The organism is Microbacterium luticellae (assembly GCF_050408645.1).
GTDB lineage: Bacteria > Actinomycetota > Actinomycetes > Actinomycetales > Microbacteriaceae > Microbacterium.
The window spans coordinates 1-57,671 of the sequence record NZ_JBNTKE010000007.1 but is presented as its reverse complement, the minus strand read 5'-3'; the positions used below and the strand labels follow the sequence as shown (position 1 = coordinate 57,671).

The 57,671-nt window shown below is 61.7% G+C and carries 41 protein-coding genes and 1 pseudogene (1 of these 42 running past the window's edge); 30 read left to right on the top strand and 12 right to left on the bottom strand.

Annotated elements, in window-relative coordinates; translation table 11 throughout:
* A protein-coding gene (gene purD / locus ACQUSW_RS13345) for a phosphoribosylamine--glycine ligase (protein WP_428932806.1) crosses the window boundary here: on the bottom strand, positions 1 to 844 show its 5' portion. The gene continues 434 nt to the left of window position 1, outside the view; 844 of the gene's 1,278 nt are visible here — the first part of the coding sequence; the start codon lies at positions 842 to 844; its stop codon lies beyond the left edge, outside the window.
* A gap of 49 nt (positions 845 to 893) precedes the next feature.
* Positions 894 to 1,589 carry an NUDIX hydrolase gene (locus tag ACQUSW_RS13340; protein WP_428932805.1) on the bottom strand — a complete coding sequence of 232 codons (696 nt, stop codon included), beginning with the start codon at positions 1,587 to 1,589 and terminating at the stop codon, positions 894 to 896.
* A gap of 61 nt (positions 1,590 to 1,650) precedes the next feature.
* On the opposite strand from ACQUSW_RS13340, the gene ACQUSW_RS13335 reads away from it, so the two are divergent.
* Positions 1,651 to 2,019: a sterol carrier family protein gene (locus tag ACQUSW_RS13335; RefSeq protein WP_428932804.1), complete on the top strand. Its 369-nt coding sequence runs from the start codon at positions 1,651 to 1,653 to the stop codon at positions 2,017 to 2,019.
* Positions 2,020 to 2,057: 38 nt separating this feature from the next.
* Positions 2,058 to 2,390, top strand: a complete 333-nt coding sequence (locus ACQUSW_RS13330; RefSeq protein ID WP_428932803.1) for a potassium transporter Trk — start codon at positions 2,058 to 2,060, stop codon at positions 2,388 to 2,390.
* A 5-nt stretch (positions 2,391 to 2,395) separates the two neighbouring features.
* On the opposite strand, the gene ACQUSW_RS13325 is transcribed toward ACQUSW_RS13330, so the two are convergent.
* On the bottom strand, positions 2,396 to 2,992 hold the full coding sequence (locus ACQUSW_RS13325; RefSeq protein WP_428932802.1) for a zinc-binding alcohol dehydrogenase: 597 nt from the start codon (positions 2,990 to 2,992) through the stop codon (positions 2,396 to 2,398).
* A gap of 108 nt (positions 2,993 to 3,100) precedes the next feature.
* Here ACQUSW_RS13325 and purM point away from each other — a divergent pair, with 108 nt between their 5' ends.
* The 3 genes from purM to ACQUSW_RS13310 are packed head-to-tail and all read left to right on the top strand — an operon-like array spanning position 3,101 to position 7,096.
* On the top strand, positions 3,101 to 4,234 hold the full coding sequence (gene purM / locus ACQUSW_RS13320) for a phosphoribosylformylglycinamidine cyclo-ligase (protein WP_428932801.1): 1,134 nt from the start codon (positions 3,101 to 3,103) through the stop codon (positions 4,232 to 4,234).
* A gap of 7 nt (positions 4,235 to 4,241) precedes the next feature.
* Positions 4,242 to 5,723: an amidophosphoribosyltransferase gene (purF, locus tag ACQUSW_RS13315; protein ID WP_428932800.1), complete on the top strand. Its 1,482-nt coding sequence runs from the start codon at positions 4,242 to 4,244 to the stop codon at positions 5,721 to 5,723.
* On the top strand, positions 5,720 to 7,096 hold the full coding sequence (locus ACQUSW_RS13310) for an MFS transporter (RefSeq protein ID WP_428932799.1): 1,377 nt from the start codon (positions 5,720 to 5,722) through the stop codon (positions 7,094 to 7,096). Before purF ends, ACQUSW_RS13310 begins: the two co-directional genes overlap by 4 nt.
* Before the next feature lie 416 nt (positions 7,097 to 7,512).
* Here the strand turns inward: ACQUSW_RS13310 and ACQUSW_RS13305 are convergent, their stop codons facing one another.
* On the bottom strand, positions 7,513 to 7,707 hold the full coding sequence (locus ACQUSW_RS13305; RefSeq protein ID WP_428932798.1) for a DUF3073 family protein: 195 nt from the start codon (positions 7,705 to 7,707) through the stop codon (positions 7,513 to 7,515).
* Positions 7,708 to 7,850: 143 nt separating this feature from the next.
* Here ACQUSW_RS13305 and ACQUSW_RS13300 point away from each other — a divergent pair, with 143 nt between their 5' ends.
* The gene (locus ACQUSW_RS13300; protein WP_428932797.1) at positions 7,851 to 8,402 is read left to right on the top strand and encodes a universal stress protein; all 552 of its coding nucleotides are present in this window, start codon (positions 7,851 to 7,853) and stop codon (positions 8,400 to 8,402) included.
* A 58-nt stretch (positions 8,403 to 8,460) separates the two neighbouring features.
* On the opposite strand, the gene ACQUSW_RS13295 is transcribed toward ACQUSW_RS13300, so the two are convergent.
* Positions 8,461 to 9,141 (bottom strand): PadR family transcriptional regulator, encoded by a 681-nt coding sequence (locus ACQUSW_RS13295; RefSeq protein ID WP_428932796.1) that lies wholly within the window; start codon positions 9,139 to 9,141, stop codon positions 8,461 to 8,463.
* Between the two features lies 1 nt (position 9,142).
* Positions 9,143 to 9,988, bottom strand: coding sequence for a DUF4097 family beta strand repeat-containing protein (locus tag ACQUSW_RS13290; RefSeq protein ID WP_428932795.1), 846 nt, complete (start codon positions 9,986 to 9,988; stop codon positions 9,143 to 9,145).
* Positions 9,989 to 10,097: 109 nt separating this feature from the next.
* Between ACQUSW_RS13290 and ACQUSW_RS13285 the strand changes: the two genes are divergently transcribed.
* The 5 genes and pseudogenes from ACQUSW_RS13285 to ACQUSW_RS13265 form a co-directional block, all read left to right on the top strand.
* Positions 10,098 to 10,484, top strand: a complete 387-nt coding sequence (locus tag ACQUSW_RS13285) for a fluoride efflux transporter FluC (protein WP_428932794.1) — start codon at positions 10,098 to 10,100, stop codon at positions 10,482 to 10,484.
* Positions 10,481 to 10,837, top strand: a complete 357-nt coding sequence (locus ACQUSW_RS13280) for a fluoride efflux transporter FluC (protein WP_428932793.1) — start codon at positions 10,481 to 10,483, stop codon at positions 10,835 to 10,837. The genes ACQUSW_RS13285 and ACQUSW_RS13280 overlap by 4 nt, the downstream gene beginning before the upstream one ends.
* 93 nt (positions 10,838 to 10,930) lie before the next feature.
* A complete protein-coding gene (locus ACQUSW_RS13275) occupies positions 10,931 to 11,509 on the top strand; it encodes a TetR/AcrR family transcriptional regulator (RefSeq protein ID WP_428932792.1) in 579 nt (192 codons plus the stop codon).
* Between the two features lie 15 nt (positions 11,510 to 11,524).
* Complete coding sequence (locus tag ACQUSW_RS13270) at positions 11,525 to 14,770, top strand: efflux RND transporter permease subunit (RefSeq protein WP_428932791.1); 3,246 nt, start codon at positions 11,525 to 11,527, stop codon at positions 14,768 to 14,770.
* Between the two features lie 539 nt (positions 14,771 to 15,309).
* Positions 15,310 to 16,551, top strand: a pseudogene (locus ACQUSW_RS13265) (DEAD/DEAH box helicase); the annotation flags it as partial.
* A 24-nt stretch (positions 16,552 to 16,575) separates the two neighbouring features.
* On the opposite strand, the gene ACQUSW_RS13260 reads toward ACQUSW_RS13265, so the two are convergent.
* Positions 16,576 to 17,643, bottom strand: a complete 1,068-nt coding sequence (locus ACQUSW_RS13260) for an Rv2578c family radical SAM protein (protein WP_428932790.1) — start codon at positions 17,641 to 17,643, stop codon at positions 16,576 to 16,578.
* A 123-nt stretch (positions 17,644 to 17,766) separates the two neighbouring features.
* Between ACQUSW_RS13260 and ACQUSW_RS13255 the strand changes: the two genes are divergently transcribed.
* Both ACQUSW_RS13255 and ACQUSW_RS13250 read left to right on the top strand, forming a co-directional pair.
* Entirely contained in the window at positions 17,767 to 18,726 is a 960-nt protein-coding gene (locus ACQUSW_RS13255) for a M15 family metallopeptidase (RefSeq protein WP_428932789.1), read from the top strand.
* Positions 18,727 to 18,863: 137 nt separating this feature from the next.
* Positions 18,864 to 20,027, top strand: a complete 1,164-nt coding sequence (locus tag ACQUSW_RS13250; RefSeq protein ID WP_428932788.1) for an acyl-CoA dehydrogenase family protein — start codon at positions 18,864 to 18,866, stop codon at positions 20,025 to 20,027.
* A 9-nt stretch (positions 20,028 to 20,036) separates the two neighbouring features.
* Here ACQUSW_RS13250 and ACQUSW_RS13245 read toward each other — a convergent pair whose 3' ends face one another.
* The 4 genes from ACQUSW_RS13245 to ACQUSW_RS13230 all read right to left on the bottom strand — a co-directional run bounded on the left by ACQUSW_RS13245 (position 20,037) and on the right by ACQUSW_RS13230 (position 23,535).
* A complete protein-coding gene (locus ACQUSW_RS13245) occupies positions 20,037 to 20,888 on the bottom strand; it encodes an energy-coupling factor transporter transmembrane component T (RefSeq protein WP_428932787.1) in 852 nt (283 codons plus the stop codon).
* Positions 20,885 to 22,558 carry an ABC transporter ATP-binding protein gene (locus tag ACQUSW_RS13240; RefSeq protein WP_428932786.1) on the bottom strand — a complete coding sequence of 558 codons (1,674 nt, stop codon included), beginning with the start codon at positions 22,556 to 22,558 and terminating at the stop codon, positions 20,885 to 20,887. The genes ACQUSW_RS13245 and ACQUSW_RS13240 overlap by 4 nt, the downstream gene beginning before the upstream one ends.
* A gap of 97 nt (positions 22,559 to 22,655) precedes the next feature.
* Positions 22,656 to 23,201, bottom strand: a complete 546-nt coding sequence (locus tag ACQUSW_RS13235) for an ECF transporter S component (protein WP_428932785.1) — start codon at positions 23,199 to 23,201, stop codon at positions 22,656 to 22,658.
* 31 nt (positions 23,202 to 23,232) lie between these two features.
* Complete coding sequence (locus ACQUSW_RS13230; RefSeq protein WP_428932784.1) at positions 23,233 to 23,535, bottom strand: GNAT family N-acetyltransferase; 303 nt, start codon at positions 23,533 to 23,535, stop codon at positions 23,233 to 23,235.
* Positions 23,536 to 23,600: 65 nt separating this feature from the next.
* Here ACQUSW_RS13230 and recQ point away from each other — a divergent pair, with 65 nt between their 5' ends.
* Positions 23,601 to 25,490 (top strand): DNA helicase RecQ, encoded by a 1,890-nt coding sequence (recQ, locus tag ACQUSW_RS13225; RefSeq protein ID WP_428932783.1) that lies wholly within the window; start codon positions 23,601 to 23,603, stop codon positions 25,488 to 25,490.
* Positions 25,491 to 25,891: 401 nt separating this feature from the next.
* Positions 25,892 to 27,091 carry a PucR family transcriptional regulator gene (locus ACQUSW_RS13220; RefSeq protein ID WP_428932782.1) on the top strand — a complete coding sequence of 400 codons (1,200 nt, stop codon included), beginning with the start codon at positions 25,892 to 25,894 and terminating at the stop codon, positions 27,089 to 27,091.
* Here ACQUSW_RS13220 and ACQUSW_RS13215 read toward each other — a convergent pair.
* Positions 27,081 to 27,260: a hypothetical protein gene (locus tag ACQUSW_RS13215; protein WP_428932781.1), complete on the bottom strand. Its 180-nt coding sequence runs from the start codon at positions 27,258 to 27,260 to the stop codon at positions 27,081 to 27,083. The genes ACQUSW_RS13220 and ACQUSW_RS13215 overlap by 11 nt on opposite strands.
* Between ACQUSW_RS13215 and ACQUSW_RS13210 the strand changes: the two genes are divergently transcribed.
* The 15 genes from ACQUSW_RS13210 (at position 27,259) to ACQUSW_RS13140 (ending at position 57,040) form a co-directional block, all read left to right on the top strand.
* The gene (locus ACQUSW_RS13210) at positions 27,259 to 28,335 is read left to right on the top strand and encodes a hypothetical protein (RefSeq protein ID WP_428932780.1); all 1,077 of its coding nucleotides are present in this window, start codon (positions 27,259 to 27,261) and stop codon (positions 28,333 to 28,335) included. The two genes, ACQUSW_RS13215 and ACQUSW_RS13210, sit on opposite strands and share 2 nt — an antisense overlap.
* A 70-nt stretch (positions 28,336 to 28,405) precedes the next feature.
* The gene (locus ACQUSW_RS13205) at positions 28,406 to 30,745 is read left to right on the top strand and encodes a Xaa-Pro dipeptidyl-peptidase (protein WP_428932779.1); all 2,340 of its coding nucleotides are present in this window, start codon (positions 28,406 to 28,408) and stop codon (positions 30,743 to 30,745) included.
* Positions 30,746 to 31,161: 416 nt separating this feature from the next.
* On the top strand, positions 31,162 to 33,234 hold the full coding sequence (locus ACQUSW_RS13200; protein ID WP_428932778.1) for an acyl-CoA dehydrogenase family protein: 2,073 nt from the start codon (positions 31,162 to 31,164) through the stop codon (positions 33,232 to 33,234).
* Between the two features lie 81 nt (positions 33,235 to 33,315).
* Positions 33,316 to 34,371 (top strand): NAD(P)-dependent alcohol dehydrogenase, encoded by a 1,056-nt coding sequence (locus ACQUSW_RS13195; protein ID WP_428932777.1) that lies wholly within the window; start codon positions 33,316 to 33,318, stop codon positions 34,369 to 34,371.
* A 145-nt stretch (positions 34,372 to 34,516) separates the two neighbouring features.
* Positions 34,517 to 40,570: an Ig-like domain-containing protein gene (locus tag ACQUSW_RS13190; RefSeq protein ID WP_428932776.1), complete on the top strand. Its 6,054-nt coding sequence runs from the start codon at positions 34,517 to 34,519 to the stop codon at positions 40,568 to 40,570.
* Between the two features lie 37 nt (positions 40,571 to 40,607).
* Positions 40,608 to 41,582: an AAA family ATPase gene (locus ACQUSW_RS13185; RefSeq protein ID WP_428932775.1), complete on the top strand. Its 975-nt coding sequence runs from the start codon at positions 40,608 to 40,610 to the stop codon at positions 41,580 to 41,582.
* Entirely contained in the window at positions 41,582 to 42,874 is a 1,293-nt protein-coding gene (locus ACQUSW_RS13180; RefSeq protein ID WP_428932774.1) for a DUF58 domain-containing protein, read from the top strand. The genes ACQUSW_RS13185 and ACQUSW_RS13180 overlap by 1 nt, the downstream gene beginning before the upstream one ends.
* On the top strand, positions 42,871 to 45,273 hold the full coding sequence (locus ACQUSW_RS13175; protein WP_428932773.1) for a transglutaminase-like domain-containing protein: 2,403 nt from the start codon (positions 42,871 to 42,873) through the stop codon (positions 45,271 to 45,273). The genes ACQUSW_RS13180 and ACQUSW_RS13175 overlap by 4 nt, the downstream gene beginning before the upstream one ends.
* A complete protein-coding gene (locus ACQUSW_RS13170; protein WP_428932772.1) occupies positions 45,270 to 46,625 on the top strand; it encodes an RDD family protein in 1,356 nt (451 codons plus the stop codon). The genes ACQUSW_RS13175 and ACQUSW_RS13170 overlap by 4 nt, the downstream gene beginning before the upstream one ends.
* Positions 46,622 to 47,440, top strand: coding sequence for a PP2C family protein-serine/threonine phosphatase (locus tag ACQUSW_RS13165; RefSeq protein WP_428932771.1), 819 nt, complete (start codon positions 46,622 to 46,624; stop codon positions 47,438 to 47,440). Before ACQUSW_RS13170 ends, ACQUSW_RS13165 begins: the two co-directional genes overlap by 4 nt.
* A complete protein-coding gene (locus ACQUSW_RS13160) occupies positions 47,437 to 48,573 on the top strand; it encodes an FHA domain-containing protein (RefSeq protein ID WP_428932770.1) in 1,137 nt (378 codons plus the stop codon). The genes ACQUSW_RS13165 and ACQUSW_RS13160 overlap by 4 nt, the downstream gene beginning before the upstream one ends.
* Positions 48,570 to 50,318, top strand: coding sequence for a serine/threonine-protein kinase (locus tag ACQUSW_RS13155; protein ID WP_428932769.1), 1,749 nt, complete (start codon positions 48,570 to 48,572; stop codon positions 50,316 to 50,318). Before ACQUSW_RS13160 ends, ACQUSW_RS13155 begins: the two co-directional genes overlap by 4 nt.
* Positions 50,315 to 51,082, top strand: a complete 768-nt coding sequence (locus ACQUSW_RS13150; protein WP_428932768.1) for a hypothetical protein — start codon at positions 50,315 to 50,317, stop codon at positions 51,080 to 51,082. Before ACQUSW_RS13155 ends, ACQUSW_RS13150 begins: the two co-directional genes overlap by 4 nt.
* Entirely contained in the window at positions 51,079 to 52,473 is a 1,395-nt protein-coding gene (locus ACQUSW_RS13145) for an RDD family protein (RefSeq protein WP_428932767.1), read from the top strand. The genes ACQUSW_RS13150 and ACQUSW_RS13145 overlap by 4 nt, the downstream gene beginning before the upstream one ends.
* 40 nt (positions 52,474 to 52,513) lie before the next feature.
* On the top strand, positions 52,514 to 57,040 hold the full coding sequence (locus ACQUSW_RS13140) for a type VII secretion EssC family protein (protein WP_428932766.1): 4,527 nt from the start codon (positions 52,514 to 52,516) through the stop codon (positions 57,038 to 57,040).
* The last annotated feature ends 631 nt before the right edge of the window (positions 57,041 to 57,671 follow it).

Genomic DNA, 57,671 nt, shown 5'->3' with positions numbered 1-57,671 from the left:
CGATAACGCGGATGCCTTTTTCGGTGATGATGAGGCCCGCGTAGAGGAGGCCGATAAACGGTGTTCCTTCGCTGTCGAGCTGGCGAATAACAGGTACGGCGACGGTTTCGGTGACTTCGTCGACGAACGCTTGCACGCTGCCAAACTGGTCGGCGAGCCAGGGCAGTGGCGAGTAGGCTCCCATTCCACCGGTGTTGGGGCCTTCGTCGTTGTTGTGGGCGCGTTTGAAGTCTTGCGCGGGGCTGAGTGCGCGCACGGTATCGCCGTCAGACAAGAAGAAGAGTGAGACTTCTTCGCCCGAAAGAAATTCTTCGATCAGCACGGGCCCGGCGGGCAGATAGCTGCGTGCATGGTCGACGGCAGCATCGCGGTCGTTCGTGACGATGACGCCTTTTCCTGCCGCGAGGCCATCGGCTTTGACCACGTAGGGCGCACCGAGCTTGTCAAGCGCTGTTTCTACTTCGGCCAGTGTTGACGCGTGGATCGCCTGCCCGGTGGGAACCCCAGCTTCGTCCATGATGCGTTTGGCGAACGCTTTGGAGCCCTCGAGCTGCGCTGCCGCACGACCAGGACCAAACACGGGAATACCGCGTTCGCGCAACACATCGGCAACACCGGCAACGAGGGGCGCTTCGGGCCCAATAATGACCAGGTCGATGCCTGTGTCGTTCGCGAAACGTTCGACAGCTGCCGCGTCGAGCGCGTCGATGTCGACGAGCGTTGCATCGTTGGCTATGCCTGCGTTACCGGGGGCGGCATAGATCTCGTGGTCGGTCTGTTCAGACCGCAGGCGGAGAATGATCGCGTGCTCACGGGCACCGGAACCGAGAACGAGAATCTTCACACTCTCAGCCTATCGATCGATAGTGGCGCATGCGTAGTGGGGTTAGGTTTTATGCCCGGATGCTGCGCTCTCTGCCGGCATCCCAGGGTGTGGTCCATCCCGCAGCAGTGAAAATACCGTCGAGCACCATCGCGGTAAAACCCCACACGATCGTGCCGTCGACGTCGAAGGCGGGGCCACGAAAAACGAAATCGTCGCGGTGGAGTACAGACGTGAATCGGTTTGTAGGGTCCAGCAGTTGTGCAACCGGTGTGCGAAACACCTCGACTGTTTCGGCATGGTCGACGGCGACAACCCGCGAGGGAGCAGCCCACCAACCGAGCACGGGCGTGACTAAATGGTTGCTTGCCGCAAGGGGCAGAGCTGGCAGCGTTGAGAGTATTTCAACTCCGTCGGGGTCGAGCCCGGTCTCTTCTTCTGCCTCACGCAGCGCCGTCGCGATGAGATCCGTGTCGCCCGGGTCGCGGCGCCCTCCCGGAAACGACACCTGCCCGGGATGCGAAGACAGACTGGGCGCACGCCGCTGCAACAGAACATCGAGGTCGCGTGCGACGGCCGGTTTCTCACCCGGGGCAGGAATGTTGTCGAGAGCGCCGAACAGAATAAGAACAGCGGCGTCGTGAGCAGCATCCGGGTTAGCCAATGGCGGAAACGGACCCGCCCACGCCCGCGACTGCGCCGCGACAATAAGGTCGTGGCGTGCGCCGAGCGTCGTGTCGCGGCCCGCGCCGCCAGATGCAGTCATGGTTCTTCGAGCTTATTCGGTTTGCTGTGATGCGGCGGCGAGCGCCCTCTACTGTGGTGGCATGGCACGAAAAATCGCGGTAGACGAAGGCCGGGCGGCAGTGGCGGCTGTGCGACGAGGGCGCGAGGGTGGGCAGCATCCGGGGCGGTCGGAGCAGGCGATGGCTGTGCGGTACCTTTTGCAGCTGCTGCACGAGAAAGCTCCGGGCAACAGTGTTGAGGTGCGCGTACCACCGTTCGGTGCGGTGCAGGTGGTGCAGGGACCTCGGCACACGCGCGGTACCCCACCCAATGTTGTTGAGATGAGTGCCGAGGTGTGGGTGGCGTTGGCCGTCGGCGATTTATTGTGGCCGGCTGCTGTGGGCCAGGGTGCGGTGTCGGCTTCTGGTAGCCGTGCCGATCTTGCGCCGCTGCTGCCGCTGCGCCCGTAGCCAGCGCGTTCAAAGATGAATCGTGGGAGAATGAGTGCATGAGCACCCCTCGTATCGATCGCCGTGATGAGACCGCCACTGCGCGTGTGCGCCGCGTGCCGCGATACGGGGTGCTCATGGGTATTGGTGCGGTGGTTGGTCTGATCGCGGCGGGTGTCATTACCCTGCTGGGCGATTATGCGCCGTCTCCTGTTCTTGACGTGGTGTATCCGCCGTCGCAGGTGTTTGGCTTCGCTCTGCTGTGGACGGTCCCTGTCGGCATCGCACTGGGTGGCCTGGTGGGGCTGCTGATGGAACGGGCAACGCGTCATTCGGCACGCGTTGTTCGTGTCGACCGTGAACGAGTGCGTCCCGTCGAAGAAGACACCTGAATTAATTACGCCAGTTCGGCGATGATCGGGCGAATAGCGTCATCAAAAGCAGCAACGTCGCGCCGCAGACTGTCGGTGACGGCAACGGTGAGCGCCCCCACCCACCAGATTCCGCGTTGGGTGAGGGGCAGCACCTGCACGTTCAACTCAAACGACAGGGCCCGGCGGGCAGTGTTGCGCTCAAAACCTGCGATGGCGCTGGCATAGGCCCGATACGACGAAGCGCCCGCACCTACGGCACTCGCATAAACCGAATGATGGTGCTGCGCAAACGCCACAACTTCTTCTGCATGCGGTTCAATCGCGGCGCGCAACTCTTCCGCCCCCTCCACCGGCAGCGCCACCAGTGTGTCAAAACCGTCAACGAGTTCGAGCGGACCATGCGAGACATGTGCTCGCGGCTCAATCGTCATGTTCCAATAGGTCAACCACTGGGCGGCAAGCGCAGCATCCGGTTCTTCATCTATTTCGGTTACCGGGCAGCCGCGCAGAGGCGGCAGATCAGCCAGCTCGCCAATACCAAGTTTTTGACGCAGCGCAAGCGAAATCAGCACGGAGACACCCGCGTCTTCGCGCACAATCCACTGTGGTGCGGCAGCCATGCCTCCATGCTAGGCGGCGAACGGCGGCCTGTGCTGCTACCAAGCTCCCGGATGCTGCGCGTCTGCTGAGTACACACGGTGCCACCCGGCCCGTCACCCAGGTAGGCTATGGGGGTGTCATCTCGCACCTATGCCGAAGCCGGTGTCGATACTGCCGCTGGTGATCGCGCTGTCGAACTTATGAAGTCCGCTGTTCGTGCTACCCACGGGCCGGAGGTGATCGGCGGGGTCGGCGGTTTTGCCGGCATGTTTGATGCCAGCGCCCTGCGCGACTATCGGCGGCCGCTGCTAGCAGGCAGCACCGACGGTGTGGGCACCAAAGTGGCTATCGCCCAGGCACTCGACAAACACGACACGATCGGCCACGACCTCGTAGGCATGGTCGTCGACGACATTGTTGTCGTGGGCGCGAAGCCACTGTTCATGACCGACTACATTGCGTGCGGCAAAGTTTTTCCCGAACGCATTGCGCAGATCGTTCACGGTATCGCCGAAGCCTGTTCACTGACCGGCACGTCGCTCGTGGGCGGCGAAACTGCCGAGCATCCGGGGCTTTTAGGTGTCAACGACTATGACGTTGCCGGTGCGGCCACCGGCGTTGTCGAAGCCGACCTTATGCTCGGTGCTGAGCGCGTGCAGCACGGTGACGTTGTTTTGGCACTGGCTTCGAGTGGCCTGCACTCCAACGGTTTTTCGCTCGTGCGGCACATTATTGCTGGCGCCGGACTCGAATACACCGACCACTCGGCCGATCTCGGGCAAACCTGGGGCGAGGCGCTACTGACCCCCACACGTTTGTACACCACGCCGCTGCTGGCGCTGCTCGAAAGTTTTGGGCCCTCTGCCGCTGTCGCCGATGGTGCCGTGAGGGCATTGAGTCACGTTACCGGCGGTGGTATTGCCGCCAACCTTGCGCGCGTGCTGCCGCAGGGCGCGTGGGCCGATGTTGATCGTTCGACCTGGTCTCCGGATGCGGTGTTCCGTGTGCTCAGCGACATCTCTGGCCACTCACTCGAATCCAGTGAAGGCACCTGGAACCTTGGCATCGGCTTCTTGGCCGTCGTCGCCGCAGACGAAGCCGCAGCCATCACCGAGTTCCTCCGCAACACCGGCATTGAGACATGGCAGGTAGCCACCGTGCACACCGACGCGCGCCCCGACGGTGACTTCGAGCAGGGCGCGAAAGGGGTCGACGGCGGTGCCGTACGACTCGTAGGCACATACAAAAACGGAGCGAACTAACACCCTTATGTGCGGAATCGTCGGAATGGTCGGCAACGGCCCAGTCAACCAAGACATCTACGACGCGCTTCTGCTGCTGCAGCATCGTGGTCAAGACGCCACCGGTATCGCTACAGCAGAGCCCAACGGTGTTATGCACCAGTCGAAAGCAAACGGCATGGTTCGTGAAGCGTTTCGCACGCGCGACATGCGGTCGCTGCTCGGCAACACGGGGCTTGGCCACGTGCGCTACGCCACAAAAGGCACCGCCTCGAGCGAAGAAGAAGCGCAGCCGTTCTACGTCAACGCCCCCTACGGCATCATTCTCGTACACAACGGTAACCTCACCAACACGCGAGAACTCACCGTCGAGATGGCACGGCGCGACCGCCGCCACCTCAACTCTTCGAGCGACACCGAACTACTGCTCAACGTGCTCGCCCACGAACTGCAGACCACCACGTCGCCGGTCGACCTCGAACCGGAACGCATCTTTGAAGCCGTCACGCGCACACAAAAGCGCCTCGAAGGTGCCTATGCGGTCGTCGCCATTATTGCCGGATACGGGCTGCTGGCCTTCCGAGACCCGCACGGTATTCGGCCACTCATCCTGGGGCGACGCGCTGCCACTGCAGCGGCCGAAGACGGCACACCCGCCCACGACGAGTGGATGGTGGCCAGCGAATCACTCGTGCTCGAAAACGGCGACTACGAGTTTGTGCGCGACGTCGCCCCCGGCGAAGCCATTTTTGTTACCACCGACGGTCGCATGTACTCGCAGCAGTGTGCACAAGAACCCCAATTCTTTCCCTGCGCATTTGAGTATGTTTATCTGGCTCGACCCGACTCGATTATGAACGGCATTTCTGTCTACGAATCGCGTCTGCGCATGGGTGACCGCCTGGCTGACACCATCGCTAAGCATGTGCCGCGCGACAAAATCGACGTCGTTATGCCGATTCCCGACTCATCACGGCCTGCCGCGATGGAAGTAGCCCGCAAGCTCGGCATTGAATACCGCGAAGGTTTCTACAAAAACCGCTACGTGGGGCGCACATTCATCATGCCCGGCCAAGCGGTGCGCAAAAAGAGCGTGCGCCAAAAACTGAACGCGCTCTCGAGCGAATTTCGCGGCAAAAACGTGCTGCTCATCGACGATTCGATTGTGCGCGGCACCACCAGCAAGCAGATCATCCAGATGGCCCGCGATGCCGGAGCACTGTCGGTCACCTTCGCCTCGGCCGCACCGCCCGTCCGCTACCCGCACGTGTATGGCATCAATATGCCCACGCGGCAAGAACTCGTGGCCTTTGATCGCACGATTCCCGAAATCGCCGAAGAACTCGGCTGCGACCATATCGTGTTCCAAGAGATCGACGACCTTAAAGCGGCGATCATGGAAGGCAGTGACCTCGACGACCTCGATGTCAGCTGCTTCGATGGCCGCTACGTGACCGGAACCGTCACACCCGAATATTTGGCGTGGGTAGAGGGCACACAAACGTCGTGACGCCATCTTCCGCCTCGACCGCTACACCCGCCTGGGCGGGCCGCGCGATGGCGGTGCTGGGCATCGTACTGCTCGCCTTCTCGCTGCGATCAGCCGTGGCCTCGCTTTCCCCCGTCGTCGACCACATCGGGCGCGAGTTTACCCTCTCGCCACTGGTCGTCGGACTCATCGGCACAGCACCACCCGTATGCTTCTCCATCTTCGGAATCCTCACCCCGTGGCTGGAACGCCGCATCGGGTTGGAACGTCTCACCGTCATCGCGACCGCAGCCGTCGCCCTCGGACTCCTCAGCCGTGGCCTTGCCACCAACTCCATCACCCTGCTCGCCGCTACCGCCCTCATCTTCGCGGGCGTCGGCTGCGGCAACATCCTCCTGCCACCGCTGGTCAAAAAATATTTCCCCGACCGACTCGGCCTCATGATGACCGTCTACTCGGTCATGATGGCACTGTCGACATTCATCCCACCCCTCGTCGCCGTACCCATCGCCGACACTGCCGGATGGCGCGTCTCGCTCGCTCTGTGGGCCGTGTTTGCGATTGCCGGGCTCATGCCCTGGATCATTCTGTTGCGACGTCAGCAGCAGCATCCGGATGCTCGTGAGCCAGCACCGCACGGCGATGCAGCTGCCGCTGATGTGGCTGCTGATGACGCGGCTGCCGATGACGCGGCTGCCGATGACGTGGCTACCGATGACCGAGTCGATGCGATGGCCGCGGCGACAGGCCCTATTGCCGTGGTGGCACCGGACTCGCGCGCGATGAGCAAGCTCGTGCGGCTGCCTCTCGCGTGGGCGCTGGCACTAGTTTTTGGTACGTCGTCGTCGATGGCCTATGTGGCATTCGCGTGGATCCCGACAGTGCTCACCGACACGGCCGGCGCGACCCCCGTTGAGGCCGGGTTTTTGTTGTCGCTGTTCGCGGCCGTAGCACTGCCGTGCTCGTTTCTTGTTCCCGGCATGGTCGTACGGTACACGTGGGCGCCCCGCGTGCTTTTTCTCACCGCTGTTGTGGTCGGATCGCTCGGCCTCGTCGGAATCATGCTCGCACCGGCATCTATCGCCTGGCTCGCCGTAGTGATGTATGGTCTCACCGCCATACTCTTTCCCCTCAGCCTCGTACTGCTCAGCATTCGCGCACGCACACACGAGAGCGCCGTAGCCCTCAGCGGATTTGTGCAGAGCATCGGCTACGCCTTCGCCGCAATCTTTCCGATCCTTTTTGGCGTGCTCCACCAAATAACAGGACACTGGTCGGTACCGCTGCTTGTGATGGCGGCGCTCCTGATCATCGTGATCCCCGCCGGACTCTACGTGAGCCGGAACGAAACAATCGAATCAGCCTGGGCCCGCCGCTACGGGCGGCAGTGGTGAGCGGCAGCCCCGCCCTTTCCTCCGAGGCATCCGACCATCCCGCCTTCCGGCTTCCGGCAGCGGACCAACCCGCCTTCCGGCACGGATCAACCCGCCCTTTCGCCGTGCACTGCGGAATGCGCCTCCACTTGTCCGACAGAATCGCAATTGTCTGACAGATTCGGCTGTTTTGGGGTGCCTGGCGAGAATTTGTCAGACAAGTGAGGTGCCGCAGCACCATAAGGACACGAGGTGACGGGCGCGACTCAAGGAACGGCAGGGCCATGCCGGATGCTGCACGCCGCCGCCGTACTCGCCGCATACCTAGCTACGCTGGCTGCCTGAGGCAGCCAGCGCTCTCGACTCGCATCCGGGTACACAAAACACGTGGTCCCACCGGCAGTGCGGTGGGACCACGTGGTCGGTTGCGGAATCGCTTACGCGTTCTCTAGCGTGTCTTCGTCCTCGTCTTCGTCGGCATACTGGTCAGCCCACTTGTCGACGTACATGTCGTCGTCTTTGTTAGCTTGCGCCAGCTCCCGCTCCAACGCCGCATAGTTCACGGCGGGACTATACGCCTTGAGTTCACGAGCGATCTTGGTGTGCTTCGCCTTTTGACGGCCACGCCCCATGCGCGAGACCCCCTAACGAGTCGGCGGGCTGTCCTGGCCCGCGTATTAAGGACACCGGTTCACGACCGGTAAGAGTAGCATTCAGGATAGCATGCGTGCTAGAGCACACGGTCGTGCTAGCGGCTGGGAAGGGAATGATCCATATGTCTGAGACTGCCCCAGAACATGATGACGCCAACATCCAAGATGCAGAATTGACCGGCGCGGTGATCGCGGCGATACAGCCGGATCAGCCTCCGCATGTGCTGGCCGAGGCTGTGAAATATGCGCAAATGCTGCAGAAGGCATTGGTTGTTGTGCATGTTGATGTCACGCGGTTTGTGACCTACGAAGACCCCGACGGTTATGTGCATACGGCGCCGATTGATCTCAATCTTGACGTTGGCGCGGCCGATTTTGCGCAGGTGCAGGCGGCGGCCGAAAAGACTCTCGACGGTTCGGGTTTGGTGTGGACTGCGCGTCAGCTGGTTGGCGATCCTGCTTTGGCGATCAAACAGCTGGCCAACAGTATTGATGCCACGCTCATCGTGGTCGGAACGCGTCGGCGGGGCCTGGGCGAATCGATTCGTGAGTTCTTTACAGGGTCGGTGGCGGCTCGGTTGAGCCACCGTCAGCACCGCCCCGTTCTTGTTATTCCGCAGCAAGACTCGGTGGCTGACGACGACAGCGAAATCTGGCCCGAGAACGAGGCGTAGTAGCAGCGTGTCGGCGAGGCCGTAAGGAACGACCGAACCCGGCAACCATGTGCACCGCTCAAGCGCCGCCCAGCTGCCGTGTGATGCGGTCGGCAATGTCGTCGAGGGCGGTGGTGAGTTCGGTCACGGTGTCGGCGGTGAGCGTCCCGCCGCGCGCAACGTGGGTGCGCAGTTCGGTGCGGAGTCGAGTGCGGAACGTGGTGATGGCTGCGTCGGCGCGTTGCAGTTCGGCGCGGCTTCGTACGCGGGCATCCGGATGCTGCGCCGCCGTCGGCATGCCGTCTGCTGCCCCCTGGCTCGCAGACCCAGCTCCAGCCCCAGCCCCAGCAGTCGAACCGGCATCAGACCTCGAACCGCCCGAACCACTGCCTGCCAAATCGGCGCGCAGGCTGCGCATGGCCTCTTGCACACTTTTTCGGACTTCGTCGGCGATGCGGCGCACGGAGTCGTCGAGTTCGGCTTCGATGCCTTCGAGGTCGTCTTCGCGGGCGGCCAGTTCGGCGCGACCGGTGTCGGTGATGGAGTAGACGGTCGTGCGCCCTTCTGTGGTGCGGGTGACGAGGCCTTCTTCTTCGAGTTTCGCGAGGCGCGGGTATACGGTTCCGGCGCTGGGCGTGTAGGTGCCGCCGGTGCGTTCAGCGAGGGCTTGGATGATTCCGTAGCCGTGGCGGGGTTGTTCGTTGAGCAGCGATAGCAGGTATAGGCGCAGGTCGCCGTGAGAGAAAACGGGGGTGCTCATGCTAGTTCTCCTCGGTGACGGTCGTGGTCGGTTCGGCGGTGTCGGCAGCCCGGCGCAGTACGGTGATCGCGCCGGTGACCGAGTTGGCCCGCAGGTCAACGAAGGATCCCGCTAGTTCGCCCTTCTGTGCCGTATAGGAGGTGGGACCCGAGGCGTTCTGCTCTGAACCATCGACGGTGATGCGCCCGTTCATGGTGCGCAGAACATAGTTGGCGGCGTAGTCGTTGTCGAGTTGCACGGTGCTTGCGCCCGAAATGGTGTTGATCGAGACAGAATCGACGGTGCCTACGGCGTCGATGAGTACGGCACCCGAGACGGTGTCGGCGGTGATGCGGCGCAGCTGGCCGGTGGCGGTGACATCGCCCGAGACGGCGTTGACAAGCAGTGTTCCGGTGGCAGCACGCACGTGAACGTCTCCCGAGACGGTGTTGACGGCGATGTCGCCCGTGTGGTGGTCGATGATCAGTTCGCCCGAGACAGCGTTGAGGCGTGCGTCGCAGTGCAGGCCGCTGATGAGCGCTTGGGCGCTGACGACTCCGAGGGTGAGTGCGGTTGTGCGGGGCACGGCAAGGCTGATGTGTGCGCGGGGGCTGTCGGAGGTGAAGCTGCGAAAGACGCGCAGAATGTTGTCCCACGAGGTTTGCGGGTGGTCGATGGTGAGCTGTTTGCCATCGCATTCGATGCGCAGGTCGTGCCCGGTCACACTGTGTACCTCGAGGTAGATGTGTGGTTCGTCGTGGGCGATGACGTCGATTTGGCCGCCGGCGAGACTTGCTTTGACTTTGCGCGCCTGTTCGATGCTGATCGTGCGGGTTTCTCCCGGTGTGATGAGCCATTTCTCGTTCATGTTGTCTCCTGGTGTCGGGGGTTATGAAGAACTTCAGGGATCGCGATATATCGCGAGTGCAACAATAACACGATATATCGCGATTGGCGAGGTTCGGTAATGTTAACCCGTGATTCTTTTGCGTGCGCTTCTCGTTGCCGCCGGTGGCACAATCGGCGCGGGCGCGCGCATCACCATCGATCAGCTGCTTCCGGATGCCGCTCGCGGGCCGCTCAGCGTACTCATCGTCAACGTTCTCGGGTCTTTCGTGCTCGGCGTGCTCATCATGCACCTGCAGCGTTTGCCGTGGCGCCTGTTTGTCGGCACGGGTGTGCTGGGTGGATTCACGACATATAGTGCGTTCGCTGTGGATGTAGTGCAGCTGTGGCAGCAGCATCCGGCGTGGTCGACTGTTTTTGCTCTTGGAAGCGTGGTGGCGGGGCTGCTGGCTGCGTATACGGGCGTGCGGGTAGGGGAATCGTTTGCGCGCCGGAGACCTCGGGCGGGCACGCCGTGAGCCTTCTGGTGCTGTGCGCTGCTGCTGCCGCCGGGGGCATGGGAGCGGCGCTGCGCTATCTGGTCGATACGGCTGTGTCGCGCTGGGTGGTGAGCCGGTGGCCATGGGGTGTGCTGGTGATCAACGTGACCGGGTCGTTTTTGCTGGGCCTTATTGCGGGGGCCGTGCCCGAAGCGCTCTTTATTGTGGGCGTCGGGTTCTTGGGCGGATATACGACGTTTAGCACCGCGATGGTCGACACGGTCGTGCTGTGGCGCGAGGGTGAACGCCGGGCAGCGGTCGGCAATGCGGTGGGAATGCTGGTGCTCGCGGTGGCTGCCGCGGCGCTCGGGCTGGGTCTTGCGCGGTTATAAAACCGGATGCCGCTGATAAAACGTTCAGGCTGAGCCGCGACAGGTAGTGTACAAATGTACACGCTGCATGCCAGGGGCAATTTTCGGGGGAAAATGACAGTCTCAGAACGCCGCCGCCGTGATCCGGGGGCTCGTCGCGATGCCATCGTTCACGCGGCTGCCGAACTGATCGTCGAGGTCGGCGTCGACGCCATTACGCACCGCATGGTAGCTGCCCGCGCGCAGGTGCCACTCGGGTCGACCACGCAGTATTTCGCGACCCTCGATGACCTGCGCGCTGCCGCGCTCGCACTGCTGGTTGCTCACGTTGATGAGCAGATGAATGTTGTTCGCGACGACCTTTCACGACACGGCACTGCACCACAGCCCCTGGCCACGCTCTTGCACGGCGTGCTCAGCGCTGCGCCCGAAATGCAAGCCGATCGTGCTGTGGTTACCGCGGCTATTAGAGACCCAAAACTGCGTGAGATCGCCCGCGAATGGTCACGCCAAATGGCACAGTTTTTTGAATCCGACTACGGGCCCGAAAGGGCCCGCGCTGTGGCCATCTTTATTGATGGCCTGCTCTGGTACTCACATATTCATGAGGGGCCGCCAGCGCTTTCAACCATCGAAATGGCACTGCGAGGAATCCTCACCCCGCACGAGTGCTCCACCGACGCCACCGCCTAGCCCGAAAGAGATACCGTGTCGAAACTTGCCGTACTCAGTTTGCGCAACCGCGCACTGATCGCGCTCATCACGATCGTGGCCGCCATCTTTGGTGGGCTCGCACTCAACTCGCTCAAACAAGAACTCATTCCCTCGATTGAGTTTCCGCAGTTAGCGATCGTCTCGACCTATCCGGGGGCATCGCCCGCCGTCGTCGAAAACGATGTGTCGACGCCGATCGAGGCCGCTATTCAGGGTGTCGCGGGGCTCGAAGCAACCTCGGCGACCAGCACAACGAGTGCGTCGATGGTACAGGCATCGTTTACCTATGGCACGAATCTGGCCACGGCGGAACAAAAAATTACCCAGGCTATCGGACGCATCTCGTCGCAGCTGCCCGACGGTGTTGAACCGCAGGTGGTCACGGCGAGCATTGACGACTTTCCGGTCATTCAGCTGGCGGTGACCGGTTTTAGTGGCGACGACGCTGAGGGTATGCAGCAGCGCATCGCAACCAATGTCATTCCCAAGCTCGACGACCTTCCGGGCGTTAATGCCGCAGCCCTCGTGGGTGGGCAGGGGCAGCGCATCACGATCACCCCGAATAACGAAAAGCTTGCCGAGCGTGGGCTTTCTGCTCAGGCTCTGCGTGATGCGCTGCAGCAAAACGGCGTGCTCATGCCGGGTGGTGACATCACCGAAGAAGACCGCACGCTCACGGTGCAAACCGGCGTCAAACTGACCTCGGTTGACGACATTGCTGCGCTACCGCTCGTGGGCAGTGACGCAAAGGTGGCCGATGTTGCCGATGTTGCCCAGCAGAGCGACCCGGTCACATCGATTTCGCGCGTGAATGGCGAGCCGGCGCTGAGCGTTTCGGTCACGAAACTCCCCGCAGCTAACACCGTTGATGTGTCGAACGCGGTGCTCGACATACTGCCCGAACTGCAAGACACCCTGGAGGGCGGCACGTTTACAATCGTCTTCGACCAGGCACCCTATGTGCAGCAGTCGATCGAAGCTCTCGCGCAGGAGGGCCTGCTGGGGCTGGTTTTTGCCGTCCTTGTGATTCTGGTGTTCTTGCTGTCGGTGCGCTCGACCCTTGTGACGGCGATCTCGATTCCCACCAGCGTGCTCATCACGTTTGTGGGGCTGCAGGCCTTCGGCTATTCGCTCAACATCTTGACCCTCGGTGCTCTCACAATCGCGATTGGCCGCGTGGTAGACGACTCGATCGTGGTGATTGAAAACATTAAACGGCATTACGTGGGCGATGCCGATAAGCGCGAGTCGATCATTCTTGCCGTGCGCGAGGTTGCCGCGGCCATCACAGCATCAACCATCACGACGGTCGCCGTGTTCTTGCCGATCGCGTTCGTGGGCGACATGACCGGCGAACTGTTCCGACCCTTCGCCCTGACTGTCACGATCGCGATGGGTGCCTCGCTGCTTGTTGCACTCACGATTGTGCCGGTGCTTGCCTACTGGTTCTTAAAGCCCGGCCGTGAGTTGGTGACCGACGATGGGCGGGTGGTTGATGCGGAGCATCCGGATGCCCCTCCTTCACGTCTGCAGAAGAGTTACATTCCCGTGCTCAACTGGACCCTGCGCCACTCGTGGTTGACGCTCGGTATTGCCGCGCTGGTGATGGTGGGTACGGTCGCAGCCGCACCTCTGATGAAGCAAAACTTTTTGGGCGACTCGGGTCAAAACACGGTGACGGTCACGCAAGACCTCGGCCCTGTTGCCAGCTTGAGCGCGCAAGACGAAGCCGCACAGAAGGTCGAAGATGCCCTGCGCAAGGTCGACGGCGTTGACACCGTGCAGGTTTCGATTGGTTCGAGCGGTTCGGCGATGCTTGATGCCTTCGGTGGTGGGGGCGGAGGCATTACGTACTCGATTACGACGGATGCAAATGCCGACCAAGACGCCCTGCGCCAGAACATCCACAAGGCTGTGGCAGGGCTCGATGATGTCGGTGAGGTGGCATTGCGTGCTGGAGAAGGCTTTGCCAGCTCCGACATCGAAATCGACGTGACGGCCCCGGATGCCGCGGTGCTGAACGAAGCAACCGACGGCGTTGTCGCCGCACTCAAAAACGCCGATGGCGTGCGTCAAGTCACCAGCAACCTGGCGGCATCACTGCCCTATATTGCGGTGGAGGTTGACCGAGCTGCCGCAGCGCAGCGCGGGCTCTCCGAGGTCGCGGTCGGGTCGGTTGTTTCGCAGTCGATGCGCCCGCAGCAGGTGGGTACGGTCGAGATCGACAATGCCTCCCTCACCGTATATTTGCAGTCGAAAGACACCCCGCAGACGGTGTCAGAGCTCAAAGACCTTGTGCTTCCCAGCCCCTTTGGTCTTGTGCGGCTCGATGATGTTGCCTCGGTAGTAGAAAGTGAAAGCCCCGCATCGATCACAACACAGCGGGGGCTTCGCACCGCCACGGTAACGGTCACGCCCGATAGTGACGACCTCACCGCTGCCGCCGCAGCAGTCACCACAGTGCTCGACGATGCCGATCTGCCCGCCGGTGCCACCGCCGAACTGGGTGGCGTGGTCACCCAGCAGCAAGACGCCTTCTCGCAGCTGGGCCTCGCCATGCTCGCGGCCATTCTCATCGTCTACATCGTGATGGTGGCCACATTCCGTTCGCTGCGCCAGCCGCTGTTGCTGCTCATCTCGGTGCCCTTCGCCGCAACCGGTGCCATTCTGTTGCAGATCATCACCGGCGTGCCCCTTGGTGTTGCCTCGCTGATCGGTGTGCTCATGCTCATCGGCATCGTCGTGACCAACGCTATTGTGCTGGTCGACCTCGTCAACCAGTACCGAGAAAAGGGGCTCACCGCCCACGACGCCACCGTGGCCGGTGGTGCACGACGACTACGCCCTATCTTGATGACCGCGCTGGCAACAATCTTTGCGCTCACACCCATGGCACTCGGAATTACCGGCCACAGCGGCTTTATCTCGCAGCCCCTCGCGATCGTGGTGATCGGCGGACTCATCTCGTCGACCTTCCTGACCTTGCTCGTGCTCCCCACCCTCTACAACCTGGTCGAAGGCGCACGCGAGCGACGCGAACAGCGGCGCACCCCGCACGATGGGGGCGAGGCGGACGACGACGCTGTTGACGATGGTGCGGACGACGCTGGGAGCGAGGCCGTGCCTGCAGAGGTTGCTGGCACTGCTGCATCCGGGGCAGAAGAGAGCCACAGCGGCCGACCCCTCACACGTCGAGAACTGCGCGCGCAGCAGCTTCCCGACGCCAACGAGGTCGAATAGCAGCGAATAAGAGCCGGATGCTACGAGCCCGCCCCGCCCCGAACGCTGTGGGCGGGCTCTCAGCGGCGCCTTCTACACTGGGGTGTCGGCTTCAGGCGAACCGCGCTCGCGGAATCTACTGTGCAGCCTAGGGGCCGATGGTGAACGAAGTGTTCGTTCATGAACCATCATTCGAAGAGCCCCTGAGGTTATTTGCCATGTCACAAAAACGACACCCTAAGGGCGGTCGCCCCGCCCGCAATTTCGATCCGCGCTATGCGAAGTCCACCGGCCGTAAGCGGCCTGGCGGTCCGAGCCGCAACCATCGTGGCTATCGCGAAGAAGATACCGAAACGCCCCGTAAAAATCGGTTGACACCTGAACAGCGGGAGGGGCGGGCGCAGGCGAAAGCTATTCGCGACCATTCGCGTTCCGGCCGCCGTTCGGAGCCGTTCGAACCAGCCAATAAGCGTCCGCGCACGCAGACAGCGCAGCGAGACGGCCGTGGTGAGCGCGAACGCGAACGTTACGTGAAGCCGCGCAGCGCCTCGAACGGTGATGATGTGGTGCACGAGCGCCTGCGGGCCAAGGCCGTACAGGCGACGGATGTTGCCGAGGTCAGCTTTGCCGATATGGGTCTCGGATCGAACATCACCGAGACGCTCGCGAACATGGGCGCACATGCGCCGTTTCCTATCCAGGCGGCGACGATTCCTGCGATTCTTGAGGGCCGCGATGTTTTGGGTCGTGGTCGTACCGGGTCGGGTAAAACTATTGCTTTTGGGGCGCCGCTGGTCGAAGCCGTGTTGCGCTCACAGGCAGGCCAGAAACGTCAGCAGGGGCGCGCACCGAGCGCCATCATCCTGGCCCCCACGCGTGAACTCGCGTTACAGATTGACCGCACCGTGCAGCCCATTGCACGCAGTGTGGGCCTGTTTACGACACAAATTTATGGTGGCGTGCCGCAGGCCCGCCAGGTGGGTGCACTCAAAAAGGGCGTCGACATTGTTATTGGCACGCCCGGGCGGATAGAAGACCTCGTCGAGCAGCGCAAACTCAACCTCTCGCACGTTCAGATCGCTGTTCTTGATGAGGGTGATCATATGTGTGAGCTGGGCTTTATCGAACCCGTGCAGCGTATTCTGCGAAAGACTCGTGACGACAGCCAGAAACTGCTGTTCTCGGCCACGCTCGACCGCGAGGTTGCGAGCCTGGTGAATGAGTTTCTTGTCGACCCGGCCGTGTTTGAGGTTGCCGGCGAAGACCAAGACTCGGGCACGATCGATCACCGCGTGCTGCTTGTTGAGCATCGCGACAAGGCCGATATTCTGGCGTCGCTCGTTGACCGCGAGGGCCGCACCCTCGTGTTCTCGCGTACACGCGCCTATACCGAGATGTTGACCGAGCAGTTCATTGCTGCCGGGGTGCCCGCGGTGGCTTTGCACGGTGACTTGACGCAGGCTAAACGCACACGCAACCTGGCGAAGTTCACCTCGGGCAAGGTTGATGTTCTGGTCGCGACCGATGTTGCTGCCCGTGGTATTCACGTTGACGATATTGATCTGGTGGTGCAGGCCGATGCTCCCGATGAATACAAAACATATTTGCACCGGGCAGGCCGCACCGGCCGGGCAGGGCGTGAGGGCACGGTCGTTACACTCGTGGGCCGTGCTCGTCGGCGCAAGCTCGGCGAGCTACTTTCGCGCGCAGAAATCGCCGCTCCCTTTGTCGAGGCCCGGCCGGGCGACGACGTGATCGACGAAATCGCGGGCCGGATGACACTCGCGATGCTGACCGCCTAGCGCACGCCGCGCAGACGGCGCGCGCTAAAACAAACGCGGCTGCGCGGTGCCGGCGCGGGGAGCATCACCAAAGAGCGGTTGCTGCCCGGCCATTGCCGGTGTGCGGTCGATGCCGCGACGATACCCTGTGCCGCTGGAACGAGGCGCAAGCCCATGCATCCGGATGAGGGGCCGGATGCGGCGCGACAATAGTTCGCGGTAGGACCGAGGGGCTTCTGCTGCCGCCCCCGGATACAGCCCGCGGTACGCCGCAACCAGATCGGGCCGGGCAGCCGCTAGCCACTGCATAAACCAGGGCTTGACCCCCGGGCGCAGGTGGAGGGCGCCGTGAATAACGTGGTGGGCTCCGGCCTGACGGATGCGGGCGAGTGCGGAGTCGAGCTCTTCTTCGTTATCGGTGAGGTGGGGCAGCACGGGCATCAGAAAAACGCCCACGCGAAACCCGGCGTCTGCCAGCGCGCGCACGGTGTCGAGTCGCGCCTGCGTTTGCGGCGTGCCTGGTTCTAACGACTGTTGCAGTTCATCGTTAAAGACCGCGATCGACATTTGTACATCGATGGGGGCAGACGCAGCCGCGTGACGAAGAAGACGAATGTCTCGGCGGATGAGTGTGCCTTTTGTGAGGATAGAAATTGGGGTTCCCGAATCGGCAAGAGCACGAATAATGCCCGGCATGAGCGAATACCGGCCTTCGGCTCTCTGATACGGATCGGTATTGGTGCCCAAAGCCACCACCGGATGCTGCCAGGTGCTGCGTCGCAACTCTTTTTCTAAGACATCAACAATGTTGACCTTCACGATCACCTGCGAGTTGAAATCATTGCCCGCATCGAGGTCGAGGTAGGTGTGCGTGCCGCGTGCGAAACAGTACACGCAGGCGTGACTGCATCCGCGATAGGGATTAATCGTCCAGCTATACGGCATGCGTGAACTACCCGGCACATGATTGAGTGCCGACTTGGCGAGTACCTCATGAAAAGTCATTCCGGCAAACTCTGGCGTCGTCACCGAGCGCACCATGCCCTCCCGGCTCTCGAGCCCGGGAAGCGCATTGATGTCGCGGTCACCTACGTTTTGCCCCTGCCATCGCATGTCAGCTATTCGAACAAAAATACGTATAGCTGTCAACCGCCTTAGCGTTAAGGTTAGTAATTCTGTTCGTTGTTGACGATTTTTCAGTTCGCTGTCTTGGACCGAATTGGTAACAATAGATAAGTGGCACACCCCGATCCGCACGCAGCTCTGCATGCCCGTCAACCCGGCGCGCAGACTGCACGACTGTGGCGTATCTGGATGCCTGTGGGGCTCATCGTTACAGTTGCCGGGGTGTTATGGGCGCTGCTGACAGCACCGATGCCACCCGAGCCCATTGCTGCGGCACTCCCGCCTGCGCCCGCGGCAGCGGCCGCGCTGCCGCCCGTCACAATTGTGCAAACCGAGAATGTGGCACCGTGCGACAGTCCAGAGATTGCCGAGCTACTGGCATCCGGAGATGACGACGCTGTTGTTGCCGCGTGGGGTGGCGGCCGTGCTTTTCGTGATGCGATTGTCGCGGGCGACGCTGACTGCATCTCATTGAACGAACCGCAGCGGTTGTGGCTCGTCGTTAACAAGCGGCGCTCCCTTGAGCCGCAAAATTATGCGCCCAAGCCGCTGGCGATCCCGGCCGCCATTCGCGAGGGCGATGGTGATTACCTGCGCGCCGACGTGACGGAGGCGCTCAATCAGCTGTCGAAAGCTGCGCAGGATGCGGGCCACGGCGAAGTGGTGCTCGGCAGTGGATATCGTTCGCATGCCGTGCAAGTGCAAAACTTTCAGTCGCATATTGACCAGTTCGGAATCGCCGAGGCCGAAGCGCAATCGGCTCGCCCCGGGCACAGTGAGCACCAAACGGGACTGGCCGCCGATGTTCTCGCATGTGAATCCCACTGCAGTGGCATTCTCGACTTTGGTGATACCGCCACAGGGCGATGGGTTGCCGACAACGGCTGGCGCTATGGATTTATTGTGCGCTACGACCACGGGCAACAGGGCATCACTGGCTATGAACCCGAACCATGGCACCTGCGTTTTGTGGGCAAAGAGCTGGCGCGCGCTTACCACGAGGGCGGCTTCACGTCGCTAGAAAAGTTCTTTGGCCTGCCCGATGCGCCCGACTACATCGATGAATGGTGAGGCTAGAGGCATCCGACAATCGCGGTACTGAGTCTCAGCATTTGTGGAACGCATTCTCACAAAGGTCTTCCTGAACACTCCACCGCGGCCTAGACTCGCGGGTGCGACGACGCACAACATCGACTGGGAGGTTCGCGATGGAACGCGATATCTACGACGAAGACCACGAAGCATTCCGCGGCCTGGTAAAAGAGTTCCTCGCCCGCTATGCCACCAACGAAGCCCGTGAAGGCTGGGATGCCGCGGGCGAGATCGACCGCGACACTATGCGGGCCGCCGGCGAAGCAGGCCTGATCGGTCTGTCGGTACCCGAAGAGTACGGCGGCGCCGGAATGCTGCAAGACTACCGATTCCGTGCCGTGGTAAACGAAGAAACCATCGCGGTCGGAGCCGGATCACTCGCCGGAGCCTTTGGCATTCAAGACGACCTCGCTGTGCCATACATCGTGCACATGGGCACCGACGAGCAGAAGCAAAAATGGCTTCCCGGAATGGCCACCGGTGAAATCCTCGGTGCACTGGCCATGACCGAACCCGGCGCAGGAAGCGACCTGCGTGGCATTAAAACCACAGCCAAAAAGACTGATGGCGGCTACATCGTCAACGGTGCGAAAACCTTTATCTCTTCGGGCAAAACCGCTGACATGGTGGTTACCTTCGTCAAAACCGGCGACGGTAACCGGCCCGAAGCATTTAGCCTCCTCATCCTCGAGAGCGGCATGGAAGGCTTTGACCACGGCAAAACCCTCAGCAAGATGGGGTTCCACGGCCACGACACAGCAGAACTGTCGTTCACAGACGTGTTCGTGCCCGAAGAGAACCTCATCGGCGGTAAAGAAGGCCTCGGTTTTGTGCAGCTCATGATGAACCTGCCGCTCGAACGCCTCTCGATCGGAGTTGCCGCCGCCGCAGCAGCACAGGCTGGGTTTGACTGGACAGTCGAATACACAAAAGAACGCGAAGCTTTTGGCGAACGCGTGATCGACTTCCAAAACACACGATTCCAGTTGGCCGACATCGCCGCCACGCTCGACGCCCTGTGGGCATACATTGACCGCGCGCTGCTCATCTACAAAGACGGTGCACTGAGCGCCGAAGAGGCAGCAAAGGTCAAATTCTGGACGACAGAACGCGAGTGGGAAATTCTCGACACGTGCGTGCAACTGCACGGAGGCTACGGCTACATCATGGAATACCCCATCGCGCGGGCCTTCCTTGACGCCCGCGTGCACCGCATTTACGGTGGCAGCAACGAGATCATGCGCGATATTGTGAGCCGCAAAATTGCGGGCAAACGCTAAATCGCGACACTAAGCCGCGAAAGTAAACAGCACCGCCCACGCGGCGGTGATCGCAAGAAAAATCACAATAAACACGACGTCACGCGCACGGAACGGCATCACATAGCGTTCCGTGCGCGTTGCGTATGCGCCAAAAGCACGCGAATCCATCGCGAGTGCCACCCGCTCGGCATGTCGAATAGCGCTCGCCAGCAACGGCACAGCATAGCTGCCGGCGCGTGCCATTCGTGCAATCGGGCCGCGGCCACCATGGGCCCCGCGCACACGGTGCGCTGCACGAATAGCGGCCAGTTCACGCCCAAACCGCGGTACAAAACGGTACGACGCCAGCGCTGCATAGCCCACCCGATAGGGCACGCGTAGCTGTTGCACGCTGGAGCGCACCAGATCGGGCCCGGTCGTTGTGAGCCCACCAATGAGAGCGAGCGCCGCAATCGCGGCAAGGCGCAGCGCGGTAGCAAAACCTATCGGTAGGGCCCCCACATGTAGCGTCCACTGCCCCACCGCCAGCAGCGCCGGTGTTTGTGCTACCTGCGCCGGGTCAACCCACAGCGAAAAACCCAGGCCGATAACCACCACGGCTAGCGGAAAAGCAACCAGCAACACGGTCACGGTAATAGCCGACCACCGGGCACCCACCAGCAGAAGCACATACGACAGCGCGAGAAAAGCCAGTGGCGTTGCAAGATCGCGACTGAAGGTCAAAAGCAGCATCGCCGGAATCACGGCACCAAACTTCGCCAGTGGGTTCAGTCGATAAAGAAACCGGATGCCCGACGTTTTTTGACCACCCGAGAAAGGGTCAATCGCCGCCGCATCGCGAACGGCCGTGATCGTGGGAATCCCCGCTGTATCGGTCACGCCGATGCACCACCCGAAGCCTGGCTGTGTGGCATCCGGCCGGGATTATAGAGCCCCAGAGTGTGCAGCGCTGAGTTCTGCAATGCCCTATCGTGCAGCACCGTACTGGCAACCCCCGCCGCCGCAATACGGCCCTTGTCGACCACCGCAATATGCGTGGCATGGTTGGCGACCACCTGCATGTCATGCGTGACCACAATGATCGTCGTGCCGTCGCTGCGTACCTCGTCAAGAAGCTGCAAAAGCGCGCGAGCGCGAGCACGGTCCTGCCCAAAAGTAGGTTCGTCGAGCGCTAAAATCCGTGGCCGTGTAATGAGCGCGGTGCCCACAGAAAGTCGCCGCTTCTCGCCACCAGAAAGCAAAAACGGGTGCTCCTGTGCTTTATGGCTCAGCCCAAAACGCTCAAGCATCGCCGTCACCCGAGCATCAATCTCGGGCGCGGGGTAACGCAGCCGCCGCAAACCATGCGCCAGTTCATCAAACACCGTCGCGGTAATGAACTGATGTTCCGGGTTTTGAAACACAAAACCCACACGCTCCGCGATATCGCGCGCCCGTGCACGACCCGGATCAATGCCGTCGAGCATAATATGGCCCCGCGGTGGCGGCTGCACGGCGGCAATAGCCTGCATGAGCGTTGTTTTTCCGGCCCCGTTCGCGCCCACCAGGGCCGTAAACGACCCCTCGGCGATGTCAAGATCAACCCCGTGCAACACCTCGGTGCGGGCACGGCCCCGACCATGGCTCACGGTAAGGCCGCGCACCGTGATGATCGGCGGGGCAGTAGCATCCGGAGTCATCGACTGTGACCGCGGCGTGTGCGGGACGGATGACTCCGGATGCTGCGCTGCAGGCACCATCGCAAGCTCAGCCGACGTCAGCGGCAAACGATCGATAACCGCGCCCTCTTCACGTAACCGCAGGGCCTCCAGCGTTGCTTCTGGCAGCCACACCCCCAGGTTGGCGAGAGTCTGCGCATGGCCACGCAAAATCTCGTCGCGCGGGCCATCCAACACCAGCTCGCCACTGTGATCGAGCACCATCACGCGCGTAGCGATCTCAACAGCCGCATCGAGCTTGTGTTCAATCAGCACAATGGCTTTGTCGCCACCGGAAGTGAGATCGGCCAGCGCACGATAAACCTCGTCGACCCCCTGCGGGTCAAGATTCGCGGTCGGCTCATCGAGCACAAGCACGCGCGGCTGCAACGCCAACGCGCACGCCAACGCAAGGCGCTGACGCCCCCCGCCCGACAGGTTGTCGGGGTTACTGTGGCGGCGATCCCACAAACCTAAACGGCGCAGTACCTGCTCGGAACGCGCCACAACCTCGTGAGCAGGCAGCAGCAGATTCTCGGGCCCGAACGCCACCTCATCAAACACCGAACCCGTCACAATCTGCGCATCCGGATCCTGAAAAACCATGCCCACATGCGTCGCCAACTGAGCCACCGCCGTGTGTGCCGTATCGGCCCCACACACCTCGACACTGCCCTGCATGCTGGCATTCACCGCGTGCGGAATAAGACCATTGAGCGCGAGAGTTAGCGTCGACTTACCCGAACCACTCGGCCCCAAAAGCAAAACACACTCACCGGCGTGAACATCGAAACTAATGTTTCGGGGGAGGGGTTGCGTTGCGCCGTCGTGAGTCAGAGACAGATCACGCACGCGAAGAAGTGGCGCAGCTGGGCGCACAGAAACCCCTTGAGTAATGGATGGTGCACCATATTTTAGCTAACTTCGCGAGTTTTAGCTAAGGCTAGCCTTAGCGACCTGCGGCGACTCCAGCGCGACGCAGCGCCTGCCCGGTGGCGAGCCCTGCGGCCGTCCACGCCACGGGGCCGAGAACCGAAATAATGAGGTAGCTAACCTGCACCCATGGGGCAAAACGCGCCAGGTCTACGGCAAAAAATACGACGACCGCAACGAGAATGCCGATGATGGCAGCAGAAATAAAAAAGCGCCACGCGCCCCAGGCCCGGTATCTCGTGAGGGCCGCAACGCCTTCTTGAATAGCGCCGAACAGCAGTGCAGTGCCGATGAAACGCATCGCCCAGGCCGGGTTGAAGGCGCTGGAGACAAGCGCCGCCATGACATGGGTGAGCAGGGCCACCAGCGGCAGCCGCAACACCTCCTGCGCGATAATGCCCGGCAGCACGTGCGAACCTAAAACGAGCCCATAAACAAAAGGCACCGCCACGATCACCACGGGCGTTAACAGCCCCGCCACACCGCCAATAATTCCGGTGGCGACACCGATAGCGGCACAGATCAGCAGTGTGCGCGTGGTGAGCGCGGGACGGGTGGTCATTCGATTAGCGTACCCGGATCGCGCGGCTGCGCTACTGCTGCGGGCGCTGTGGCCAGCGCACCTGCGCACCAGGAATGTCGTTGCTGCGCAAATACTTTTCAATGAAAGGGCACAGTGGCACAATTTCGTCGCCGGATGCCGCGGCGTCGGTCAATGCCTCCTGAGCCAGCGTCTGCGCTAACCCGCGCCCCTGAAACGCAGGGTCGACCTCGGTGTGAGTAAACCGGATGCTGCCGGCGCGACGACTGTACTCGGCGAATCCTGCCAGTGTGCCGTCGGAGTGGACTTCGTAGCGGGTCAACTCTTCGTTGTTCGTAACCGTGACGTCGGGCATGGCTTCTCCTTTGTCTCTCTCCCCAACCTACGCGGGATGCCCGCTGCGGTCACTACTGTTGACATATGTCTTCCCCCGCAACTATTGATGCCGACCGTTCTCGTGCCGCGCACGATGTGCTGCGGCGAGTGTACGGATATCACGAGTTTCGTGGCGACCAGCAGCCGATCATTGAACACGTGTGTGCAGGAGGCGATGCGATCGTACTCATGCCCACCGGCGGCGGTAAAAGCCTGTGCTACCAGATCCCGGCGATCGTGCGGCCCGGCACCGGACTCGTCGTGAGCCCCCTCATCGCGCTCATGCACGATCAGGTCGAAGCGCTCGAAGCGTGGGGTGTGCGCGCCGCCTACCTCAACTCGACCCAGAGCCCAGACGAACGGGCGCGGGTAGAAGACCAGTACCGGCAGGGCGAACTCGACCTGCTCTATGTTGCCCCCGAGCGACTCTCGCAGCCGGGAATGCGCGAGTTCTTGCGGCAGGGATCACTCAGCGTGATCGCTATTGACGAGGCCCACTGTGTATCGCAGTGGGGTCACGACTTTCGGCCCGACTATCTGGCGCTCGGAGACCTGGCAGAGCATTTCCCCGGTGTGCCCCGCATGGCGTTGACCGCGACCGCGACAGAGCACACGCACCGTGAAATGACCGAGAGGCTGAATCTGGCCAGCGCGCGCCATTTTGTGGCGAGCTTTGACCGAGCCAATATTCACTACCGCATCGAACCCAAGGTCGAGGTGCGGCGCCAACTGGTGTCTTTTATCCGCTCACAGTCGGTGGACGGCCCCGTATCGGGCATTGTGTATGCCCTCAGCCGCAACACGGTGATGCAAACAGCCGAATATTTGCAGCAGCAGGGCATTGCCGCGCTGCCCTACCACGCAGGTCTTGATGCCGCGGTGCGCGCCGAGCACCAATCACGATTCTTACGCGAAGAGGGCCTGGTCATCGTGGCAACAATCGCTTTCGGCATGGGGATCGACAAACCCGATGTGCGTTTTGTCGCACACATCGACCTCCCCAAATCAGTCGAAGGCTACTATCAAGAAACAGGCCGCGCCGGCCGTGACGGTGAACCCTCGGTTGCCTGGATGGTCTATGGGCTCGGCGATGTCGTACAGCAACGACGTTTTATCCAGCAGGGTGGCGGAGACCGCGCCATCCAACTGCGCCAAAACAGCCACCTTGATGCCATGCTGGCGCTGTGCGAAACGGTGTCGTGTCGTCGACAAAACCTGCTCGCCTATTTTGGCGAATCAACCTCCGCCTGCGGCAACTGCGACACGTGCGCGACACCGCCCGAAGTGTGGGACGGCCTCATTCCTGCACAAAAACTGCTGTCAACAATTGTGCGACTACGGCGCGAACGTAACCAGGGGTTCGGGGCGAGTCACCTCATCGACATTCTGCGCGGAGCCGACACCGAACGCATCCGCAAATTTCAGCACACAGAACTCGCCACCTACGGCATCGGCAACGACCTCAACGATGCGCAATGGCGCAGCGTTGTACGACAAATGCTGGCGCAGGGCCTCATGCTCACAGAAGGCGACTACGGCACCCTCACCCTCAGCCACAAGAGTGCCGAGGTGCTAGCAGGATCGACGGCCGTGCACCTGCGTCACGATGTGGTGCAGCGGGCCAGCCAATCACGAAAACAGGCGGTCGCCAAACGATCGGCATCGGCCGGTGCACCACTCAACGACGCCGACCGCGACCTTTTCGAGGCGCTGCGCACCTGGCGTGCGGCAACGGCCCGCGAACAATCCGTACCCGCCTATATTGTCTTCGCCGACGTCACACTGCGGGCCCTCGCCGAACGGCGCCCACGCTCCCTCGACGAACTCAAGGGAATCACCGGCATCGGCGCGAAAAAACTCGAAGCATACGGCGAAGACGTACTTTCCGAGATCGCCACGTTCGAAGAGTCAGTGCCCGCACCGGCGGACGACTGACCGAGCGCCCCCTTGCCCCTTGCCCCTTGCCCCTTGCCCGGGCGGTGCCCTCATTTGCGGTGGCTCCACTTGTCCGACGGATTCGCATTTGTCTGACAGATTCGGGCGTTTTTGTCTGACAAATGCGAATCTGTCAGACAAATGGGGTGGGGTGGGCCCGTAAGAGTGAGTGCGGACACGGGGCGGGGTGGACACAAGCCGGGTGGGGACGGTCACGTAAGAGTGGGCGCGGCGACAAATGGCGTGGGGCGGACACATAGGGCCGGGTAGAACACGAACCGGCCGATTTTCGGTGACCGGTCACAAGCCGGCGCGAACCCGACCGGCTCCCAGCCGCACCCCCAGGTAGAGTGTCACACATTACCCATGGGGACCTCGCGTCAGGCGGAAGGGGGTAAAGCATGACCGTGTATGAGCTGGTGAATCAGGTGGCGCGCCTGCTGGGTCGTCCGGCGATTCTCGAGGATCGGCTGCGGCGCATGGTGGCGTTTAGCCCGCAGGCGGATCCGATCGATGAGGTGCGTCAAGAAACCATTCTGCGCCAACAGTCTTCGACAGAGGTTATGTCGTGGCTCGACCGCATCGGTGTTTATCGTGCTGCGGAGGCCACGCATGTGCCGGCCAATACTGGTCTGGGCATGCTTCCGCGTGTTTGTATTCCTGTTCAGGCCGAGGGGTTCACGCTGGGGCATCTGTGGTTTATTGATGCGCCGCATCCGATGCAGACAACCGATATTGAACGGGCTCGCCGGTTTGCCTCGCGGATTGCTGACGCGTGGCCGAACACGCGCGACGCAGAAGACGACAGCCGCTATTCCGAGCTTCTCACCCATTTGCTGACAGGGCCTGCGCGGATGCGTTCTTCGGCGGCACAGGCGCTTGCGCAACGCAGCCCGCTGTTGGCTGCGACGGGCGTGCGCGCCATTGTTGTGCGGCCGCTGCTGTGCGATGCGAGTCAACCGGCGGGGCCGGGCATACTGCGCAGGCTTGTTCGCCGTCGCCCCTCGCCTATTGCGCTGGCCGGCGTGATCGATGACGCCGCGGTTTTTGTTGATCATGCGCGGCCCGCCTCAGACAACGAGGCTCTTGCAACACTACTGACCACCCTGGTGAGCAGTGCGATACAACCGGATGCTGGCGTGCAGCGCACACTCATAGGTTTGGGCGAACCGGTCGCCGAGCTGATCGATACTCGGCGTTCATACCGCCAGGCGCTCGACGCCGCCCGCATTCACGAGGTTTTTGGGGAGGGTTGGCCGGTGGCGGACTGGAGCGGCCTGCACACGTATCGGGGCGTGCACGCAGCGTGGGAGCACGGGATTGTGGCGGCCGATTTTCATGACGGTATTGATCGTCTTGCTGCGGAGCGCGACGGCGATGTGCTGATCCAAACGCTGCGCTGCTATCTCGATATGGGGGCCCGGGCACAAGATGCCGCCACTCATCTGCATGTGCATCGCAGTTCGCTGTATCACCGACTGGTACGCATTGAAGCTCTGCTTGGTGTTGATCTGCAGAATGGCGTACATCGGCTCGGTTTACACATGGCTCTTCTGCTTGACGACATTTCGCCGAGTCACCACCGGGCCATCAGCGCATAGTGCTCCACCTGTGGATAGTGCGCCACCTGTGGATAGTGCGACAGATGTCGCAAATGCTGAACGTCTGCTGCGACAGCGGAACGATGACGCCGTAGCTGCCCGATGAGAGGCTCTGAAGTTCAGCATCGATATCGGGAATGAGCCCGATACCAGCGACGGGAGCAGGCATGGGTTCACCGCGACTTCGGCGACTGAGTACGGCGACCGCTGTCATGGCAGCGGCGGCGCTGCTGCTGCATCCGGTGGCTGCCTTTGCGTCCCCTGTGGCGCAGGCCGAAGACGACCCTATGGGCGATATTTCGTGGTCGATACAGCCCTCTTCGGCCGAGGGGCCCGATGGGCGTGACGCCCTGATCTACACGCTGGGGCTCGGCGAATCTGTCACCGATTACATTGGCGTTTCGAACCTCGGTGACGAGTCGCTCACGGTGCAGGTGTACGCCATGGACGCCATAATGACCGCCGATGGTGCTTTCTCGCTGCCGCCGGCAGCCAGCGCACCCACCGACCTCGGTTCATGGGTGGGGTTCTCGGGTGACGGTATGTACACGATCGAACCCGGCACGCGCATTGATATCCCGTTTTTGCTCACTGTTCCCGAAAATGCATCGCCCGGTGACCACGCTGCGGGCATTGTCGCCTCGGTGACCACGGCCGCCGGTAGCGATAATGCAGCGCCCAATATGAGCGTGGACCGCCGCGTAGGTGTGCGGATGTATCTGAGCATCCCCGGCGATGTGCTGCCCGCTGTCGACGTCACCGATGTTGCGGTGAGCCACCAGGCCGGATGGAGTCTGCATGTCCCGGCGACAATCGAATACACGGTGCGCAACACCGGCAATGTGCGTGTGCGCGGCACCGCCACGATCACGACCGCTGCTCCATGGGGCAGCGCACTGAGCGACCCCATCACGGTCGACCTGCCCGATCTTCTTCCCGGCGCAGAAGTAACCCTCAGCGCGGAAGTACCGCAGGTCGGCACAGCCGGCATTATTACGGGCGCAGTCGACCTGGCGCCACAAACGGATCAGGGCACGGTCGAAGGAGAACACCACGCCACGGGCAGTGTCGTCTCTATTCCTTGGCTCATCGTGCTGGCCACGCTCGCACTTATTGCCCTCATCGTGCTCGTCACAGTACGCAGCATCCGGATGCGACGACGCCTAGCCGCCGCCGAAGCCGCCCTGGCGCAGCAGCCCGAACAGCCCGAACAGGCCGAGCCCGTGCTCGAACCGGCCCCCTAACGTTTCTTCCCCCTCGACCGCGCGCCACCCGGTGTGCGGCCGATCAATCCACCCCTCAGAAAGGCAAAAAATGACCATGCATCACCGGCGGTCCCCAGGCCGCCGAACCCGGCGCGCGGCAGTAGCCACTGTCGCAACGTCGGCGATCGTGTGCGGCCTGATAGGTTCAGCGCCCGCATTTGCGACACCGCAACCGGCCCCTGCCGAACCCTCATTTCAAGACGGACTCTCGCAGTCGGTGTTCACCACCGACCGCAATGAGTGGATTCGTCAAGAACTGTGGGTCGAAAGCGAAATTGACTCCGACGGCGACGGCCAACCCGACCTCATTCACATTGACGTGAGTCGCGTGCCCGAAACCGACACCGACGGACTCAAAGTGCCCGTCATCATGGAAATGAGCCCGTACTACGCGGGCGGAGGCAATGTTCCCAACTGGAACGTCGATCACGAGATTGGTGAACCACCCACAAGCAAGCCGGGCTTCCCTGCGCCTGCAGCTCCCCGCACCTCGCCGAAGATTTCTTCGTCGTGGGAGAGCACGTGGGTTCCTCGCGGATTCGCCGTGATCCACGCTGAATCGATGGGCTCGGGCTTTTCAGAAGGCTGCCCGACCACGGGCGGTATCAACGAGTCACTCGGCGGTAAAGCTGTTGTCGACTGGCTGAACGGCCGCACCAAGGCCTACACCAGCGCCGACCGCACCGACGAGGTACGCGCCGACTGGGCCACCGGCTCGGTGGGCATGATCGGTACGTCATACAACGGCACACTGCCGATCGGTGTTGCCAGCACCGGAGTACAGGGGCTTGACGCCATTGTTCCCGTTGCCGCTATCTCGGACTGGTACAACTACTACCGCGCCAACGGTGCCGTCCGTGCGCCCGGTGGTTACCAGGGAGAAGACGCCGACGTGCTCGCCGACTACGTGCACACGCGCCCCGACCAAGACACCTGCCAGGGCGTTATTGACGACATCCGCGAGCAGCAAGACCGCGTGACCGGTGACCGTAATGAGTTCTGGGAAGAACGCAATTACATGAACAACATCGGCAACATTAAGGCAGCAACCCTGGTTGCGCACGGTCTGAATGACTGGAACGTCATGACCAAAAACGCTGTCGACCTGTACGAGGGGCTGAAAGAAACGGGCACTCCGCACCAGATCTACCTGCACCAGGGCGGCCACGGCGGTAACCCCACCGATGTTATGCTCAACCGCTGGTTTACTCGCTACCTGTACAAGCAGCAGAACGGCGTAGAAAACCTGCCCAAGGCATACATTCAGCGCGAAGACCGTGTGCTCACCGAGTATGCAGACTTCCCGGATGTCGCAGCAGCCGACGCCACACTCCACTTCACACCGGCAGAAGAAGCCGGCGGTATTGGTGCGCTCACCTTCGCTGCCGACACCAGCGGAACAACCGAAAGCATTGTCGATGACGCCAGCAAACGCGTCGCGGCCCTCGCCGGTGCAGAAACCTCGTCGAACCGGGTGCTCTACAAGACACCCGAACTGACAGAGTCAGTGCGCCTTTCGGGCACACCCTCGGTATCGCTGAAGCTCGCGGTTGACCGCGACAAGGCCAACCTGACAGCAGTGCTGGTGGAATACCCGGCATCCGGAGCCCCGAAGGTTATTACGCGCGGCTGGATGGATGTGCAAAACCGTAACTCCGACGCCGTCACCGATCCGATCGAGCCCGGCACCGCCTACGACTTCCGGTTTGATTTTGAACCGAAAGACTACGTGTTCAACGAAGGCTCACGCATTGGCGTCATGGTGCTCTCTTCGGACTACGAGTACACGGTGCGCCCGGCCCCCGGCACAACCCTGACGGTATCGCCGGGATCATCAACGGTGAGCCTACCGATCGTCGGTGGCGTTGCGGCACTGGTGAACGCGCTCGGTGCGGAAGCACCCGGAACCGACCACCAGGTAATCACGGCAGAAATCGAGGGTGGCGCGCTGTCGATGACAGTGTCAAGCAGCGACCCGGTTGTGCTCGACCCCGTCACTCTGAGCGGTGTCGACCAGACCACAACCGGTGCCCTGCACCCGGTTGAGGTTCGCGACTCACGCGGCACCGCCGCCGGATGGGATCTCACCGCCCAGGTGTCAGACTTCACCGGCAACGCGGGCCGTATTCTGGCGCAAAACCTCGGCTGGCTACCGCACGCCGATGTTGTCACGGGCGACCTTGAGGCCGACCCGAACAGCGAAAGTACGGTCACCCCCGGCGACACGGCAGAACCCGGCGTGGGTCTGGGTGACACCGCCACCATGTGTTTGTCACCGCGCTCACACAGCGCGGGAGCATTCACCTGTGGCGCAGATCTCGAACTCGGTATTCCCGGAAGCGCTCGCAAGGGCGTCTACTCGGCGGTACTGACGCTCACGCTGATCTAACACTGAACACCGTGTGATCACACGGGCGGGGCCTGCTGCATTCTGCGGTAGGTCCCGCACTGTGTGTGGTGGCTGGGTGGTGGCATCCGGATGCCTGTTGCATTTGTCTGACAGATTCGCATTTGTCTGACAGATATGGCTGTTTTTGTCTGACGGATGAGAATCTGTCGGACAAATGGGGTGTCGGAGGGTAGGAACGGGGCTAGCCGGGCAGCGAACGGTAGGGGCAGGCCGTGGGGCGATCACGAATTGCGTGGGCGGCTGGGGGGTGGCATCCGGATGCTGCTGTACATAGCTCACGATCCGACGAGGCGCCGTGCCCCAAAAAATTGGTGGAAACATACAGCGAGCTACGAGGTCTGTTGTTGTAGACCTACTATGAGAGAACACTTCTTACCTTCCACGAGAGGATGCTCATGGTTGACGCAGCCGTCCGCGTGAACGCACCCACCCCCACCGAAGACTCCCCAGAATCGAACCTGCGTATTGACGTCGATGCCGTGGGCGAACAGCTCATGGGAACCTGGGCAGACGTGCGCCGCCAAGCCCGCGAAATGATCAAAGACCCGGCATTCTGGCGCGACGACTCGCTCGGCATGGACGAACATCGCGAGCGGGTGTTGACACAGCTTCACCTGCTCGTCGAAAACAATGCTGTGCACCGGGCTTTCCCGAAACGCTTCGGGGGCGAAGAAAACAACGGCGCTAACATCGCCGGATTTGAAGAACTCGTCGCCGCCGACCCCAGCCTGCAGATCAAATCAGGCGTACAGTGGGGCCTTTTTGGTTCTGCCGTACTGCAATTGGGTACCGAAGAGCACCACGACAAGTGGCTTCCCGGAATCATGAACCTCTCGATTCCTGGCGCGTTTGCCATGACCGAAATCGGCCACGGATCGGATGTCGCCTCGGTAGGAACAACCGCCACCTATGATCCCGACACAGAAGAATTTGTGATTCACACGCCCTTCCGCGGGGCAACAAAAGAGTTTCTCGGCAACGCTGCACTGCACGGTATCGCCGCGACCGTATTCGCCCAGCTGATCACCAACGGCGTCAACCACGGTGTGCACTGCTTCTATGTGCCCCTGTGCGATGACGAAGGCAACGACCTGCCAGGAATCACCCGCGAAGACGACGGGCTCAAAGGCGGGCTCAACGGTATCGATAACGGTCGGCTGAGCTTCGACAGCGTGCGCATACCACGCACAAACCTGCTGAACCGCTACGGAAACGTTGCCATCGATGGTACGTACACCAGCGACATCGACAGCCCCGGCCGTCGCTTCTTCACCATGCTCGGCACACTCGTGCAGGGCCGCGTGTCGCTCGACGGCGCGGCGTCATGGGCCTCGGCCCTCGGCCTCTACATCGCCATCACCTACGCCACCCAGCGGCGACAGTTCGCGGGCGTTGACGGTCAAGAAACTGTGCTGCTCGACTACGGCAAGCACCAGCGCAGGCTCCTGCCACGCCTGGCCACCACGTATGCACAAATATTTGCGCACGACGAATTCCTACAAAAATTCGACGCCGTCTTCTCGGGCACAAGCACGAGCGACCAAGACCGCGAAGACCTCGAAACACTCGCGGCAGCACTCAAACCGCTATCGACCTGGCACGCTCTTGACACACTGCAAGAGTGCCGCGAAGCCTGCGGCGGTGCCGGATTCATGTTTGAAAACCGTTTCGTGGGGCTGCGCGCCGACCTCGACATCTACGTGACCTTTGAAGGCGACAACAACGTACTGCTGCAACTGGTCGGCAAACGCCTGCTCACCGACTACGCGAAACAGCTCAAGGGTAAAGACCCGGCAGCGCTCGCCGCATTTGCTGTCGGACAAACCGCCGGCAAAGTGTTTCACGGTGCCGGGCTACGTAGGCTCGGTCAGGCTGTCACCGACTTTGGCTCAACGGCACGCTCGGTCGAACTGGGTCTTCGCGCCCAGCAACAGCACGAACTGCTCGCCGACCGTGTGCAGCAGATGGTGGCCGATATCGCCGGGAGACTGCACGGCGGGGGCAAACTGAGCCCCGAAGAGGCCGCAGCGGTCTTCAACGAAAACCAGGCGCAGCTCATCGAAGCAGCCCGCGCCCACGGCGAACTCCTGCAGTGGGAAGCCTTCACCGACGCCGTCGAGCGCACACGCGACGATGACAGCCGCCAGGTCTTGACGTGGCTGCGCGACCTGTTTGGTCTGCAACTGATCGAAAAGCATCTGGCCTGGCACATTATCAACGGCCGACTTTCGACCCAGCGTGCAGCAGCGGTTTCGCGCTACATCGATCGTCTGTGCACACGCCTGCGCCCGCACGCGCTCGACCTTGTCAACGCCTTTGGCTATGAGCCCGAGCACGTGCGTGCACCACTGGCATCCGGGGTCGAACAGCAGCGGCAAGATGAAGCCCGCGAGCACTACGCGCAGCAGCAGGCATCCGGAACAGCCCCTATCTCAGAAAAAGATCTGAAGAAAAAGAAGAAAAACTAGCTGTCCCCAACCCCAGAAGACATATCGGCTCGTCGCGCTAGGCTCGAATGACCCCGAACCGCGCACCGTCAAGGAGCCGATATGTCTTCTGTTTTTGCTTTTGCCGCACCCAGCGAGGGTGCACCCCTCGAACGCACCACAATCGAGCGCCGCGAACCCGGCTCGCTCGATGTTGTTATTGATGTTGCTTACGCAGGCATCTGCCACTCCGACATTCATACGGTGCGCGGCGACTGGGGTGCACAGCGGTACCCGCTCGTACCCGGTCACGAGATCGCCGGTACGGTGCGTGCCGTGGGCAGCGAGGTCACTCGCTTTGCCGTGGGCGACCGCGTGGGTGTCGGGTGCCTGGTGAACTCGTGCGGCGAGTGCACCTCGTGCACGGTGGGTGACCAGCAGCACTGCGAAAAGGGTGCTACGGGCACCTACGGTGCTATCGACCGCGATGGCAGCGTTACGCAGGGCGGATACTCGCAGCAAATTGTGGTGACCGAAGATTTCGTGCTGCGAATTCCGGATGCTATTGCGCTCGACCGCGCAGCACCCCTGCTGTGTGCAGGGATCACCACGTATTCTCCGCTGCGCCACTGGAATGCCGGGCCCGGCACGCGCGTGGCGGTCGTTGGCCTGGGTGGCCTCGGTCACATGGCCGTACAAATTGCGCGTGCGATGGGCGCGGATGTCACGGTGCTGTCGCAGACCCTTGCCAAGGCTGAAGACGGCCTGCGGCTGGGAGCACACCGCTACCTGGCAACGAGTGACCCGTCAACATTCCGTGACAACAAGCGGGCGTTTGACCTCATTATTAATACCGTCAGCGCACAGATTCCGGTCGATGACTACCTGTCGCTGCTCGACATTAATGGAGCCATGGTGTGCCTGGGTGCCCCGCCCGAGGCGCTGAGCTTCGACGCGCTGCGCCTGATTAATGGGCGGCGTTCACTGGCCGGTTCTAATATTGGCGGCATCGCTGAAACGCAAGAGATGCTCGACTTCTGCGCCGAGCACAACCTTGCTTCAGAAATTGAGCTGATTGACGCCGACGAGATCAACGAGGCCTACCGCCGCGTGCTGGCCTCCGATGTGCGTTTCCGTTTTGTGATCGATGCGGCAACGCTCGAGCAGACCAACGTTTAACACGTCGAAACCGCACACCTGTGAATGCTCACGGCGAGATGGGGAATGCTCCCCGTGTCGTTGTTAAGGCGCTCTGGTTAGGATAGGCATCGGCCACCGCACTGTCGGTGGCACTCCTATGGACGCGTGTTAAGGGGGAACCGACGTGAAATCTTTCACTTGGCTGCGCGCCCGGAAAAAAACTGCGGCAACAATCGCCGGGTTGACCATTGGCGCTGTAACGGTCACGGGTATGGCGATTGCCTACGAGGGTAATCCGACCACCGAGGTTGACCTGCACGACGGTAGCGTGTGGGTGACGAATACGTCGGCCATGCTCGTGGGCCATTTCAACAATGAATCACGCGTGCTCGATGGTGGTTTTCGAACCGCCGACGAAAGCTACGACATTCTTCAGTCGGGCGACACCGTATTTGTTGACGATAAAGCTACGTCAGCGCTAACCGAAGTCGACCCGGTGCGGGTGTCGCTGGGCGACTCGCTTTCGCTTCCTCCCGGCGGTAAAGCCGCGCTCGGCGGTGAAACGTTAGCGCTGCTCGACCCTGCCGAGGGAAAGCTATGGGTTCTCCCCTCCAACGGCGCGAGCAGCTTCGACGTCAAGGTGAAAGAACCAGTGACCGTGCTCGGCGCGGGCGCCGATGTTGCGGTCAGTACCGAGGGCACGGTCTATGCTGTGTCATCCGAAAACTCAGAAGTTGTCACGGTGCGTGTTGATGCGGCCGGTGTCGTCGCCGAACCTACCTCACGCGATATCGATCTGGCCGACGGTAAGGAACCCACGATTACGGTCGTCGGCGAGCAGCCCGTTGTGCTCGATGGCGATGAGGTGATTGCGCCGCGCGGTGTGCGGGCAAACGTTGGTAACGCCGCAACCGCCGTGTTGCAGCAGCCATCGGCAGCTTCGGATGCCGTGGTTATCGCTACCGGCTCACAGCTGGTGAGTGTTCCTTTAGACGGCTCAGAACCCACCGAAACGAGTGCGGGCGGCGAAGGTAATCCGGCTGCCCCCGTACAGTTGCAGGGCTGCACATATGGGGCGTGGGCTGGATCTGCACGTTTTGTGCGTGACTGCGCCGGGGAAGACTTCGATCTTGCCACCGCACTGGAAGGCGTAGAGTCGGCTGAATCGCTCGTGTTCCGCGTTAACCGCGACGTTGTTGTACTCAACGATGTTGTTACCGGCTCGACCTGGGTCGTTACCGACAGTCTGCAGCGCGTCGACAACTGGAACGACATCACACCTCCCGAAGGTGATTCCGAGGAAGACGAACAGACGACAGAAGAAACCGTCGAAACAACGCTTCCCGAACGCAGTGACGTCAACACGCCGCCCGTTGCTGAAGACGACTCTTTTGGAGTACGGCCCGGGGGATCGACCATGCTCCCCGTGCTCGATAACGACACCGACGCCGACGGCGACGTGCTCGTTGCCACGCTCAAGGGCGATCAGCCACGCCTCGGCGAAGTGCAACAGATTTTTAACGGTGCATCGCTGCAAATTAATGTGCCCGAAGACGCCACGGGGTCCGACACATTTGTCTATGAGGTTGACGACGGCCGCGGCGGCACCGATCAGGCCCAGGTGACCGTGACGGTGCACGGCTGGGACGTCAACTCGCCTCCTCGCCAGCGTCGTACGACGGCCATCGCTGTGGAATCCGGCGGCACCGTTTCGTATAACGTGCTGCCCGACTGGATTGACCCGGACGGCGATGACATCTATCTGAAAGATGTGCAGGCGGCATCCGGTGACGAAGTAGAGTTCACCACCGACGGCCAGATCACCTACCGTGCGGTGGCGAGCCTGCAGGGTCGTAAAGACATCGACATTACGGTGGGCGATGGCCAGGGCGCTGTAGCGGCAGGAACCCTGCGACTCGATGTGCGCCCACCCGGCTCGACTCTGCCCAAAACCAACGCCGACCATGTTGTGACCCGCGCGGGCGAGAGCGTTGTTGTTTCACCACTGGTCAATGACACCAGCTCGGGCCGCGAACCGCTGCGGCTAGCGCGGGTCGACGACGTCGAGGGCGCCGACATTACGGCTGACTTTCCTAATAAAAAGTTCACTTTCCGGGCAGAGCAGCCCGGTGTGTATTACGCGCAATACCTCGTCAGCGCCGGGCCCAACGCGGTTCCTGGTCTCGTACGCGTTGATGTACTGGAGGCCGAAGAGTCGGATCTTCCGCCTGTCGCCGTGCGCGACGTAGCGCTGCTGCCTTCGGGCGGCGATGTTCTGGTGGGTGTGCTCAATAACGACTCCGACCCGTCGGGCGGGGTGCTCGTTGTGCAGTCGGTGCAGGTGCCGCAGCACAGCGGGGTGAGCGTGACTGTGCTCAATCATGCGACGCTTCGAATTACCGATCAGGGCGCACTCGAAGAGCAAGTGCGCATCAAATACACCATCTCGAATGGCTCGCAGTCGGCCGAAGGCGATGTGGTGGTGTTGCCGGTACCCGCACCGGAAAAAATTGCCGCGCCCATTGCCGGCGATGACCACGTTGTGGTGCGCGCAGGAGACGTTGTGACGATCCCTGTGCTCGACAATGACTCGCATCCACAGGGCGACAAACTGACGGTCGCGCCCGATTTGGTTGAGCCGTTTATCGACCCCGAACACGGCGAGGCGTTCGTATCGCAAGACACCGTGCGATTCCGCGCGGGCAACGAAGCTCGCACCGTATACGCCACCTATGAGGCCGTGGATTCACGCGGCCAAAAAGATGCCGGTTACATTACGATTCAGATCCTCGAGGTCGATGAAGAAAATAACTCCGCACCCAGGCCACGGGATATTACGGCCCGCACGCTGAGTGGTTCGACCACGCGTATTGCTGTGCCCCTCGACGGAATTGATCCTGATGGCGACTCCGTCGAACTACTCGGGCTGGAATCTGCGCCCACCAAGGGGCAGGTGCAAGAGGTCGGACAAAACTTCCTGGTTTATGAGGCCTTCGACGATGCCGCGGGCGTGGACAGCTTCTCGTATCGCGTGCGTGACCGCCTGGGTAAAGAGGCGGTCGGCTCGATTCGCGTAGGCATTGCGCCACCTGCTGAGGCAAACCAGGCCCCCTACGCCGTGAAGGATTCGGTCGTTGTGCGCCCCGGGCGGACGGTGGCCGTGCCCGTGATGGTCAATGATTCAGATCCGGATGGCGACGCCATTAGCCTGGTGGCCGACGGCCTTATCGTGCCCGATGTGGAAGGACTCGAGGCCGAGGTTTCGGGCGACCGTGTTGTGATTACGGTTCCTGATCGCGAACTAGAAACTTCTGTGCAGTACACCATTCGTGACGCCCGTGGAGCGCAGGCGGTGGGCGTCATTAATGTGACGGTGGGTGGAGATGTTCCGCTGCAACCGCCGATCGCACGTGATGACCGTGTGCTGGTCTCTGATGTCGCCGACGAGTTGACGGTCGACGTTGAAGTGTTGAAAAACGACGAAGACCCGGATGGTACGACTGATGTGCTTGAGCTCACCGCCGAAGAGGGCGGAACCGTGCAAGAAGATGGCACGGTGCGCGTCACGGTCGGCGAAGAGCGCCAGCTGATTCGGTACACCATTACCGACCCGGATGGTCTGTCGGCCTCGGCGTTCATTTTTGTTCCGGCGCTGAGCAACCTTGTGCCGCTGCTCACCTCGACCGAGCCCGTCGAGGTTGTTAGCGGCGAAACCATCACGATTCCGCTGTCGGAGCACGTGACTGTTGCCGGTGGTGGGCAGGTACGTATCACTGAGGCCGCTAAAGTGACGGCGATTAACTCCAACGGAGATTCGCTTATTCACGACGCTCACACGCTCATCTACACATCGCGCGAAGGATACTTCGGTAAAGACGCCATCACTTTTGAGGTCACCGATGGCTCTGGCCCCGACGATCCGGCAGGGCGCACGGCCATGCTGACGCTGCCGGTTAATGTGCTGCCTCCGGCCAACCAGCCGCCAACTTTTGATGGCGGGCAAATGACGGTGGCACCGGGTGAAGACGCGACCGAGCTTGATCTGGCTGCGCTCACGCGTGATCCGGATGCTGGCGACATGGACTCCATGCGCTACAGCCTGGTGAGCGGGCCGGGCGAGGGCATGACGGCACGGGTTGAAGGTTCAACTCTGCTCGTGGAGGCACCCGCATCGACGGCGAAGGGCACCAGTGGCACGGTGACGATCAGCGTGAATGACGGCCATAACCCTGCTGTAGAAGGCAGCGTGAGCGTTACGGTTTCTGCTTCGACCCGGCCCCTGGCTGTGGCAACGACCGACACTATTGCGCAGGCAGACCAGGGTAAACCGGTTGACGTCGATGTGCTCGCTAATGACATCAACCCGTTCCCCGACACACCATTGAAGGTGGTTTCGGCGGTTGTCGACACCGGACGCGGCGAGGCTTCGCTCAGCGGCGACACTGTGACGGTGACTCCGGCGAATGATTTTGTTGGCTCGATGCTTGTGCGTTACCGCGTGCAAGACGCCACGGGAGACCGTGACCGCGAGGTCGAAGGAATCATCGAGTTGACGGTGCAGGGTGTTCCGGATGCCCCGGGAGTACCCGAGGTCGTTAGCGTGCAAGACCGCACAGTGGTGCTCTCGTGGAGTCCACCCAGCGACAACGGTGCGCCAATTACCGGGTACACCGTGCGTTCGACGGCGGGAGACTTCTCGCAGGACTGCACCTCCACGACATGTACGCTCAACCGGCTGACGAACAACGTGGAATACACCTTTACCGTGTTGGCCACCAACCGCGTGGGTGACGGCCCCGAATCGCGAGCTTCGGCAGTGGCACGGCCCGATGCGCGCCCCGACAAGCCGGTGCCGCCCAAGCTGACGTTTGGTGATCGTTCTCTCACGGTTAACTGGACGACACCGACGACGCCCGGATCGCCGGTGGAAAAGTACACGCTGGAGATTTCTCCTGCACCACCCTCGAACGTCACACAAAAATCAAATGTGACCGGTAACTCGGTCGTGTGGGAGGGCCTGGAAAATGGTGTCGACTATCAGGTGCGAGTGCGGGCGCATAACCGTGCTCCCGAGCCGTCGAGCTGGAGTAACTGGTCGCTGAGTGAGATTCCGGCTGGGCCACCCATTCCGCAGGGAACACCGACCTCGTCGAGTGCGCCCTCGGTGGGCAGCCAAGCGCAGGTGTCTGTCAAGTGGTCGACCGCAATGGCGAATGGTGACAAGCCCTCTGAATATCAGTTGCGCGTGATGCGAGGCTCGACGGTTGTAAAAACGATCGACGCGGGCACAGCCACCTCGCAGGCGGTGACGGTTGATACATCGACCACCGAGTACACCTTTGCCGTGCGTGCACGCAATAAGGCAGGCTGGGGCGATTGGGGCAACGCTTCGTCACCCGTACGTGCCTTTGGTTCGCCCGGTGCCCCGACGATTACTTCAACGACAGAGGGCAACAACTTTGTCACCGTGAAGTACAGCCTTGATAACACGAACGGGGCGAAGGCGAACGAGATTCGGTATGAGTACCGTGTCAACGGTGGCTCGTGGAGCCGTAACTGGGACGGCAGTAAAATCTCGGCCGATAATAACGGTGAGTACACCGTGCAGGTGCGTGCCTACTCTGTTGTCGGTGGGCAGGAGTCACAGCCCGGTTCGCCGTCATCGGCCACGGGCAAGCTCCGCCCCTATGGGCCGGTGAAGACTCCGTCGGCCAGTGCTTCACAGAGTGGAAAGTCGGTGAAGCTCGGCTGGTCTGCCCCCTCACCCAATGGGCGCGCTATCGCGAAAATGCAGATCAGTATTGATGGCGGCAGCTGGGAAGACGTGAGTAAGAGTGGTTCGCGCACGGTGGGTAACTCGTACGACACCAAGCACACCATTAAGGTTCGCGCGGTAGATACCGAGGGCCAAGTGTCGTCGGTGAAAGAGGCCTCTGCGAAATCGGCGCCTAAGCCATCACCGCGTGCCTGGGTCAGCAAGGGAACCGGTGGACCATTCTCGACCTGTGGAAGTGCCTCGTGCGCGAAGATTAAGGTGCACACCGAGAACTTCACGGCCGGCACTTACACCCTGGAGTGTCTGATGAATGGCAACCGATTGGCCGGCACGAGCCCCGTTAGCGTGTCGCTGCCTGCCAACGGATCGATCGAACCCGGCTGCTTTGTCGGATACCCCGGCGAGCGCATCTCGGTGAAGATCAGCGGCTACGGTGAATCCGAAAGTATTACGTGGTACTAATTCGTCTTGTCGTCACGACTGTGAATGGAAAACAACAATGAGCATGACCCCCGAACAGGCGACCTGGTACCAGGGCACGTTCCACCGTCTTGTCAGCAACGTCGATATTGCTTTGCAGGGCAAGACCGATGTGGTGAGCCTGGTACTTGCCGCCATGCTGGCTGAAGGGCACGTGCTGCTCGAAGACGCACCGGGTACCGGAAAAACGAGTCTTGCTAAGGCTCTGGCCGCCAGTGTGCAGGGAACAAGCAGCCGTATTCAGTTCACGCCCGACCTGCTGCCCTCCGATGTCACGGGTGTGACGATCTATGACCAGAAGACACAGACGTTTAATTTTCATAAGGGACCAGTTTTTGCCTCGATCGTGCTGGCCGATGAAATTAACCGGGCATCGCCCAAGACCCAGTCGGCGATGCTTGAGGTGATGGAAGAGTCGCGCGTGACCATCGACGGTGTTGCTCACGAAACAGGGCGACCATTCCTGGTTATCGCCACACAAAACCCTGTTGAGCAGGCCGGTACGTACAAGCTGCCCGAGGCGCAGCTCGACCGCTTTCTCATCAAGACGTCGATCGGTTACCCCGACCGCGAGGTGACTGCCCGTATTTTGGCGGGGGCAGCGGTAAGAAACCCTTCGGCCCAACTCTCGGCTGTGATTACCACGAGCGCTGTAGCAGACATGGCCGATCTGGCCGCCACCGTGCACGTAGAGCCGGCGGTGCTGCAGTATGTGGCAGAGCTTGCCGAGGCCAGCCGTCACGACCCGGCCATTCACCTGGGTGTCTCGGTGCGCGGGGCGCTAGCCATGGTGCGCATTGCCAAGGTGTGGGCCGCGGCCCACGGGCGCCACTATGTGATTCCCGATGACATTAAGGCTCTGGCCGCAGCAGTGTGGACGCATCGCCTCCTGCTTGACCCGGAAGCAGAGTTCTCGGGAACCACCGCCGAGACTGTGATGGCTCGCGTTGTTGATTCTGTCGCAGCTCCACAGGCCCGGGCGGATGCGGCTTGATGGCAACACAGGCTCTGCGTGAGCCATCTGCTTCGGTAGCGCAGCATCCGGCAACTTCTCCTGCCTCTGCTGCCCCTACCGCAGGATGGCGCGACGTGCTCGCTGTTATTGGCGAGCGCGTGATGCAGCGTCTGCGCGCGATCTTTGCTGTCTTTCGAGCCGCGGCCTGGATACTTTGTGGCCTGAGTATCGTGCTGTGGGTGCTGGGCATGCTGTGGGGGTGGTGGGAGCTGATTGTTGTTGCACTGGTGGTTGCCATCGTGCTGGCAGTGTCTGCTCTCTTTCTCATCGGTCGCACCACGTACAACATCGTTCTTGACCTTGCTCGCACCCGCGTTGTGGTGGGTGAACGCGCGATGGGGGCATTGACGCTCATAAACGACGGCGAGCGCGCCATTTTGCCTTCCCGTATCGTGATGCCGGTGGGATCTGGTCGTGGTGAGTTTGCGGTGTCGCGGCTGGCGCCCGGCGAGACCAGCGAAGAGCTGTTTGCCATCCCTACGCATAGGCGGGGCGTTGTGCAGGTGGGGCCCGTGAGCATTGTGCGCGGCGACCCCTTCGGTCTGTTTGAGCGGGCGCACCGGCGGGAAGAGCCCGTAGACCTGTTCGTGCATCCGCGCACCGTGCGTTTTCCTGGCCAGTCGCTGGGTTTTGTGCGTGACCTCGAGGGGCTTCCGGCCACCGACCTCTCGCGTGATGATGTGTCGTTCCATACCCTCAACGAGTATCAACCAGGCGATGACCTGCGGCGGGTGCACTGGCGTTCCACCGCCCGTACGGGCACCCTTATGGTTCGCCAGTATGAAGAGACGCGGCGCTCTCACTTTGTTATTGGTTTGTCGACGAGCCGCCGCGAATATGGCTCAGAAGAAGAGTTTGAACTCGCCGTGTCACTGGCAGGCTCCATTGGGTTGCGGGCCGTGCACGACTCTGGTCATGTGCAGCTACGTTTTCCCGGCCACACGGTGGAGGCAGCGCACGGTAAACGACTGCTGGACGCGCTCGCAGCCATCGATTATGCTCCGGCTCGAACCGGTGGACTGACGGCCCTCGCGCACAGTATCGCTGCACAGCTTCCGCCTTCCAGCGTCGTTGTGCTGGTGTGCGGCGCCGAGGTCTCAGCCGAACAGCTGCGTCAGGCCTGCGCACGCATGCCGCAGGGGTCTCGTGTTCTCGTGCTGGCCGCGCATGAGGCGGCGGCCCCTGCGCTTCGGCAGATCGCTGACGCCGATGTGGTGACCGTGGGCGTTCTCGAAGACCTACCGCTGGCACTGGCGAAGGTGTTGGCATGATGGTGGCTACGACAGGGGTGAGAGGCGAGGGCGCCGGCATCCGGATGCTACCGACACGGCGTCTTGCGGTTGATCTGACGGCACTGTTCGTTGTGCTCATGACCGTCTTGGCCGGTTTTTGGACCAGCTTTTCGGGCCCGTCGTTTTTGTTGCCAACGGTGGGCGGAACAGCCGTAGGCCTTGCGATAGCTGCCGTATCGGCGTGGCGGCGCTGGTCGATTCTGGTCGTCACGGGGCTCACGGTGGGTGCCTATTTTGTGATGGGTTCGGCGCTGGCTGTTCCGGCGCTGGCTCTGTGGGGCTTTATTCCGACGCTGCAGTCGTTGACGGCCCTGGCCCTGGCTCCCGTTGTGGCGTGGAAGCAGATGCTGACCACGGTGACGCCGCTGTCGGGCGCCGACGGACAATTCTTGGTTCCCTTCATGCTGGCGCTTGTTGCCGCGGTCATCGCTGGTTCTTTATCGCTGCGGTTGCGCCGTGCGGAGTGGGCGCTGATTCCTGTTGTCGCGTTGTTGTGCATGGTTATTGCTATGGGGTCGCCGCAACCGTGGATGCCGGTCGTACAGGGGGTGCTGATCGCGGTTGTAGCGGTTGCTTGGCCAGCGCTGCGGCGACTCTGGAACCCCGACAACGCCGCTGTGTCGGCTGATGCCGGTGATCCGCTGCGTGCCACACGCATGCGGATGCGCCGTATGGTCACCGCAGGGGTCGTGCTTGTGATCGCCGGGGGTGCGGGGGCAGCGGCGGGAGCCTGGGCCGAACCCGACCAGGCACGGCACGTGCTGCGTGACACCGTTATTCCCCCGTTCGTTGTGCGCGAATATGCGAGCCCGCTGCAGAGTTTTCGCGGCTACTTGAAAGACCATCGCGAAGATACGCTCTTCACGATCTCGGGGCTGCCCGATGACACCCGCATTCGCCTGGGCGTTATGGACGGCTATAACGGCGTTGTCTACAACGTCGCCGCGGGTGGTCTGGGAACATCGGGAGCATTTACGCCCCTGCGTTCGACGCTCAACGACGGGGCTGAGGGTCGTGAGGTGAGCGTTGACATTGTTGTTGACGACTATGCCGGTGTGTGGATGCCGCACGTCGGTTTGCCTTCGCAGATCACCTTCGATGGTGAGCGCGCCGAAACCCTGCGACGCGAGGCATTCTTTAACGATGTGACCGGTATGCCGGTGACAACAGCAGGGTTGAGCAAGGGTGATACGTACCGGGTCGCAGCGGTTGTTCCGGACGTACCGTCGGATGAAAAGCTTGCCGAAGCAGAATTTGGCAACATCCGGATGCCGAAACAAGAGGGCGTGCCCGATGACATTGCACGGTTGGCGTCCGAGACAGTCGCCGACGCGAAAACGCCGATCGAGCAGGTTCGCGCACTCGAAACGTACCTCGCAGAGGGTGGCTTTTTTAGTCATGGGCTGGAGGGCGAAGTGATTTCGCGGGCCGGTCATGGCGCGGAACGCATTCTGACTCTGCTGGGCGGCGATCAAATGATCGGTGACGACGAGCAGTATGCCGTGACGATGGCTCTTCTCGCCCGTGAAGTGGGTATTCCTGCCCGCGTTGTCATGGGGTTCTATCCCGATGATGACCGAGAGATGTCTGACCCGCTCACGATTCGTGGTGACGATGTTCACGCCTGGGTTGAAGTGAACTTTGCCGGTTTCGGGTGGGTGGAGTTTAACCCCACACCTTCGGAAGACAAGCTGCCCAACGACCAGACAACAAAGCCGAAGGCTGACCCGAAACCGCAGGTGCTGCAGCCCCCACCACCCCCGCAGGAACCGGTTGACTTGCCGCCCACTCTGCCCGATGAGCGAGAGAGTGAAGACGAAACCGAGAACCCCTTTGCCTATCTCGGTCTCATTCTGGTGGTGGCGATCAGCCTGATGGCGCTTATCGCCCTGCTGCTTTCACCGTTCATTATTATTGGCGCGTGGAAGGCAGCGCGGCGCAGAAAACGCCGTTTGGCTGAGCGGAGTGCGGATCGCATTAGCGGCGCCTGGGATGAAATCACCGATCGCGCGACCGACTACGGTGTGCGGTTCTCGCAGGGGGCGACGCGCACAGAAGAAGCTGTCACGGTGACGGAGTCTTTTGCTGAAGAAACGATGGGCCAGAAAATAGCGGTGTTGGCGCAGCGCGCAGACGCCGATGTCTTTGGCCCCTCCGACCCTTCGCCCGAGCAGATTGACGAATACTGGGCACAGGCCGATGATGTGGTCAATGGTTTTGCCCAGTCGACGACGTTGGGTGGCCGCCTGCGGGCGCGGTTGAGTTTGCGCTCGTTGACCGCTGACTCTGCCGTGTCGCGAGGGTGGAAGAATATTCGTGTGGCCGCGACGGCGCGAGCAAAGCACGATGCAAACACGAAAGAACCGGAGTCACGATGAGCAGCTCTGATCAGCCCGAGGTCGCATCGCTGGGTCGCCGCGCCGGTGCCTATCTGATCGATGCGGCCATCGGTGGCGTGTTGGTGCTGGTGACACTGTTTATAGGAACAGCTGTGACTGCCGCGGATGCCTCTTCACGCTATCTCTCTGAGAGCGACGCTATTGGTTTTCTTGTGTCGATGATGGTGACGTGGGCCGTCGCCGGTCTGGTGAGCATCACCTGGACCCTGGTGATGACCGCGATGCAGGGTGGCGCAGGTTCGGTGGGAATGCGTCTGCTGGGTATTCGCCTGGTGCACGCCGACACCGGCGGCCGGATAGGTTTTGGGCGAGCTTTGCTGCGAAACATCATTTTTGGTCTCGCCGCAGCCATTGTGGTCGGCTACTTTACCCCGCTCTTTGACGGATCGGGACGGTCGCAGGGGTGGCACGATAAGGCCGTTCACGCCCTCATGGTTACGGCGGTGCGGGCAAAACCAAAGACGGCTGTACCGGATGCTACGGTTGTCGCGCCGTCGGCTGCGCCCGGAATCGCGCCCCCGATGACGCCCCCGCCGATTCCCGTACCGCCTGTTGCCCCGTTTGCCGCTGCAGCACCGACTCCGGCACCCTTTGCCGCACCTCCGCCCGCCTATTCAGGGCCGCAGCACGCGCAGCCGCAGGAGGCCGCCCTCACACACACGCCGGCACCGACGCCCGATGTTCCTCCGGCACCCGCAGCCACACCCGAGCCAGCACACGCTCCCGAGGCAACCCCCGACCCAGCGCCAATCTCAGATGAAGCCGAGATCATCACGATTGTGCCCGGCTTTGCTCGTGCAGAACCTGTGCAGCAGGCCAGCATGCCTGCGCCCATGACCGGGCCGGAGCAGGCTGCGCAGCATCCGGATTCTGCTGGTGGTACCCCCGCCGGCCCGGCCACTGCGCAGTCAGAACCTGCCGCAGTTTCGGAACCCGCTGTTGTCACGCCGGCACCCACGGATGCAAGCGATGACGACGACCTGGAAAGCACACGGATTAGCGTTCCCGGCCACAGGCTGCTGTTTTTGTGGGACGACGGCACGCGCGTGTCAGTGTCGCGGCTGACCATTTTTGGGCGCAACCCGGTGAGCGAACCCGGCGCGGTCAGTGTGGCCGTGCGCGACGAGACTCTTTCGCTGTCGAAAACGCACTTCGAGGCCGAAGGAGAAGCAACGGGTGGCTGGGTAAAAGATCGTAATTCAACCAATGGCATGACGATTGTGCGCGATGGTGTGCGGATTGCTTGCCCACCCGGAGAACGTGTTCGCGTGCGCTTAGGAGACGCTATTGAGATTGGCGAGCGCATAGTAACGGTCGGAGGGTGGGCATGACATCGCCCATTGCTGTGGAGACCGGCATGGCCACGCACGCCGGATTACGACGAGCGCTGAACGAAGACTCGTTTTTGGCGGCATCGCCGGTGTTTATGGTGGCAGACGGCATGGGTGGCCATGAGGCTGGAGACCGTGCCAGCTCGGCAGTGATCGACGAGCTGCGTCCGCTGGTTGAGCGAGCATCCATTGGGGTAGACGATGTTCGTGCGGCGATAGGTCGAGCCCGTGCACGTATTAATGCGCTATCGGAGCAGGGGAGTGGCCGGGCGGGCACAACGCTCAGTGGTGTGGCAATTGCGGCCGTTGACGGCAATGGCTACTGGTTGACCGTGAATATTGGCGATTCGCGCACGTATCGTTGGGCGGGCGGTGAGCTGGAACAGATCACGGTTGACCACTCGGTTGTGCAAGAACTGATCGACGCCGGTCAGTTGCGCAGCAGCGATGCGCAACGCGACCACCGACGCAATATTATTACCCGCGCGTTGGGGGCCGGTAGCAGCGGAGAAACCGACTATTGGATGATTCCCGCAGCCGCAGCCGACAGGATTTTGGTGTGCTCCGATGGACTCACCTCCGAGGTACCGGATGCCATTATCGCCGAAGTTCTGCGCGACAACCGCGACCCGCAAAGTGCCGCCGATCAGCTGATTGACTGCGCTTTACAGCAGGGTGGGCGCGACAACATCACGGCCATCGTGATCGATGCGCTACGAGTCAGTAGCCGACGAGGAGACATCGTGAGCTTTGACAGCGATGGCCTCGATATTCAAACACGACCACGCGCTGAGGCGATCGGAGGACGACCATGACGCAGCACGGATACGAAGCGGGTGCCTGGTGGGCACTGGTGGCCCCGACCGGCACGATTGCTGTGCCCCCGGATGCCGCGCCAGAGCTGGTCGATACGCTATGGGCGCTCGTGCGCGAGCAGGCCACGATGGGTACGATCGTTGACGCGCTGACGGCGCATGCCGGGGGCGTGCTCTCGGCAGTGCCGGCCTTTGCTGCCGTGACACGTGAAGGTGCCGATGCTCGTGTTGCTGTGCGCGGTCGGGTGTCGGTGCGGATACGTTCGGCAGAGGGAGAACTCACCTTTACTGGCGCTGAAGTAACCACGTGGAGCGAACGCTTCGTACCGCGGGCAGAAGCAGCAGAGCTACTGCTCGATGATGCCGGACCAGCACGCCTTCTTCCCGTAGTCGGGGGCGTTGTGGGGGCAGCGCGGGTTGTGTTCGCCATGGTAGAGGCCGAGGGGGAATCTGCAGAGCTCGAGCCGGATGCCGCTGACAGCGAGCAGCCCGTTGTCGGAGAACAACCGGATGTCGTCGAGCAGCCTGAAGCCGTCGAGCAGCCCAGTGTCGTTGACCAGCCCAGTGTCGTTGACCAGACCAGCGTCGTCGAGCAGCATCCGGAGTCTGGCGAGCATCCCAGTGCCACCGAACACACTCTTGTCAGTGCAGCGACACTGGCACCGAGTGTTGATTCGCCGTGGAGCGATAGTGTCGTGGCCGAGGGAGATCACGACGGCGCCACTATTTCGCTCGCCCAACTTCGTGCGGTGCGCGAAGACTCGGGTTCTGACCCGGCACCCGACGCTGTTTCGGGGCCACGCATTCGGCTGTCAACGGGGCAGGTGGTTGCTCTTGATCAGACGGTCATTATTGGGCGCAGGCCTCGTGCGACTCGCGCTAGCAGCGAGAGCATGCCGCATTTGATTGCTGTCGACAGTCCGCAGCACGATATTTCTCGCAGCCACCTCGAAGTGCGGCTCGAGCCGGGCGCGTGTATCGCTGTCGACCTGCACACCACAAATGGTTCGACGCTGCTGCGCGGCAGTGCCGACCCTGTTCGGCTGCATCCGGGAGAGCACACTGTGGTGGTCAGTGGTGATGTGATCGACCTGGGCGATGGGATCACGGTGACGTTTGAGGAGCTGCCGTGAGCAGACCGCCCTCGCCACCCCCCGAACTTGACGGTTTCACCTATCTAGAGCTGTTGGGGACCGGTGGTTTCGCCGACGTTTTTTTGTACGAACAGCACATGCCGCGGCGCAAAGTGGCCGTCAAGGTGCTGCTCGCCGATCGCTTGGCGAGTGCCGCCGCACAGGAGTTCACAGAAGAAGCCAATGTGATGGCGATGCTGTCGACCCACCCAGCGATCGTCACGATCTACCATGCCGGAGTCGCTGCCGACGGCCGCCCGTACCTCGTGATGGAATACTGTCCGCGACCGAACCTGCAGGTGCGCGCACGCAACGAACCGTTCAATGTTGCCGAGGCCCTGCGCGTAGGCATTCAGGTGGCCGGTGCGGTAGAAACAGCGCACCGTGCCGGGGTTTTGCATCGCGACATCAAGCCCGCCAATATTTTGGTGACCGAATACAATCGGCCTGCGCTGACAGACTTCGGCATTGCATCGACGACGGGGGCGGTTTCGGATGCCACGGGTATGTCGATCCCGTGGTCGCCACCGGAATCCTTCGCCGACCCACCCTCGAGTGGCCCCCGCTCCGACGTGTATGCGCTGGCGGCGACGGTGTACACGCTGTTGACGGGGCGGTCACCGTTTGAGCGACCCGGCGAGCGCAATACGAGCGTTGATCTTATTGAAAGAATTGAGCGCAGTCCTCTCGCCCCGATCAGTAGAGCCGATGCGCCGGCAAGTTTGCAGCGCGTGCTCGAACAGGCCATGGCAAAGAAGCCAGAAGAGCGGTATCCGAGTGCCGTGGCTTTTGCTCGAGCGTTGCAGAAGATTCAGATTGAGCTTTCGCACTCGGTGACATCGGTTGACGTGGTCGATGATTACGTTCACGAGACCGAACCGGATGACCCGGATGATGGTCTCACTCGCGTGCGCAACATCGCGCATATTGACCCAGAATCGGGCAGCACTAGGCCTTCTGCGGCGACGCGGCAAATGCAGCATCCGGCGCCCACCGCTCCGCGGTTTGACGCTGTCACGCCTGCTGCCGCTAGCCCCGCTGCGGGTTCCGCAACTCAGCCTGCGGTATCGGCGCCGTCGATATCTACACCTTCGATATCGACACCGTCGAGTGCAGATGCGGTGGCCGACACCCAGGTGCGTGCGCCGCAGCGCCCCGCACCTGCTGTCGACGATGCGACCGTGATGCGGGCACCGACGGTTGTGCACAGCACGGCGGCACCGACGCATGCCTCCGCGGCAACTCCGGGTGTCGGGAGAGTGCCGGATGCTGGTGATGTAGCCGCAGCCGGGGGCGTTGAGCACGGTGCGCCCCGGCCGGAGCCAAGCAAAAAACGACGCATGCTGCTGTGGGGAGCCCTGGCTATTGCCGGAGCCGCCCTGATTACGGTGGGCGCTATTTTTGCGGTGAACCAGTTGAACTCGGCCGTCCCAGAAGCTCGAGAAGACGCTGTTGAGGTGCCGCGCCCGCAAGACGTGATTGTTTCTGGCGTGCCGACTGTGACCGAACTTGCCCACACGATCGAGGGCGACACGGTTGTTTTCACGTGGGAGAATCCGAACCCCGAAGACGGCGACAGCTACCTGTGGTACCTCGTCGACCTTGACGGTAATGGCTCGACCGCTCGCAGCGACGAACCGACCGTATCGGTGAGCACGAGCAACGGCGGACCCACGTGCATTGAGGTTATTCTGCGACGAGCAGATGGTCGCAGTTCTGACCCGGTCAGGGAGTGTGCATCATGACGACGCCCGAGAGCATTCAAAAACCGCCGGCGGGCACCGGTGTGAGTGACAACCGTGTGACGGTCGAATTCGCGGGGGAATACCTCACGGTCACACCAGGGCAATCATTCTTAGTGGGCCGTGAAGGCGACCTGGCAATCGACGACAACCTTTTCTTGCATCGCCGGTTCTTAGAGATCGTGCACTCCGAGGGTCTGTGGTGGCTTGCTAACGTCGGCTCGCGTTTGACCGCAACGGTGACCGACGCGGCCGGTGGCGTGCAGGCCTGGTTGTCGCCAGGTGCACGGCTCCCGCTCGTGTTTGAACGTACCACCGTCGTTTTTACGGCAGGCCCCACCACGTACGAGCTCGTTGTGCATGCCAGCCGACCCACTTTTCCGCCATCGCGACGCCTCGACGTGGGTGAGGGAGACTCGACCATTGGCGATGTGCCCATGACGCTGAGCCAAAAGCTGCTCGTGCTTGCGCTGGCCGAACCATTTCTGCTGCGCGATGGCACCGGCATGACCATGATTCCTTCGTCGGCGGTTGCCGCCGAGCGACTGGGGTGGACGGTCACGCGCTTCAACCGCAAACTCGACAACGTGTGCGACAAATTCGACCGCATCGGAGTGCCAGGAATGCGCGGTGGCGCACGTTCTTTTGCCACCAACCGCCGTGCCCGCCTGGTTGAGCACGCTATCTCGACCCGTCTCGTCACAAAAGACGACCTGGTTCTGCTCGATCAGGCCCATGACGAGGCTGCCGAGGGCGATGCAGAGTGATCTGGGAGATTGATGACGGCCCGAAACCGATCGAGGGCGTCGATGAAAACGGTCGTGCCGACCCGGAATACGCGCGATCACTGGGTCTTGTGCCCGCCCGATACAGCATGCGCATGCTCGCGACGCTCATAGAAATCGTGCTCGCGGTCATCCTTGTTCTGCCCGCAACCCTTGTGCTTGTGCCGCTTGTGCTCTCGATCAGTGACGGCACATTCGCGATGCGCAACTTCTTTCAGCGGTCGGATTGGATCTGGATCATCGTCGCGGTCGCGGCCTCGCAGCTGCTGATCACGGTTTTCACGATCGTGCAGCTTGTTTTGCACGGCCGAAAAGGGGTCACCCTCGGCAAAGCCATTTTTGGAATCCGCACCGTTAACGTTCGAACACTCGAGAAACCTCGGTTTTGGCGGGGCGCTTTCGTGCGTTACGTGTTGGCGTACGCCTCGTTTATTGTGCCGTTTTTTGGTCCGCTGTTTGTGATCGTGCTGTCGCCGCTGTTCGACAGTGAACGGCGCGGACGCGGCTGGCTCGATATGGCGGCGGCCACCTGGCTGGTCGATGCGCGTCGTGGACTTGACCCCTATAACTCCAAGCGCATGCGCATCGCCCGTAAACAGGTCACGGCAGTGTTGCACGAAGAAAAAACTCCGCTGCCGTCGCTGGCCACACCGCTCGACCCGAACGCGCCGGCAGAATACGTGCCATCCGGTCGGTTTTCCGGCGGTGTGCTGGGCGCATTCCGTTCGTCGTCGCCTTCGTCTTCGGGTGCGGCTTCTGGTTCGTCTTCGGCGTCTACCGAATCTGCTGCACCCGGTCACGAGATGGCTGGAAGGGTGCCGGATGCCGCGGCCAGCGCAGCGCCCGCACCCGCGACATCCGGTCTTATTACGGGCGTTCCCTCGACGACGCCGGCTGTGCCCGCTCGCCCTGCTGTGCCCGCTCGCCCTGCTGTGCCCGCTGGCCCGGCTGCACCCGCTGGCCCTGCTGCTGTCGCCCCGGCCGCTCCTGCGGTTGCAGAGGCTGCGGCCCCGGCCGGTGCCGCATCGACGCCCGCGCAACCGGCAGCACGCGCCGTCATCGTGTTCGACACGGGTGAGCGCTGCGAGGTGCGCACGACGGTGCTTATTGGTCGCGCTCCCGCGGCCGCACACGGCGAAGGTGATGTGCAACTGCTCGCGATTATTGACGAAAGTCGCAGCGTATCGAAAACACACATTGCGGTTATGCCTACCCGTCGCGGACTGCTCGCCGTTGACCGCGGTTCGACCAACGGCTCGGGAGTACTGCGCGAAGGTAATGAGCTGCGGCTTTCGCCGGGGCATCCGGAAGCCCTTCGCGCGGGTGATACGGTGCGCTTTGGTGACCGTTCTTTTCGAGTCGAGAGCCTATGAACCCCACCGTCAGCCCTAACCGCACAGGAGACATGCTGCGATGAGAGTCAAACTCACTCTGCGCCGACCCCACGCGCCGCTCACCAACATTGTGGTCATGACCGACTCCACCGCCACCATCGGCGACGTGGCAGCACAAATTCAACAGGCCGACCCGCTGCGCAGCATCGCGGCATCACCGCACGACACACTGACGCTCTCCGTCGCGCCGCCCACAAGCGACCGTCGAGAGGTTCTCAATCCCGACCTTATTGTCGGCGACGCGCCCATTGGATCGGGTTTTCTCGCCGAAGTGGTCAACCTCGGGCCCGGCCGTACGTCAGCCCCCACCTCGACCACGCAACCGGCTGTGCTCGTGACGGTGCTGTCAGGGCCAGCATCCGGCCAAGAATTTTCGCTCCCCCGCGGACACTTCATGATCGGGCGCGACCCAGCAAACGATATTGCCGTTGCCGACCCGCTGGTCTCTAAACGGCACGCGCGCATCGAAATTGGGCCCGGATTCGTTGAGGTCGTCGACCTCAACTCGGCCAACGGAATCGTGGTCGACGGTGGCCTGGTGCAGCGCCTGCGCGTGATACCCGGGCAGCCTTTTACGCTCGGCGATACCGAGCTGGTCGTTCATATGGTCGCCGATTACGACGGCTCGGCCGCACACGACGACCCGGTGCTTGAACGTGGCGGTGCGCTGCTGTTTAACCGCAGCCCACGGGTAGAAGAGCGCTTCGTCGGCGAAGACCTGCCCGAACCGCCCTATCCTCGAGACCAGCAAACACGGCTCTTTCCGTGGCCCATGATCGTTGCCCCCGTGCTCATGGGTGTCACGGTGTGGTCGATCACCGGCCGTGTGCTGTCGCTGCTGATGGTGTTTGCCTCGCCCATGATGATGTTCGGAAACTTCATCTCACAAAAAACAAACATCGGGCAAAAACTCAAACGAGAAGCCGCAGCTTTCGAAGAAGCATACGAGAAACTCGAAGAACGACTGTACGAACTGGTCCCCATCGAAAGAGAAGTGCGACAGAACGAAGTTCCTGCCGTCGCGGTCGTCTTCGACGAAGCCATGCGGCTCGGGCCCATGCTGTGGACCAGACGCCCCGAACACTGGAACTTTCTGGCCCTGCGCCTGGGCACCTGCACCGATTTTTCGCGCACCACCATCAAGCTGACCAACCCCAACGAAGTACTTCCCGAATACATTCAACGTGCCGAACGTTTGCAAGAGCGTTACCGGATGATCGACGACGTTCCCGTGCTCGAATCGTTGCAGAGCGTTGGGTCGCTGGGCGTTGCCGGACCCACGTCACTGGCCGGAGACGCACTGCGAGGCCTTGCCGTGCAGCTGTTCGGAATGCATTCCTCGAACGAACTCGTCACCGTCGCGCTCACCGACCCCGACTGGGCAGAAGAACTCGACTGGCTCACCTGGCTGCCCCACACCTCCAGCGAACGCAACCCCTTCAAAGAAATGCCGCTGGCCGACTCGGCATCAACCGGAAACGCCCTCCTCAGCGGACTGGAAGAAATCGTACTGCGCCGGGCACAAGCATCCGGGTCACCTCGCCTACCCTACGGCGACGACTGGGACCCGATGCGATACGGAACCGACGTCAAGCGAGCCGCCGAAGAAGCCTCGTTTCCGGGCCAGGCCGCGATCGTTGTCATAATCACACACGACGCACCCGTCGACCGAGCGCGGCTGACGCAGATACTCGAACGCGGAGCCGACGTAGGCGTCTACGGACTGTTTGTTGCCCCCGTCGTCGAAGCACTACCCGCCGTATGCCGCACATTTCTCGACGTCAGCGACGGCCTCGACGCAGCGCGCGTCGGCGTCGTACGCACAGGCCGCGAATACACCGAAGTACGCGTGGAAGGCGTCTCGAACGCCTATATGACCATGTTTGCTAAACGACTCGCACCCGTCGTCGACTCGAGCACCGTCATCGAAGACTCCTCAGATATCCCCAACTCAGTCATGTTCTTGTCACTCGTCGGCGCCGAAATTGCCTCCGACTCGGGTGCCGTCATTGACCGATGGCGACAAAACAACACCATCATCGACCGCTCGGGGGCACCCGCTTCGCGCCTGAAAAAAGCCGGCAACCTGCGAGCCATTATTGGGCAGTCGCAAACCGACGCCATGACCCTCGACCTGCGCACACAGGGGCCGCACGCGCTGGTGGGCGGAACAACCGGTGCCGGAAAGAGCGAATTCCTCCAGGCCTGGGTACTGGGAATGGCGGCCGCACACAGCCCCGACCGCGTCACCTTTCTTTTCGTCGACTACAAGGGCGGTTCGGCCTTCGCCGACTGTGTCGACCTGCCCCACACGGTGGGCCTGGTCACCGACCTCAGCCCGCACCTTGTACGCCGAGCACTCACCAGCCTGCGGGCAGAACTGCACTACCGCGAGCACCTCTTCAACCGCAAAAAAGCAAAAGACCTGCTCGAGCTAGAAAAACGCCGCGACCCAGAAACACCACCCGCGCTCGTACTCGTTATCGACGAGTTTGCTGCGCTCGCCGGTGAAGTGCCCGAGTTTGTTGACGGTGTCGTCGACATTGCTCAGCGAGGCCGCTCGTTGGGAATCCACCTGATCATGGCCACGCAGCGCCCCGCCGGCGTGATCAAAGACAACCTCCGCGCCAACACCAACCTGCGGGTGGCGCTGCGCATGGCCGATGAATCCGACTCGAAAGACGTTGTCGACGACCCCATCGCAGCAACATTCCCGCCCTCCATCCCGGGCCGCGGAATCGCCAAAACCGGACCCGGGCGCCTCATACCGTTTCAGTCGGCATATGCCGGTGGCTGGTCAACCGACGAACCCCAGGCGGCCGAGGTGAAAGTCGCCGAACTGCGTTTTGGTTCCACCCAGCTGTGGGAAGCCGAACAAGAACCCGAATCCGACTCGCATGATGAAGACCTCGGCCCGAACGACCAAAAACGTATTGTTGCCACACTCGTAAAAGCTGCGGACGACGCAGGCATTCCCCGCCCACGCCGCCCGTGGCTCGATGACCTTGAACGCGCCGTCGATATGCGCGAACTACCCATGCCGGGGGACAGCCAGATTCTGCTCGGAAAACAAGACGTACCCGAGCGGCAGCTACAAGAACCTGCATACTTTTTGCCCGATAAAGACGGTTCACTGCTTGTCTATGGCACAAGCGGCTCGGGTAAATCGACCGTGCTGCGCACCCTCGCGATCGCTGCCGGATACTCGGCCGAAACAAACGTTGAAGTGTACGGCATCGACTTCGGTTCGGGCGCGCTCAAGAGCCTCGAAATGCTGCCGCACGTGGGGTCGATAATTGCCGGTGACGATGCTGAGCGCGTGCAGCGTGTCTTGCGCTCACTGGCGAAAGTGCTCGACGACCGTGGGAAACGTTTTAGTGCCGCGAACGCAGCAAACCTCACCGAATACCGTGAGCTCACCGGCAACGATGAATCACGCATCCTCTTTCTCATCGACGGTTTCGGCCAGTTCCGCACCGAATGGGAATCAACCACCGCGCGCATGCCGTTCTACCAAACCTTCATGCGCATTCTCGGCGAGGGGCGGCCACTCGGCGTACACGTGATCGCGACCGCCGACCGCTCGGGCTCCGTCCCCACCGCCGTCAGCGCGAACGTGTCACGCCGCGTCGTCTTGCGACTCTCTGACGAGGGCGGCTACGCCATGCTCAACGCCCCGAAAGACGTGCTCGACGAAACATCGGCACCCGGCCGCGCCATTGTTGACGGCTTCGAAACCCAAATCGCCACACTCGGAGGAACCCCGAACGTGGCCGAACAGACGAAGCTCCTCGAACAGCACGCAGCAACCCTTCGACAAGCAGGAGCACGCGAAGTCGACGAGATCGGTGCACTACCCACCCAGCTTTTTGTCGCTTCGCTACCCGACCGCGTGGGAGATTTTCCGGTTCTGGGGGTTGCCGAAGACACCCTCGCGGCGCGCGACTTCGACCCCCTCGGCACATTTGTTGTTGCTGGCCCGCCCCTCTCAGGCAAGACCACGACACTGAAAGCCATGGTGGTCGCCATGCGCCGCCTCGACCCCTCGATCAAACTCTTCCACTTCGGTGGCCGCCGCGCCCAACTGAAAGAGTGGGCCGACTGGACCCGCAGCGCCGTCACACCCGACGACGCGAAAGAACTCGCGAAAGAACTGGTCGAGCTCGTCGGTGACGAAGAAATCACCGCGCGCATCGCCATCATCGTCGAAGATGTGCCACAGTTTGCCGACGGACCCGCTGAACGCGAAATGAAAGCCCTCTTCCAAGCCATCAACCGCAGCGACCACCTGCTCGTCGGTGACGCCGACGTAACACAGGTCACCAGCGGGTTCGGATTCATCGGCGACTTCAAAGCCGGCCGCAAGGGCATTATTTTGAAACCCGACGCCTTCGACGGCGACTCGGTCTTCAAAGTGCCGTTCCCCAAGGTCAAACGCAGCGACTTCCCCGAAGGTCGTGGAATCTTCGTGCAGAACGGACGCCCGCTCACCGTGCAAATCCCACACATCGAAGCGCCCACCCTGAGCGAGGTGCCGCTACCGTAGCAGTACCCGTGTTCACGGGTCGGTGTCCCGCTCTATCCCTCGTCTGCCTGAGCCATCCCTCATCTGCCTGCCCTGGGTTGCCGAGAACAGGAAAATTGCCGGATGGCGCATGATTTCTCGGATTTTGGCCTCCTTTCGGCAATTCTCCTGGTTTCGGTCAAGTGGTTGGGGAGAAAGCAGGGGCGGGCTGGGGTTAGTGCGGTGAGGGGTGTTGCCGGATGCTAGCGATGGGCCGGGCTGGCCTGCGGCATCCGGGGGTGTGGGGTTTGGTGTTGCCGAGAACAGGAGAATTGCCGAAAAATGCATGATTTCTGGGATTTTGGCCTTCTTTCGGCAATTCTCCTGTTTTCGGTCAAGTGGTGGGGGAGAAAGCAAGGTCGGGCTGGGGTTCGTGCGGTGAGGGGTGTTGCCGGATGCTAGCGATGGGCCGGATGCTGCTGACGGGCAGGGCTGTCGTCATCGAAGGGGCTGATGGGTATTTCTCCCCATCGACTCCCCGCGGGTTGTTTCGTAGTTTGGTTGTTGTCGGGCCGGGGTGGTCCGGTTCGTAAGATTTTCGGAGGTGTGCACGATGGCTGATTTTGGTGCATCATATGGTGCGATGGAGCAGGTCGCATCGTCGTTGTCGCAG

Excerpts from the sequence above, each read along its gene's own strand:
- ACQUSW_RS13340 (WP_428932805.1), bottom strand. The coding sequence starts at position 1,589 with ATGACTGCATCTGGCGGCGCGGGCCGCGACACGACGCTCGGCGCACGC.
- ACQUSW_RS13335 (WP_428932804.1), top strand. The coding sequence starts at position 1,651 with ATGGCACGAAAAATCGCGGTAGACGAAGGCCGGGCGGCAGTGGCGGCT.
- ACQUSW_RS13330 (WP_428932803.1), top strand. The coding sequence starts at position 2,058 with ATGAGCACCCCTCGTATCGATCGCCGTGATGAGACCGCCACTGCGCGT.
- ACQUSW_RS13325 (WP_428932802.1), bottom strand. The coding sequence starts at position 2,992 with ATGGCTGCCGCACCACAGTGGATTGTGCGCGAAGACGCGGGTGTCTCC.
- purM (WP_428932801.1), top strand. The coding sequence starts at position 3,101 with ATGGGGGTGTCATCTCGCACCTATGCCGAAGCCGGTGTCGATACTGCC.
- purF (WP_428932800.1), top strand. The coding sequence starts at position 4,242 with ATGTGCGGAATCGTCGGAATGGTCGGCAACGGCCCAGTCAACCAAGAC.
- ACQUSW_RS13305 (WP_428932798.1), bottom strand. The coding sequence starts at position 7,707 with ATGGGGCGTGGCCGTCAAAAGGCGAAGCACACCAAGATCGCTCGTGAA.
- ACQUSW_RS13300 (WP_428932797.1), top strand. The coding sequence starts at position 7,851 with ATGTCTGAGACTGCCCCAGAACATGATGACGCCAACATCCAAGATGCA.
- ACQUSW_RS13295 (WP_428932796.1), bottom strand. The coding sequence starts at position 9,141 with ATGAGCACCCCCGTTTTCTCTCACGGCGACCTGCGCCTATACCTGCTA.
- ACQUSW_RS13290 (WP_428932795.1), bottom strand. The coding sequence starts at position 9,988 with ATGAACGAGAAATGGCTCATCACACCGGGAGAAACCCGCACGATCAGC.
- ACQUSW_RS13275 (WP_428932792.1), top strand. The coding sequence starts at position 10,931 with ATGACAGTCTCAGAACGCCGCCGCCGTGATCCGGGGGCTCGTCGCGAT.
- ACQUSW_RS13260 (WP_428932790.1), bottom strand. The coding sequence starts at position 17,643 with ATGCGATGGCAGGGGCAAAACGTAGGTGACCGCGACATCAATGCGCTT.
- ACQUSW_RS13250 (WP_428932788.1), top strand. The coding sequence starts at position 18,864 with ATGGAACGCGATATCTACGACGAAGACCACGAAGCATTCCGCGGCCTG.
- ACQUSW_RS13235 (WP_428932785.1), bottom strand. The coding sequence starts at position 23,201 with ATGACCACCCGTCCCGCGCTCACCACGCGCACACTGCTGATCTGTGCC.
- ACQUSW_RS13230 (WP_428932784.1), bottom strand. The coding sequence starts at position 23,535 with ATGCCCGACGTCACGGTTACGAACAACGAAGAGTTGACCCGCTACGAA.
- recQ (WP_428932783.1), top strand. The coding sequence starts at position 23,601 with ATGTCTTCCCCCGCAACTATTGATGCCGACCGTTCTCGTGCCGCGCAC.
- ACQUSW_RS13220 (WP_428932782.1), top strand. The coding sequence starts at position 25,892 with ATGACCGTGTATGAGCTGGTGAATCAGGTGGCGCGCCTGCTGGGTCGT.
- ACQUSW_RS13210 (WP_428932780.1), top strand. The coding sequence starts at position 27,259 with ATGGGTTCACCGCGACTTCGGCGACTGAGTACGGCGACCGCTGTCATG.
- ACQUSW_RS13215 (WP_428932781.1), bottom strand. The coding sequence starts at position 27,260 with ATGCCTGCTCCCGTCGCTGGTATCGGGCTCATTCCCGATATCGATGCT.
- ACQUSW_RS13205 (WP_428932779.1), top strand. The coding sequence starts at position 28,406 with ATGACCATGCATCACCGGCGGTCCCCAGGCCGCCGAACCCGGCGCGCG.
- ACQUSW_RS13200 (WP_428932778.1), top strand. The coding sequence starts at position 31,162 with ATGGTTGACGCAGCCGTCCGCGTGAACGCACCCACCCCCACCGAAGAC.
- ACQUSW_RS13195 (WP_428932777.1), top strand. The coding sequence starts at position 33,316 with ATGTCTTCTGTTTTTGCTTTTGCCGCACCCAGCGAGGGTGCACCCCTC.
- ACQUSW_RS13185 (WP_428932775.1), top strand. The coding sequence starts at position 40,608 with ATGAGCATGACCCCCGAACAGGCGACCTGGTACCAGGGCACGTTCCAC.
- ACQUSW_RS13180 (WP_428932774.1), top strand. The coding sequence starts at position 41,582 with ATGGCAACACAGGCTCTGCGTGAGCCATCTGCTTCGGTAGCGCAGCAT.
- ACQUSW_RS13175 (WP_428932773.1), top strand. The coding sequence starts at position 42,871 with ATGATGGTGGCTACGACAGGGGTGAGAGGCGAGGGCGCCGGCATCCGG.
- ACQUSW_RS13170 (WP_428932772.1), top strand. The coding sequence starts at position 45,270 with ATGAGCAGCTCTGATCAGCCCGAGGTCGCATCGCTGGGTCGCCGCGCC.
- ACQUSW_RS13165 (WP_428932771.1), top strand. The coding sequence starts at position 46,622 with ATGACATCGCCCATTGCTGTGGAGACCGGCATGGCCACGCACGCCGGA.
- ACQUSW_RS13160 (WP_428932770.1), top strand. The coding sequence starts at position 47,437 with ATGACGCAGCACGGATACGAAGCGGGTGCCTGGTGGGCACTGGTGGCC.
- ACQUSW_RS13150 (WP_428932768.1), top strand. The coding sequence starts at position 50,315 with ATGACGACGCCCGAGAGCATTCAAAAACCGCCGGCGGGCACCGGTGTG.
- ACQUSW_RS13140 (WP_428932766.1), top strand. The coding sequence starts at position 52,514 with ATGAGAGTCAAACTCACTCTGCGCCGACCCCACGCGCCGCTCACCAAC.